The sequence below is a fragment of the Rhodococcus sp. RDE2 genome, from assembly GCF_020885655.1.
GTDB lineage: Bacteria > Actinomycetota > Actinomycetes > Mycobacteriales > Mycobacteriaceae > Rhodococcus > Rhodococcus pyridinivorans.
Genome location: NZ_AP025186.1, coordinates 1,138,023 through 1,195,693, shown reverse-complemented (window position 1 = coordinate 1,195,693; position 57,671 = coordinate 1,138,023). Strand labels below are relative to the sequence as shown.

52 protein-coding genes and 1 tRNA gene (2 of these 53 cut by a window edge) are annotated in these 57,671 nt (G+C 69.4%); 21 read left to right on the top strand and 32 right to left on the bottom strand.

Annotation, left to right across the window (positions count from 1 at the left end; genetic code table 11):
* The 5 genes from mfd to LPH33_RS05765 all read right to left on the bottom strand — a co-directional run.
* Positions 1-715, bottom strand: partial view of a transcription-repair coupling factor gene (gene mfd / locus LPH33_RS05785; RefSeq protein ID WP_229567406.1) — the beginning only. 2,939 nt of this gene lie to the left of the window's left edge; the window shows 715 of its 3,654 coding nt (coding positions 1-715); the start codon lies at positions 713-715; its stop codon lies beyond the left edge, outside the window.
* 88 nt (positions 716-803) lie between these two features.
* Positions 804-1,379, bottom strand: coding sequence for a PIN domain-containing protein (locus tag LPH33_RS05780; protein WP_229567404.1), 576 nt, complete (start codon positions 1,377-1,379; stop codon positions 804-806).
* Positions 1,380-1,445: 66 nt separating this feature from the next.
* The gene (locus LPH33_RS05775) at positions 1,446-1,775 is read right to left on the bottom strand and encodes a helix-turn-helix domain-containing protein (protein WP_088899102.1); all 330 of its coding nucleotides are present in this window, start codon (positions 1,773-1,775) and stop codon (positions 1,446-1,448) included.
* Positions 1,772-2,413, bottom strand: a complete 642-nt coding sequence (locus LPH33_RS05770) for a ScbR family autoregulator-binding transcription factor (RefSeq protein WP_267499189.1) — start codon at positions 2,411-2,413, stop codon at positions 1,772-1,774. Before LPH33_RS05770 ends, LPH33_RS05775 begins: the two co-directional genes overlap by 4 nt.
* 83 nt (positions 2,414-2,496) lie before the next feature.
* The gene (locus LPH33_RS05765; protein WP_172415033.1) at positions 2,497-3,102 is read right to left on the bottom strand and encodes a TetR/AcrR family transcriptional regulator; all 606 of its coding nucleotides are present in this window, start codon (positions 3,100-3,102) and stop codon (positions 2,497-2,499) included.
* A 192-nt stretch (positions 3,103-3,294) separates the two neighbouring features.
* Here LPH33_RS05765 and LPH33_RS05760 point away from each other — a divergent pair.
* From LPH33_RS05760 to LPH33_RS05735, 6 genes are all read left to right on the top strand, one after another.
* Positions 3,295-3,366: transfer RNA gene (locus LPH33_RS05760), tRNA-Gln, on the top strand.
* Positions 3,367-3,445: 79 nt separating this feature from the next.
* Entirely contained in the window at positions 3,446-4,921 is a 1,476-nt protein-coding gene (glmU, locus tag LPH33_RS05755; protein WP_060652170.1) for a bifunctional UDP-N-acetylglucosamine diphosphorylase/glucosamine-1-phosphate N-acetyltransferase GlmU, read from the top strand.
* Positions 4,918-5,895: a ribose-phosphate diphosphokinase gene (locus LPH33_RS05750; protein ID WP_006553847.1), complete on the top strand. Its 978-nt coding sequence runs from the start codon at positions 4,918-4,920 to the stop codon at positions 5,893-5,895. Before glmU ends, LPH33_RS05750 begins: the two co-directional genes overlap by 4 nt.
* 33 nt (positions 5,896-5,928) lie before the next feature.
* Positions 5,929-6,558, top strand: coding sequence for a DUF2461 domain-containing protein (locus tag LPH33_RS05745; RefSeq protein WP_160873891.1), 630 nt, complete (start codon positions 5,929-5,931; stop codon positions 6,556-6,558).
* A gap of 157 nt (positions 6,559-6,715) precedes the next feature.
* Positions 6,716-7,399 (top strand): hypothetical protein, encoded by a 684-nt coding sequence (locus LPH33_RS05740; protein ID WP_026060991.1) that lies wholly within the window; start codon positions 6,716-6,718, stop codon positions 7,397-7,399.
* 222 nt (positions 7,400-7,621) lie between these two features.
* Positions 7,622-10,210, top strand: a complete 2,589-nt coding sequence (locus tag LPH33_RS05735) for a LuxR C-terminal-related transcriptional regulator (protein WP_229567403.1) — start codon at positions 7,622-7,624, stop codon at positions 10,208-10,210.
* Here LPH33_RS05735 and LPH33_RS05730 read toward each other — a convergent pair.
* The 5 genes from LPH33_RS05730 to egtA form a co-directional block, all read right to left on the bottom strand.
* Positions 10,179-11,405, bottom strand: coding sequence for an MFS transporter (locus LPH33_RS05730; protein WP_145691643.1), 1,227 nt, complete (start codon positions 11,403-11,405; stop codon positions 10,179-10,181). The genes LPH33_RS05735 and LPH33_RS05730 overlap by 32 nt on opposite strands.
* Positions 11,406-11,469: 64 nt before the next feature.
* Positions 11,470-12,426, bottom strand: a complete 957-nt coding sequence (gene egtD, locus LPH33_RS05725) for an L-histidine N(alpha)-methyltransferase (RefSeq protein WP_088899095.1) — start codon at positions 12,424-12,426, stop codon at positions 11,470-11,472.
* Positions 12,423-13,172, bottom strand: coding sequence for an ergothioneine biosynthesis protein EgtC (gene egtC, locus LPH33_RS05720; RefSeq protein ID WP_088899094.1), 750 nt, complete (start codon positions 13,170-13,172; stop codon positions 12,423-12,425). The genes egtD and egtC overlap by 4 nt, the downstream gene beginning before the upstream one ends.
* Positions 13,165-14,457 (bottom strand): ergothioneine biosynthesis protein EgtB, encoded by a 1,293-nt coding sequence (egtB, locus tag LPH33_RS05715; RefSeq protein WP_088899093.1) that lies wholly within the window; start codon positions 14,455-14,457, stop codon positions 13,165-13,167. The genes egtC and egtB overlap by 8 nt, the downstream gene beginning before the upstream one ends.
* Positions 14,454-15,677, bottom strand: coding sequence for an ergothioneine biosynthesis glutamate--cysteine ligase EgtA (egtA, locus tag LPH33_RS05710; protein WP_145691644.1), 1,224 nt, complete (start codon positions 15,675-15,677; stop codon positions 14,454-14,456). Before egtA ends, egtB begins: the two co-directional genes overlap by 4 nt.
* A gap of 160 nt (positions 15,678-15,837) precedes the next feature.
* Here egtA and LPH33_RS05705 point away from each other — a divergent pair, with 160 nt between their 5' ends.
* The 3 genes from LPH33_RS05705 (at position 15,838) to pth (ending at position 18,525) form a co-directional block, all read left to right on the top strand.
* Complete coding sequence (locus tag LPH33_RS05705; RefSeq protein WP_145691645.1) at positions 15,838-17,016, top strand: aminotransferase class V-fold PLP-dependent enzyme; 1,179 nt, start codon at positions 15,838-15,840, stop codon at positions 17,014-17,016.
* A gap of 232 nt (positions 17,017-17,248) precedes the next feature.
* Positions 17,249-17,857 carry a 50S ribosomal protein L25/general stress protein Ctc gene (locus tag LPH33_RS05700; protein ID WP_088899091.1) on the top strand — a complete coding sequence of 203 codons (609 nt, stop codon included), beginning with the start codon at positions 17,249-17,251 and terminating at the stop codon, positions 17,855-17,857.
* A gap of 95 nt (positions 17,858-17,952) precedes the next feature.
* Positions 17,953-18,525, top strand: coding sequence for an aminoacyl-tRNA hydrolase (gene pth / locus LPH33_RS05695; protein ID WP_088899121.1), 573 nt, complete (start codon positions 17,953-17,955; stop codon positions 18,523-18,525).
* Positions 18,526-18,550: 25 nt separating this feature from the next.
* Here pth and LPH33_RS05690 read toward each other — a convergent pair whose 3' ends face one another.
* Positions 18,551-20,188: a fatty acyl-AMP ligase gene (locus tag LPH33_RS05690; RefSeq protein ID WP_088899090.1), complete on the bottom strand. Its 1,638-nt coding sequence runs from the start codon at positions 20,186-20,188 to the stop codon at positions 18,551-18,553.
* A 205-nt stretch (positions 20,189-20,393) separates the two neighbouring features.
* Here LPH33_RS05690 and LPH33_RS05685 point away from each other — a divergent pair, with 205 nt between their 5' ends.
* Complete coding sequence (locus LPH33_RS05685; RefSeq protein ID WP_229567401.1) at positions 20,394-22,103, top strand: peptide chain release factor 3; 1,710 nt, start codon at positions 20,394-20,396, stop codon at positions 22,101-22,103.
* A gap of 101 nt (positions 22,104-22,204) precedes the next feature.
* Entirely contained in the window at positions 22,205-22,822 is a 618-nt protein-coding gene (locus LPH33_RS05680; RefSeq protein WP_202399333.1) for a hypothetical protein, read from the top strand.
* 18 nt (positions 22,823-22,840) lie between these two features.
* Here the strand turns inward: LPH33_RS05680 and LPH33_RS05675 are convergent, their stop codons facing one another.
* From LPH33_RS05675 to LPH33_RS05655, 5 genes are all read right to left on the bottom strand, one after another.
* The gene (locus LPH33_RS05675) at positions 22,841-23,881 is read right to left on the bottom strand and encodes an enoyl-CoA hydratase/isomerase family protein (RefSeq protein WP_160873886.1); all 1,041 of its coding nucleotides are present in this window, start codon (positions 23,879-23,881) and stop codon (positions 22,841-22,843) included.
* A 49-nt stretch (positions 23,882-23,930) separates the two neighbouring features.
* The gene (locus tag LPH33_RS05670; protein WP_160873885.1) at positions 23,931-24,602 is read right to left on the bottom strand and encodes a pyridoxine/pyridoxamine 5'-phosphate oxidase; all 672 of its coding nucleotides are present in this window, start codon (positions 24,600-24,602) and stop codon (positions 23,931-23,933) included.
* Positions 24,603-24,627: 25 nt separating this feature from the next.
* On the bottom strand, positions 24,628-25,089 hold the full coding sequence (locus LPH33_RS05665; protein WP_016695772.1) for a VOC family protein: 462 nt from the start codon (positions 25,087-25,089) through the stop codon (positions 24,628-24,630).
* Positions 25,090-25,103: 14 nt separating this feature from the next.
* Positions 25,104-25,586: a nuclear transport factor 2 family protein gene (locus tag LPH33_RS05660; protein WP_088899085.1), complete on the bottom strand. Its 483-nt coding sequence runs from the start codon at positions 25,584-25,586 to the stop codon at positions 25,104-25,106.
* A 135-nt stretch (positions 25,587-25,721) separates the two neighbouring features.
* Positions 25,722-26,330, bottom strand: coding sequence for a TetR/AcrR family transcriptional regulator (locus LPH33_RS05655; protein WP_016695774.1), 609 nt, complete (start codon positions 26,328-26,330; stop codon positions 25,722-25,724).
* Positions 26,331-26,430: 100 nt separating this feature from the next.
* On the opposite strand from LPH33_RS05655, the gene LPH33_RS05650 reads away from it, so the two are divergent.
* The 3 genes from LPH33_RS05650 to LPH33_RS05640 are packed head-to-tail and all read left to right on the top strand — an operon-like array spanning position 26,431 to position 29,893.
* Positions 26,431-27,945: an acetyl-CoA acetyltransferase gene (locus tag LPH33_RS05650; RefSeq protein ID WP_229567400.1), complete on the top strand. Its 1,515-nt coding sequence runs from the start codon at positions 26,431-26,433 to the stop codon at positions 27,943-27,945.
* Positions 27,942-28,736, top strand: coding sequence for an enoyl-CoA hydratase/isomerase family protein (locus LPH33_RS05645; protein ID WP_088899083.1), 795 nt, complete (start codon positions 27,942-27,944; stop codon positions 28,734-28,736). The genes LPH33_RS05650 and LPH33_RS05645 overlap by 4 nt, the downstream gene beginning before the upstream one ends.
* Positions 28,737-28,738: 2 nt before the next feature.
* A complete protein-coding gene (locus LPH33_RS05640) occupies positions 28,739-29,893 on the top strand; it encodes an acyl-CoA dehydrogenase family protein (RefSeq protein WP_088899082.1) in 1,155 nt (384 codons plus the stop codon).
* A gap of 74 nt (positions 29,894-29,967) precedes the next feature.
* Here the strand turns inward: LPH33_RS05640 and LPH33_RS05635 are convergent, their stop codons facing one another.
* The 3 genes from LPH33_RS05635 to LPH33_RS05625 all read right to left on the bottom strand — a co-directional run bounded on the left by LPH33_RS05635 (position 29,968) and on the right by LPH33_RS05625 (position 33,251).
* On the bottom strand, positions 29,968-30,405 hold the full coding sequence (locus LPH33_RS05635; protein WP_088899081.1) for a DUF6069 family protein: 438 nt from the start codon (positions 30,403-30,405) through the stop codon (positions 29,968-29,970).
* Between the two features lie 73 nt (positions 30,406-30,478).
* Complete coding sequence (locus LPH33_RS05630) at positions 30,479-32,272, bottom strand: ABC-F family ATP-binding cassette domain-containing protein (protein WP_160873883.1); 1,794 nt, start codon at positions 32,270-32,272, stop codon at positions 30,479-30,481.
* Positions 32,273-32,315: 43 nt separating this feature from the next.
* Positions 32,316-33,251 (bottom strand): 4-(cytidine 5'-diphospho)-2-C-methyl-D-erythritol kinase, encoded by a 936-nt coding sequence (locus LPH33_RS05625; RefSeq protein ID WP_229567398.1) that lies wholly within the window; start codon positions 33,249-33,251, stop codon positions 32,316-32,318.
* A 90-nt stretch (positions 33,252-33,341) separates the two neighbouring features.
* On the opposite strand from LPH33_RS05625, the gene LPH33_RS05620 reads away from it, so the two are divergent.
* Positions 33,342-33,608, top strand: a complete 267-nt coding sequence (locus LPH33_RS05620; RefSeq protein ID WP_088899079.1) for a hypothetical protein — start codon at positions 33,342-33,344, stop codon at positions 33,606-33,608.
* Positions 33,609-33,674: 66 nt separating this feature from the next.
* On the opposite strand, the gene LPH33_RS05615 is transcribed toward LPH33_RS05620, so the two are convergent.
* The 7 genes from LPH33_RS05615 to LPH33_RS05585 form a co-directional block, all read right to left on the bottom strand.
* Positions 33,675-33,881, bottom strand: coding sequence for a cold-shock protein (locus LPH33_RS05615; protein WP_026061436.1), 207 nt, complete (start codon positions 33,879-33,881; stop codon positions 33,675-33,677).
* Between the two features lie 226 nt (positions 33,882-34,107).
* Positions 34,108-35,016 (bottom strand): 16S rRNA (adenine(1518)-N(6)/adenine(1519)-N(6))-dimethyltransferase RsmA, encoded by a 909-nt coding sequence (rsmA, locus tag LPH33_RS05610; RefSeq protein ID WP_016693584.1) that lies wholly within the window; start codon positions 35,014-35,016, stop codon positions 34,108-34,110.
* A 53-nt stretch (positions 35,017-35,069) separates the two neighbouring features.
* Positions 35,070-36,197, bottom strand: coding sequence for a resuscitation-promoting factor (locus LPH33_RS05605; protein ID WP_160873882.1), 1,128 nt, complete (start codon positions 36,195-36,197; stop codon positions 35,070-35,072).
* Between the two features lie 391 nt (positions 36,198-36,588).
* Positions 36,589-38,268 carry a sulfatase-like hydrolase/transferase gene (locus tag LPH33_RS05600; protein ID WP_229567397.1) on the bottom strand — a complete coding sequence of 560 codons (1,680 nt, stop codon included), beginning with the start codon at positions 38,266-38,268 and terminating at the stop codon, positions 36,589-36,591.
* Positions 38,269-38,409: 141 nt separating this feature from the next.
* Entirely contained in the window at positions 38,410-38,838 is a 429-nt protein-coding gene (locus LPH33_RS05595; protein ID WP_229567395.1) for a DoxX family protein, read from the bottom strand.
* 79 nt (positions 38,839-38,917) lie between these two features.
* On the bottom strand, positions 38,918-39,994 hold the full coding sequence (locus LPH33_RS05590; RefSeq protein ID WP_229567394.1) for a maleylacetate reductase: 1,077 nt from the start codon (positions 39,992-39,994) through the stop codon (positions 38,918-38,920).
* 40 nt (positions 39,995-40,034) lie between these two features.
* Positions 40,035-40,865 carry a TatD family hydrolase gene (locus LPH33_RS05585; RefSeq protein ID WP_160873879.1) on the bottom strand — a complete coding sequence of 277 codons (831 nt, stop codon included), beginning with the start codon at positions 40,863-40,865 and terminating at the stop codon, positions 40,035-40,037.
* 22 nt (positions 40,866-40,887) lie between these two features.
* Here LPH33_RS05585 and metG point away from each other — a divergent pair, with 22 nt between their 5' ends.
* The 5 genes from metG to LPH33_RS05560 all read left to right on the top strand — a co-directional run bounded on the left by metG (position 40,888) and on the right by LPH33_RS05560 (position 47,239).
* Positions 40,888-42,468, top strand: a complete 1,581-nt coding sequence (gene metG / locus LPH33_RS05580; RefSeq protein WP_229567392.1) for a methionine--tRNA ligase — start codon at positions 40,888-40,890, stop codon at positions 42,466-42,468.
* Positions 42,469-42,556: 88 nt separating this feature from the next.
* Complete coding sequence (locus tag LPH33_RS05575) at positions 42,557-43,696, top strand: DUF2786 domain-containing protein (protein WP_016693591.1); 1,140 nt, start codon at positions 42,557-42,559, stop codon at positions 43,694-43,696.
* A 133-nt stretch (positions 43,697-43,829) separates the two neighbouring features.
* Positions 43,830-45,035 carry an NAD(P)/FAD-dependent oxidoreductase gene (locus LPH33_RS05570; protein WP_229567391.1) on the top strand — a complete coding sequence of 402 codons (1,206 nt, stop codon included), beginning with the start codon at positions 43,830-43,832 and terminating at the stop codon, positions 45,033-45,035.
* Positions 45,032-45,913, top strand: a complete 882-nt coding sequence (locus tag LPH33_RS05565; RefSeq protein ID WP_145691654.1) for an RNA polymerase sigma-70 factor — start codon at positions 45,032-45,034, stop codon at positions 45,911-45,913. The genes LPH33_RS05570 and LPH33_RS05565 overlap by 4 nt, the downstream gene beginning before the upstream one ends.
* A 12-nt stretch (positions 45,914-45,925) precedes the next feature.
* Entirely contained in the window at positions 45,926-47,239 is a 1,314-nt protein-coding gene (locus tag LPH33_RS05560; RefSeq protein WP_229567389.1) for an aminodeoxychorismate synthase component I, read from the top strand.
* Here LPH33_RS05560 and LPH33_RS05555 read toward each other — a convergent pair.
* The 3 genes from LPH33_RS05555 to rsmI all read right to left on the bottom strand — a co-directional run bounded on the left by LPH33_RS05555 (position 47,203) and on the right by rsmI (position 53,945).
* Positions 47,203-51,177, bottom strand: a complete 3,975-nt coding sequence (locus LPH33_RS05555) for a WD40 repeat domain-containing protein (protein ID WP_229567388.1) — start codon at positions 51,175-51,177, stop codon at positions 47,203-47,205. The genes LPH33_RS05560 and LPH33_RS05555 overlap by 37 nt on opposite strands.
* A 287-nt stretch (positions 51,178-51,464) precedes the next feature.
* The gene (locus LPH33_RS05550; protein WP_088899238.1) at positions 51,465-52,868 is read right to left on the bottom strand and encodes an alanine/glycine:cation symporter family protein; all 1,404 of its coding nucleotides are present in this window, start codon (positions 52,866-52,868) and stop codon (positions 51,465-51,467) included.
* A 189-nt stretch (positions 52,869-53,057) separates the two neighbouring features.
* Entirely contained in the window at positions 53,058-53,945 is an 888-nt protein-coding gene (gene rsmI, locus LPH33_RS05545; protein ID WP_145691657.1) for a 16S rRNA (cytidine(1402)-2'-O)-methyltransferase, read from the bottom strand.
* 23 nt (positions 53,946-53,968) lie between these two features.
* Here rsmI and LPH33_RS05540 point away from each other — a divergent pair, with 23 nt between their 5' ends.
* A complete protein-coding gene (locus tag LPH33_RS05540) occupies positions 53,969-55,546 on the top strand; it encodes a phospholipid carrier-dependent glycosyltransferase (protein WP_160873874.1) in 1,578 nt (525 codons plus the stop codon).
* A 13-nt stretch (positions 55,547-55,559) separates the two neighbouring features.
* Here the strand turns inward: LPH33_RS05540 and LPH33_RS05535 are convergent, their stop codons facing one another.
* The 3 genes from LPH33_RS05535 to LPH33_RS05525 all read right to left on the bottom strand — a co-directional run.
* On the bottom strand, positions 55,560-56,360 hold the full coding sequence (locus LPH33_RS05535) for a T3SS (YopN, CesT) and YbjN peptide-binding chaperone 1 (protein WP_088899248.1): 801 nt from the start codon (positions 56,358-56,360) through the stop codon (positions 55,560-55,562).
* An 88-nt stretch (positions 56,361-56,448) separates the two neighbouring features.
* Complete coding sequence (locus LPH33_RS05530) at positions 56,449-56,895, bottom strand: hypothetical protein (RefSeq protein WP_088899235.1); 447 nt, start codon at positions 56,893-56,895, stop codon at positions 56,449-56,451.
* A protein-coding gene (locus LPH33_RS05525) for a BCCT family transporter (protein WP_229567386.1) crosses the window boundary here: on the bottom strand, positions 56,892-57,671 show its final stretch. It continues 831 nt past the right edge of the window; 780 of the gene's 1,611 nt are visible here — the last part of the coding sequence; its start codon lies beyond the right edge, outside the window; the stop codon is at positions 56,892-56,894. The genes LPH33_RS05530 and LPH33_RS05525 overlap by 4 nt, the downstream gene beginning before the upstream one ends.

Below are 57,671 nucleotides of genomic sequence, written 5' to 3'. Positions count from 1 at the left end.
GGCACGGCGACGCGACGAGCACCGGCACGTCGACGTCGGAGATCGAACGCTGGTCGGCGACGGAGAAGCAGCGCAGTTCGGTGACCTCGTCGCCCCAGAACTCGACGCGGACCGGATGGTCGGCCGTGGGCGGGAAGACGTCGAGGATACCGCCGCGCACCGCGAACTCACCGCGCTTGCCGACCATGTCGACGCGGGTGTACGCGAGTTCGACGAGTCGCTCGACGAGTTCCTCGAAGTCGTGTTCGGTGCCGACCCGCAGCGTGACGGGGTCGATCTCGCCGAGTCCGGGAGCCATCGGCTGCACCAGCGACCGCACGGTGGCGACGACGACCCTCAGTTCGGGTCCGAGATCGCGATCGTCGGGACGGGCGAGGCGGCGCAGGACGTGCAGGCGACGGCCGACCGTGTCGGCGCTCGGCGACAGGCGCTCGTGCGGCAGGGTCTCCCACGAGGGAAACTGCGTGACGCCCTCGCCGAGCATCTCGGTGAGTTCGGCGGTGAGATCGTCGGCCTCGCGTCCGGTGGCGGTGACCACGAGCAGCGGTGACTTCTCGGCCAGCGCCGCCGCGACGAACGGCCGCGCGGCGGGTGGTGCGACGATCTCCTGTTCGGCGGAACCGGCGAGCTCGCCGATCCTGCGCAGTCTGTCGTCGGCCAGCGCGATCCGCGCCAATCCGGACAGTGGGACAGCGGCCGGGGGCACAGCAGACAAGGAAGGCGCTCCTGAGTGTGGGACGAGAACCTTGTCGAGTCTATTCCGCTGTTCCCCCGGGCGTCACCGCGCCGGGGCGCGAGGATGATCACCGTATGGGGACGAGGAGGTCGGCGCTGTTGGCACCGAGATCGCGCGCCGCCCACTCGGCCAGCTTTGCGAGCAGTTCGTCGTCGTCCGCCTCGCGCCGGGTGTCGTCGTCGGCGAGCCAGCGGCGGCGCACCATCCTCAGCAGTGCCGCGCGGGTGCGGGCGGGATCGGCGTCGAGCGCGAAGGTGACGAAGGCGTCGGGTGTCCACGCTTCGATGCCCGATCGTTCCAGTGCCCCGGTGAGCTCGGGGTCGGCGGTGACGACGGCGTCGGCGTGGCACAACAGCGCCACCGAGGTCACGTGCGCCTCCCTCGGTCCCGTCACGTGCGGCACCTCGCGGAGCACGGTGGTGGGCCAGACCACCCGGGCGTCGGGGAAGGCGCGGTCGAGTTCGGCGAAGAGGAAGTCGCGGGCGGGACGCAGCAGTTCCTGCGGCAGTCGGCGGTCCACTTCCGCGATGATCCCGTCGCTCCAGAAGGGTTGGTAGAGGCCCTCTTCGACGAGGGCGAGCGCCACATCGCGCAGGCGGGGGCGGGCGAGGACCGTCGCACCGAGCACCACTCGAACCGGCATCGTCACCCTTCGTCGAATCGTCGGAACGGACCGTACCGTGCTGCCGCGACGGGCCGCGTCATGCTGTCAGAACGGGTCGTACAGTCCTTCGCGCCGCGTGAGGTCGGCGAGTCCGTCGAGGACCGTCGTGACCACCTCCGCCTGCTGCTTCGCGAGTTCGAGGACGTCGGAGCGCGACACCCTCCGGTGCAGGCCGTGGAAGTCGGCGGCGAGTGCGCCCGTGTCGACCAGGCGGGCGACGTGTCGGCGGGAGCAGCCGAGGACGTCGGCGGCCTGGGCGATGGTGAGCAACGACGGCACGACACCGATCGTCACGGCGGTGTCGGGCCCGAACCGGTCGAGCAGACCCGCCAGCGCCGCGGGGGCCTCCTCGGCGGAGAACGGCCCGAAACTCACGACTGCAGCCGCAGACGGCGCTCCACGAACTGCCGGAAGTATTCGAGCTTGTTCGCCGGCACCAGCGCGGGCAGGATCATCCGCCACATCGCGCCCGTCTGTTCGGCGAGCCGTTCGGTCGCCTTGAGGGCGTTCGCCATGATCCGGGCGCCCATCGCCTGCTCGAGCAGCAACAGGGAGACGGCGTGGACGTCGACGTCCTCGACGAGGTCGCCCTCCTCGGCGGCCCGGGCCGCGAGTTCCTGCAGGTTGTTCTGCCAGATCTCGTAGGGCCGGTGCTCGGTGCCCTGGTAGTCGCCGATCTCGACCAGCAGCCGGAACATCGCCCGCACCACGGAATCGGTCTCGGACATGTCGACGTGCAGGACCGACAGGTCGATCAGTGTCTCGAGCGCCGGGGAACGGCGGTCCATCTTGGATTCGGCGGCGGCCTCGAAGCGGAGATAGCCGGAGTCGATCACCCCGCGCGCCAGTTCTTCCTTCGAACCGAAATGGAAGTACAGCGCACCCTTGGTGACGCCGGCCTCCTCGATGATGTCGCCCAGGTTCGCGTCCGCGTACCCGTCGCGCACGAAGATCGTCGCTGCGCCCTGCAGCACCGATTCGCGCGTCACCTCTGCGCGTACTTGTCGTCCCACCACAGCCTGCCTTCTCACGGGTATCCCAACGATAACGCCACTTACCTGAAAGTAGAGAGCAGACGGTCCCGAAAACGAGAGGACTATTCGGAAACCGGGGGTTCCCCGAGCTTGGGGTCCGCTTCCAGACCGATGAGGCCGTTCCAGCACAGGTTCACGAGGTGGGCCGCCACATCCTCCTTCGACGGGGTGCGGCGGTCGAGCCACCACGTCGCGGTGGTGGCGACCATGCCGACGAGCGCCTGGGCGTAGAGCGGGGCGAATTCGGGGTTGAGGCCCCGCCGGGAGAAGTCGCCGGTCAGCAGCTCCCCCACCTGCCGCATCGCCTCGTTGAGCAGGCTCGAATAGGTGCCTTCCTCGGCGGACATGGGCGAGTCGCGCACGAGGATGCGGAAGCCGTCGGTGCGTTCCTCTATGTAGGTGAGCAGCGCGAGCGCGGCCCGCTCGACGCGGATCCTCGACCGGTTGCGGGTGAGGCTCTCGGTGACCATCGACATGAGAACGGTCATCTCGCGGTCCACGACCACCGCGTAGAGGCCTTCCTTACCGCCGAAGTGCTCGTAGACGACCGGCTTGGAGACCTGCGCCCGCTGGGCTATCTCCTCTATGGAGGTGCCCTCGTAGCCGCGCTCGGCGAACAGGGCGCGACCGATCTCGATGAGCTGTTCCCGACGCTGCGTGCCCGTCATCCGGATCCGCGGAGCGCGCTCGGTTCGCTTCTGCGACGCCTGCGACACAGGTCCTCCTTCGGCGGCGGGACGTACTCGAACGTTCGACAGCCTATCCATTCCCGATCGCGCCACCCCAGGTTCGACGTCGACGCCGTCTCGTGCGAGGATCGGGGGCACACGCCCGCCGGTTCCGCCGCGGGGGTGTGGCAGTCCGCCGTGGTGTAATCGGCAGCACCTCTGATTTTGGTTCAGATAGTTCAGGTTCGAGTCCTGGCGGCGGAGCGGGAACCGTCCCGGGGAGCCTCAGCGCTTCCCCGGTGCACGCACGGACCGGCGTGCAGAAACGTGTCGAGGGAGCTACATGCAGGTGCAGACCGCGATCGTCGTGCTGGCAGCCGGAGCAGGAACAAGGATGCGGTCGAAGACACCGAAGGTGTTGCACACCCTCGGTGGACGCACGATGCTCGCGCACTCCCTGTACGCCGCCGCCGCACTCGGACCCGCCCATCTCGTCACCGTCGTCGGGCACCGCCGCGAGGAGGTCTCCGCCGAGGTGAGCGCCGTCGCCGCGGGTCTCGACCGCGAGATCCTGGTGACCGTCCAGGAGGAACAACTCGGCACCGGCCACGCCGTGGAGTGCGGCCTCGGTGCCCTCCCCGACGACTTCGACGGCACAGTCGTCGTCACCGCCGGTGACGTCCCGCTGCTCCGCCCCGACACCCTGCAGGAACTGCTCGACGCGCACCTCGACACCGAGCCGGCCGCCGTCACCGTCCTCACCACGACGGTGTCCGAGCCCACCGGCTACGGACGCATCGTGCGCACCACCGACGGCGACGTCGCCGGGATCGTCGAGGAGAAGGACGCCTCCCCGACGCAGCGCGCGATCCAGGAGATCAACACGGGCGTGTACGCCTTCGACGCGGCCGCGCTGCGATCGGCCCTCGGCAAGCTGAGCGCCGACAACTCGCAGGGCGAGCTGTACCTGACCGATGTCGTGAAGATCGCCCGCGGCGAGGGCCACACCGTCCGCGGTGTGCACACCGACGACGCCGTGCAGGTCTCCGGCGTCAACGACCGCGTCCAACTCGCGGCACTGACCACCGAACTCAACCGGCGCCTGCTCGAGCACTGGATGCGTGAGGGCGTCACGGTGATCGACCCGGCCTCGACGTGGATCGACGTCGACGTCGTGCTCGGCACCGACGTCACCATCCACCCGGGTGTGCAGTTGCGCGGCCGCACGGTGATCGCCGACGACGCGGAGGTCGGCCCCGACACGACGCTGACCGACGTGCAGGTCGGCGCCGGTGCCACCGTGGTGCGCACCCACGGCTCCGACGCGGTGATCGGCGCGGAGGCCACGGTCGGCCCGTTCACCTATCTGCGTCCCGGCACCGAACTCGGCGCGTGCGGCAAGCTCGGCGCCTTCGTCGAGACGAAGAACGCGCAGATCGGGGCGCATTCGAAGGTCCCCCACCTCACCTATGTCGGCGACGCGGAGATCGGCGAGCACTCCAACATCGGAGCGTCGAGCGTGTTCGTCAACTACGACGGGGTGAAGAAGTACCGCACGGTCGTCGGGTCACACGTCCGGACCGGGTCGGACACGATGTTCGTCGCTCCCCTCACGGTGGGCGACGGCGCCTACACGGGCGCCGGAACAGTACTCCGTCGCGACGTTCCTCCGGGGGCGCTGGCGGTGTCGGGTACGCCACAGCGCAATATTGAAGGATGGGTCCAGCGAAATCGCGCCGGTACCCCCGCTGCCGAGGCAGCATCGAGAGCACAGCAGCAGCACGACCACGATCGCCAGAAGGACGGCCAGAACCAGTGACCAATTGGATCGACAACCAGAAGAACTTGATGCTCTTCTCCGGCCGGGCCCATCCCGAGCTGGCGGAGCAGGTCGCGAAGGAACTGGGCGTCCCCCTCACCCCGCAGACGGCACGGGACTTCGCGAACGGTGAGACGTTCGTGCGTTTCGAGGAGTCGGTGCGTGGTTCGGACGCCTTCGTGCTGCAGAGCCATCCGTTCCCGCTGAACCAGTGGGTCATGGAACAGCTCATCATGATCGACGCGCTCAAGCGTGGTTCGGCCAAGCGCATCACCGCGATCCTGCCGTTCTACCCCTACGCCCGTCAGGACAAGAAGCACCGCGGCCGCGAGCCCATCTCCGCCCGCCTGATCGCCGATCTGCTCAAGACCGCCGGCGCCGACCGCATCATCACGGTCGACCTGCACACCGATCAGATCCAGGGCTTCTTCGACGGTCCGGTCGACCACATGCACGCCCAGGGCCAGCTCGCCGAGTACATCCGCGGCAAGTACGGCGTCGAGAACATCGCCGTGGTCTCCCCCGATTCCGGTCGTGTGCGTGTCGCCGAGAAGTGGGCCGACACCCTCGGTGGCGCACCGCTGGCGTTCATCCACAAGACCCGCGACCCGCTGGTGCCCAACCAGGTCAAGTCGAACCGCGTGGTCGGTGAGGTCGACGGCCGCACCTGCATCCTGATCGACGACATGATCGACACCGGCGGCACCATCGCCGGCGCCGTGAAGATCCTCAAGGAGGCCGGCGCGGGCGACGTCATCATCGCCGCCACCCACGGTGTGCTCTCCGATCCGGCCGCCGAGCGCCTCGCTTCGTGCGGCGCCAAGGAGGTCATCGTCACCAACACGCTGCCGATCCCGCCGGAGAAGCAGTTCGACTGCCTCACCGTGCTGTCGATCGCTCCGCTGCTCGCGCAGACGATCCGCGAGGTCTTCGAGAACGGCTCGGTCACCTCGCTGTTCAACGGGGTCGCCTGACCTTCCGCTCGACGACGGGGCAGACTTGTCCGGGTGTTCACCGGATTTCCCGTCGCGGCCCTCGACTTCTACGACGATCTCGAGGCCGACAACAGCAAAGCATTCTGGGCCGCGCACAAGGCCGTCTACGACGACTGCGTGCGCGGCCCGATGCTTGCCCTGCTCGCGGAACTCGAGGAGGAGTTCGGGGAGGGCAAGGCCTTCCGTCCGTACCGCGACGTGCGGTTCAGCAAGGACAAGCTGCCGTACAAGACCCATCAGGGCGGATTCGTCTCCGTCGCGCAGAGCGTCGGTTACTACGTCGAGATCAACGCCGCGGGGCTGCGGGTCGCCGCGGGCCTGTTCCACGGCTCGTCCGACCAGATCGCCGGATACCGGGCCGGGGTCGATCACGACCGTCGCGGCCCCGAACTCGGGAGGATCGTGCGCAAGCTCGAGCGCGCAGGATACGAGATCGGCGGCGACCGGTTGAAGTCCCGGCCGCGCGGCGTGGACGCCGATCATCCCCGCATCGAACTCATGCGTCACCGGTCGCTGTGGGCCGGCCGCACCGAGATCTCCCCGCCGTGGATCGACAGTCCGCGCACCCTCGAGGAGGTGCGTTCGGCATGGCGCGAGTTCCGGCCGCTGGTGCGCTGGCTCGCCGCCGCCACCGCAACGTGATCCGGCAGACCGGGTGGTATGGAAATGCTGTGTGGCGCAATGGTTTGAAGGACGCGCCGGGAGGGGAATGATCTTCGTCACGCCGCGCGAAATCGTCGCAGGTCGTGCGAGACCCCCCTCCCCTGCGTAACTCGGCTTTCACCTAAAGTGGCACCTCGTGACCGACGCGCAAACTCTCGAAGCCCCTACGGAAAACGCGACAATCCGAACGGTCCGACGATGGTCGCCGGGTGCGTGCGTCTGGTGTGGTGACACCGACTCGGTCGAGGTCTTCCGCAACGAACCTCGCTGTGCCACATGCCGTAAGCACGAAGCCGTCATCGACGAGGCCCGCAAGTTCATGGGCATGTACGGCCTGCGCCCCATCGGCGGCACCCTGCAGTCCGACGACGAGGAGGAGTACGAGCACCGCCTCGCCGCCCGCGAGGCCCGCCGCGCCCTCAACGACATCCGTCTCGCCGAGCAGCCCGACCCGGCACTCGTGCGCAAGGCGCTGCGTCCCCGCGCCGCCGCGATCACCGAGAGCCACACCGGTTCCTCCGCGCAGACCTCCACGCGTCCGTCCTCCGCATCCCGAAGCTCGTCCTCGTCCTCCTCGCCCAAGCCGGCGAAGACCGCGGCTCCGGTCCGGACGGGTGCCGTGGACGTCGAGGAGATCCAGACCCGCGCCCTCGCGCTGCTCGATCAGCTCTCCGCGATCGACGCGCAGCTCGCCCTCGTGGCCGAGCAGAGCGGTCTCGCCGCCCGCGCCCGCCGCAGCGATCTGGAGAAGCAGAAGGCGACGATCCTGCGCACCCTCGCCGCACTCGAGAAGGCACGTCTGAGCGCATCCGGCAGCTAGTCGCCGGACCGCACCACCGCAGCCCCGCCCCGCTCCGTCGAGTCCGCTCGACGATCCGGGTGCGGGGCTGCGGTCGTTACCGCACGTCACAGTAGGTGTCGTTACCCCACCTCACGACAACGGACCGGGTAGTCTGTGATCGACCAAGGGCCTGTCGGGGGGCGCTGCTCGGGCGTTCTCGCCTGCGCGGATCCGGGCCGAAGCCTGTCCGAAGGAGTGCGCGTGAGTGTTTCCGACTCCCCTCGCGTCGGTGCACCCGCGTGGCGATCGTTGTCCTCGGCCCTGGCGCGACCCCGACTGTTCGCGTGTCTCGACCGGTGCTCCACGCTGACGGTGATCGACGCTCCCCCGGGCTTCGGCAAGCGGACACTCGTCGCGGGATGGCTTCATCAGGGCGGCGCACCCGACCACACGATCGTCTGGATTCCCGAACTCACCGCGTCCGGCGACGGCGACCTGTCCGAGCGTGTGCTCGAGGTCCTCGCCGACCACCCGGCCGTCGACGTCGCCACCGAGGGTTCCGACGAGTCCCCGTTCGAACGCGTGGTCCGTACCTTCCGCGATCTGGGCTCACCCTGCCTGCTCGTGCTCGCCTGTGTGTCGCCGGAGAACTCGGCCGACGTGCTCGAAGGGACCCTCCGGCTGCTCGATCGCTGCCCGCGGCTCGATGCGATCGTCTGCCTGCCGGGAAACAGCACCGACATGACCGAGGTCGTCCTCCGGGGAATCGACTCCACGTACGTCCCGGCCGCCGATCTCGCGTTCACCGTCGAGGAGACGACGACGCTGTTGCGCGACGCCGGACCGGAGCGCTCCGACAGCGAGTGCGAGGTCGTGTGTCGCGTGCTCGGTGGTGTGCCCACCTTGGTCTGGGCGGCCGCGGTCGTCGCCCGGAGCCGGCCCCAGCGCCTGATCGACTCCCGGGGACTGCCGACCCCTGCCTTGGCCCGCCTCGTGCGGACGTACGTCGAGAACCGGCTCGACGAACTCGACGACGCGCACCGCGAGTTCGCGTTCTCGGTCGCCGCTGCCCACAGTGTCACCGCCGACCGGGCAGCCGAACTGACGGGCACGGCGGATGCCGAAGCATCACTGGCCATGCTCGCCGCGGCAGGCCTCGTGATGGATTCGCCCTTCGACGATCCCCGGACGTGGCGGTGGCCCGACGCCGTCCGCTCCTGTGTGCTCGACATCTCCCGCCGGGAACACCCCGGACGGGTCGACGCACTGCTCGTCGAACTGGCCCGGGCGCACCGCGACGCCGGCAAGCCCGCCGAGGCGTCGATCTATGCCGTCGAGGCCGGCGACTGGCAGACCGCCGTGGCGATCGTCGAGGAATCCTGGGCGCGCATGGTCGACAGTTCCTTCGACGTTCTCGTCAAGGTGCTCCGGCAGATCCCCGACCAGGAACTCGGCGACCATCCGTCGGTCCAGGCCGGTCGCGCGCTGTTCACACAGATGCTCGACGAACATTCGATCCTGCACGCCTCCCTGCCCACGGATCCCGACGAACTCGCCGAGCTCGGGAAGACGCCCGGCGCCGCGCAGGCCGTCTACGTCGCGACGGTGCAGACCCTGACCCTGCGGGTCTCGGGCGAGTTCGGTGAGGCCGCGCGGTTGACGCTGCTGTTACGTCCGCTGGTCCATTCGATCCTCGAACACCGGCCCGACGATCTCGGCCCGCAGCTTCCGCTGCTGCGCGTGCAGTGGGCGATCACGCTCCAGCTCGCCGGATATCTGACCGAGTCCACCACCGTCTTCCGCCGCGCCTACCGCGGTGCCTACGCCGCGAACATCGCCTTCGTCATCCAGAACGCCGCAGGCAGCTCGGCGCTGAACTGGGCGGTGACCGGCGACAATCCGCGCGCCCGGGAATGGCTGCGCACCGAGAGCAACGCCGAGCCCACCGAGGGCCGCTGGGGCGAGATGGTCAAGGTGGGCGGCCGGGTGGCGTCCACGCTCGTCCACCTCGACTCGCTCGAGCTCGACCGTGCCGTCGGATATCTCGACGAGCTCGGCGTCCCGCGGGTCTCGGAGGAACTCTGGGGATTCGTCGCCTACGGCCGGGCCTACTACAACCTGGTGACGGGCAACGCCTACGACGGACTCACCGAACTCCACCGGCTCATCGCCTCGCACCACGACCTGTTCGCCCGCGGCGCGTTCTCCCGCATCCTGCTCGGGGCTGCCGAGATCGATCTGCATCTGGCGCTCGGCAACGGCAACCTCGCGCGCGCCCTCGCCGAGGAGGCGCCGCAGAACCATCCGATACTCGTGGTGACGAATGCGCGCGTCGAACTGTTCACCGGCCATCCCGACGTCGCGCTCAAGAAGCTCAAGCGCGTTCACTGGACGGAGTGCGGCTTCCCGCGCGCACATCTCGAGGCGTTGCTCGTCGAGGCGAGCGCCCATCTCGATCTCGACGAGAAGGACGCCGCGGTCCGCAGTTGGCAGCGGGCCTGCACACTCGCCGAGGCCCTCGGCAACCGCCGCGCCTTCACGACTCTGGCCGAAGGTGTCGCCGGGCGTCTCGCGGAACTCGGCGGTCCCACCGGCCCGGACGAAGCGATCGGGTCCGTCTTCACCGAACCCGTCACCCACGTCGAACTGTCCCGGCGTGAGACGGACGTGCTGGAGTTGCTCGCACTGGGATCGACGCACGCCGACATCGCGAAGAAGTTGTTCGTCTCGCACAACACGATCAAGACCCAGTTGCGCAGCATCTACCGCAAGCTCGGGGTGCACACGCGGGTGGAGGCGATCGGCCGGGCGCGTGATCTCAGGCTGTTGCCGGTCCGCCGGTCGCTGTAGCCGAACGCGCACGCATCCGGGCGGTGAGCCGCAGATCGAGCGCCCACACGACGCCCGCGAGCGCCGCCAGTCCGACACCGAGCACGCACACAGCGGTCCACCCACCGGCGCTCCACGCCATCGTGCCGAGCGCCGAACCGGATGCCGCCCCGACGAAGTAGCCCGTCATGTAGACCGAATTGACGCGCGAGCGGGCGTCGGGGTCGAGGGCGTACACGATGTTCTGGTTGGTGATGTGCACGAGATTGAGCGCGAGGTCGACGACGAGCATCCCGACGACGAACCACACCAGCGAACTCCCACCCGCCGCGAGCGCCGCCCACGACGCGATCAGCGTGAACACCCCCACCGCCGTCGTCGGCGGTCCGTAACCGCGGTCGACGAGCCGGCCCGCCGCGGTCGCGGCGAACGCACCGGCCACCCCGGCCAGCCCCACGAGGCCGATCTGCAGGTCGTCGAGGCCGAACGGCGGGTCGGACAGCAGGAACGCCATCGTCGAGAACAGCGCACCCACCGACGCGAAACCCAGTCCGCCGAGCAGCGTCCTGGTCCGCAGGCGGGGATGCGTGACGATCAACGTCCCGAGGGATCGCAGGATGCTGCCGTAACCCTGACGGACCACCGGTGGCGTCGCCGGCAGCACCCGCCACAACGCGAGGGCCACGATCACCATGGCGACCGTGCTCACCCGGTAGACCGTCGTCCAGCTGTCGCCGAGTTCGGCGAGGATGCCCGCGACGCTCCGGGCCACGAGGATCCCGACGAGCAGGCCGCTCATCACGGTACCGACCGCGCGACCCCTCGATTCCGGCGTCGCGAGGGTCGCTGCGAACGGCACCAGTACCTGCGCGGCCACCGAGAACAGACCGGCGATCGCGGTGCCCACCACGAGCACCCCGATGTTCGGTGCGAAACCGCTCAGCCCCTGACCCGCCGCCGCGGCCAGCATGAGCATCACCGCCAGTCGCCGCTGCGGGAACATGTCGCCGAGCGGCACGAGGAACAGCAGGCCGAGAGCGTAGGCGACCTGTGCGACCGTCACAGTGGAAGCGGCGGCCGATCGGGAGGTGTCCAGCGCTTCGGCGATGGAGTCGAGCAGCGGCTGGTTGAAATAGTTGCCGCCCACACACAGACCCGTCGCCACGGCCATGAGCACCAGGACCGGGGTCGTCAGGACGGCACGGGAGGACGTCATGTCCTCCAGCGTCCCGTGTGGGCGCGGCGGAAGTCGAATCGCCTCGTCGGCCGCCTGTCGAGGGCTACTCCCGGGACGCGGCGAGCAGGACGAACCGTCCGTCCGGATCCACCCATTCGTGCCGGACGACGAATCCCGCGTCGGCGAGTTCCTGCGAGATACCGACGAGGCGGAACTTCGCGGAGATCTCGGTCCGGATCTGCTCCCCCTCGGCGAGGGTGATCTGCAGATCGAGGCCCGGGATACTCACGTCCATCGCCTCGGTCGCCTCGAGGCGCATCTCGATCCACTCGTTCTCCGGGTCCCAGACGGCACGATGCACGAACCGGGCGGGATCGAAGTCGGCGCCGAGCCGGGCGTTGAGCACCCGCAGGACGTTCCGGTCGAACTCCGCCGTCACCCCCGCCGCGTCGTCGTAGGCGGCGATCAGGGTGTCGCGGTCGATGACGAGCCCGGCGCCGAGCAGCAACCACTCGCCGGGGTCGAGGATCGCGGCCGTCCCGGCAAGGAACTGTGCGCGCTCGCTCGGGACGAGGTTGCCGATCGTGCCGCCGAGGAACGCGATCGCGCGTTTCCCGCCGGCAGGAAGATGCGCGAGCGAATCGGTGAAATCGCCGACCACCCCGTGCACCGTCAGGTTCGGATACTCCGCCGCCAGTCTGGTGACGGCCGACCGCAACGCCGGTTCGGAGACGTCCTGCGGCACATAGGTGTGGAGATACGGTTCGAGGGCGTCGAGCAGCACGTGCGTCTTCTCCGACGACCCGGAGCCGAGTTCGACGAGCATCTCGGGGCGGGCGGCGTCGGCGAAGTCGGCGGCGTGCTGTCGCAGCAGGGTGAACTCGGTGCGCGTCGGGTAGTACTCGGGCAGCCGCGTGATCTCGTCGAACAGTTCGCTGCCGCGCGCGTCGTACAGCCAGGTCGGTGACAGGTACTTGGGATCGGACGTGAGTCCGCGCCGTGCGTCCTCGCGCAGTTTGGCGTCGAGGTCCTCGGGGCGCAGATGCACGTCGACGATCACGGTGAGCCGACCTCCAGTGGTGAGACGATGAGTTTGCCCGGCATCGCAGCGACGAGATGCCGGTCGGGTACGGGTTTCCAGCGACTGTCGTCGTCGAACGGTTCGGACGCCACGATCGCGACCTGCTCGTCGACGAACGTCCACAGCGAGTGGTACCAGGCGGTGGCCCAGATCCCGGATTCGTTGCACAGCAACATGTTCAGCCGTGAGTCCGGTGCGAGTTCCAGCACGTCGTGGACGAGTGAGATCAGTGCCGGTTCGGGATCGGCCGAGCGCAGCCGCGATTGGAGCAGGAGCCACAGCGTGGCGGCGTCGGTGGGCGATTCGAGCCGCAGCAGTTCGGCGACGGGCAGCGCGGCGGCGAGCGTGACGAGCGATCCCGGCCAGCCCCGGACGACACCGTTGAGGCTGAACGCCCACCGGTCGTCGGAGAAGGGTGCGGACGCCGATCGTTCGACGGGCATCCCCTCGGTGGCCGAGCGGGTCGCGGCGACGACGGTGCGCGACCGTATCGACGTCAGGCCTTCACCGACGAAGGAATCGGACCAGATCGGCAACGCCGACCGGTAGCGTCCGAAGGTGCCCTCGGCACTCCACCATCCGACACCGAAACCGTCGGCGTTGATCGTGCCTCCCCCACGCATGTCGGTGGGCGCCCACGACTGGCGGAGCAGTGAATTGGTTCCGGTGGACAACAGTGCGGCGACGTTCGTCTCCGGTCCGATGTACGCCAGATGTCTACACATCGCCCGTCCCGTACGCGACGCGGAGCCCGGAGAAGATCTGGCGGCGGATGGGCAGATCCCAGTTGCGGAAGGTTCCGCGGCACGCGACCTCGTCGGTTCCGAAGGAGCCTCCGCGCAGCACCCGGTGTCCGTCGCCGAAGAAGACCTCCGAGTACTCGCGGTACGGGAACGCGCGGAAGCCCGGATAACCGGTGAACGGGGTGGACGTCCACTCCCACACGTCGCCGATCAGCTGGTGCACTCCGAGCGGTGACGCTCCCTGCGGATACGCGCCGACGACGGCGGGACCGAGATGACGCTGACCGAGATTGGCGTGGTCGGGGCCGGGATCCTCGTCGCCCCACGGGAATCGGCGGCTTGCTCCGGTGGCCGGATCCCAGCGTGCCGCCTTCTCCCATTCGGCCTCGGTCGGAAGACGTCCACCGGCCCAGCAGGCGAACGCCTCGGCTTCGTGGAAGCACACGTGCACGACCGGCTCGTCCGGGTGCAGCGGCGCGGTGCGACCGAAGGCCGTTCGGTTCCATCCGGTTTCGTCGCGACTCCAGAATTGCGGGGCCTCGAGACCGGCGTCGAGGCGATGCCGCCAACCGACCTCGCTCCACAGTTCGGGCCGCTCGTAGCCACCGTCCTCGACGAACTCGAGGTACCGACGGTTGGTGACGGGCACCGCGTCGAGCTCGAACTCCGGCACCTCGACGACGTGCGCCGGACGTTCGTTGTCGAGGGCCCACGGATCGGTGGACGTGCCCATCTCGAATGCGCCGGCGGGGATCCGGACGCGTTCGGTGTCGCGGACGGTTCCGGTGCGCGGCGCGTCCGGCGCGTCGAGCAGCGGCGGCCCCTGCCGCAGTTGGTGAGTCGCGAGCATCGTCTCGTCGTGCTGCTGTTCGTGTTGTGCGACCATCGCGAAGACGAAGCCCTCGCGGGTCAGCTCGTCGTCGAATGCACTGTGCTCGAGCACGTCCCAGGTGAGATCGCGGACGGCACGCGCGTAACCGCGGGCGGCGTCGGGGTCGAGCAGCGGCAGCCCCGTGCGGGTCGCGCGGGGATGCCGGAACGCGTCGTAGAGATCGTCGATGTCGCCGCGGACCGCAGGGCGCCGGCCCGCGACCCGCACGAGCCAGCGTTCCTCCTGGTTGGCGATGTGCGCGAGATCCCACACCAGCGGGCTCATCAACGGCGAATGTTGTGCGGTGAGATCCTGTTCCGGCACGGAGGTGAGTACCTCGGTGCGGGCACGCGCCCGCTCGAGGTGACGCCTGAGCGCAACACGAGCAGGTGTCACCGCACCTCCTCACCCGGCGCCAGTCCGCGCAGGCACCGTGCCGCGGCCGCGTCGAGCGCCGCGGTGAACCGCATGTCGCGGGAGGACTCCGCCGCGAGAGAGAGCAGACCCGCTGCGGCAGCACGCAATTCGAGCGATGCGAGACCGACGCGGGCCGCCTCGGCCCACTGGTCGCGCACCGGGGCGGCGATCGCGCACGCCTCCACGGAGACCTCGGGTGCCGACAGCAACGCCTCGAGGGCCGCGACGGGTACCTGCCACGACTCGGCCGGTTGCGCATCGAGATAGCGCACCTCGAGGTGCCCGCACGGCCGAACGGGCGGGAACAGCGTCGTCATGTGGTAGTCGAGGTCGTCGACGGTGGGTCGACGACGGATGTCGGCGTCGAGCTCGCCCGCGAGCCATGCCGCGAAGGTCGCGCCGGGCGGTGCGTACCACTCGGGCAGCTCCGAACGCACGCAGGTCAGCGGTGCGTCGAGCACCCACGCGGGGTAGTCGGCGGGATGGTCGACGTGACCGAGAGCGGGATCGAGTTCGAGCCACGTGCGCATCCGCTGCGACGCCCAGTCGCCCTCCGGAGCGCCCCGCAGCCGGGGCGAGCACGCGAAGGCCGCGATCATCGCCGGGCCGATGGCGTGGAGCAGCTCCCAGCGCTGCACGATCTCCGCCTCGTCGCGTCCCGCGTCGACGGAAACCTGCACCGACGCAGTGCTGTTCATCATGAGCCGGCCCATCGGGCCGATGCGGTCGTAGCGGAGTTCCATCGCCCCGTAGCGCGGGGTGCGTAGCAGACGGTGGGGAGGCCGCACCTCGTCGGCGGCGCGGTCGAGCATGATCACCGACCGGCGGGCCAGCAACGCCCGGAGCATGCGGAGGTCGGCCGTGAGCCGATCGCACACCTGCCGCGCCGAGGTGCACGGCACGCTCGACAGCTCGACCTGACCACCCGGCTCGACGCTGACCGCACTGCCCGACGGCAGGGGACGGGCGGACGACGACGGCGCCACCGTGCGCGGTGCGTGGGGCCCGAGGGCCTCGACGAGCGTCGTGAGTTCGGGACGCGATTCGGTGCCGTCGGCCCGCGCGGTGAGCCATTCGAGTTCGACCCCGATCAACCTGGGAATTCCCAGCCGGAACGCCCTGCTGCGGACGTGATCCTCCGCTGCTGCTCGGGAGCCGAGTTCCTTACGGGCACGGGAGGCCGAGGCATCGACTGCCATTGCCATTCGTCCACCCCCTCGGCCGGTGCGCCAGGTCTGCGGTCGAGACTAACCCGCCCGGGGACACGACGCGCGGATAACGCACCGGTGCGTGCGCGAACGCACTCCACCGGGCAGGCTCGACTCCGACGATACGGACGACGGAGGAGGTGAGCGGTCCGTGCTGGACCTCCAGGCGGCTCGACGCGACACACCGGGATGCTTCGACCGGGTCTTCCTCGACAGCGCCGGCTCGTCGCTGCCCCCGACACCGGTGCTCGAGACGATGCTCGCGCACCTGCGCCGCGAGGCCGAGGTCGGCGGGTACGTGGCGGCCGACGAGCGGCTCGACGACCTGACGGCCGTGAAGACCTCGCTCGGTCGCCTGTTCGACGTGCCGGAGACCTCCCTCGCGCTGTCCGACGGCGCCTCGCGCGCATGGACGTCCTTCTTCTACGCCGTGCCGCTCCAACCGGGTGACCGCATCCTGATCTCGCAGGCCGAGTACGCCGCGAACGCGATCGCCGCGCTGCAGCGCGCGCAGGCGACCGGCGCCACCGTCGAGGTCGTTCCGTCCGATCCGTCCGGTCGCATCGACGTCGAGGCACTCGAGGGGATGCTCGACGAACGGGTGCGGCTCGTGTCCGTCGTACACGCCCCCACCAACGGCGGGCTGGTCAACCCCGTCCGGGAGATCGCCGACGCCGCGCACGCGGTCGGGGCGCTCGTGTTGCTCGACGCGTGCCAGTCGGTGGGGCAACTGCCGGTGAGCGTGCCCGAACTCGATGTCGACGCACTGTCGGGCACCGGGCGCAAGTGGCTCCGCGGTCCGCGCGGCACCGGTTTCCTCTACGTGCGGCCGCGGCTGGTGACCGAACTCGAACCGGCGGTGCTCGACCTGCACAGTGCCTCGTGGACTTCGGCCGACAGCTACGAGCTCGCCCCCGACGCCACGCGCTTCGAGATGTGGGAGGCCTCGGTGGCGGCCCGGCTCGGTCTCGGCGCAGCCGTGGACTATCTCCTCGATCTGGGTGTCGACGCCGTGGCCGAAGCGGTGGCCTACCGGGCCGGGCACGTGCGGGACGGGCTCGCAGGCATCGACGGCGTCACCGTCACCGATCTCGGTGAGCAGCGCAGCGGCATCGTCTCGTTCACCGTGGACGGCCGCGACCCGCGGGAGGTCCGCGATGCCCTGGCCGAGCGGTCGGTGACGGTCACGGTCAGCAGCCGCAGTTCGACGCTGCTGGACATGACCTCGCGCGACCTGCAGTCGGTGGTGCGGGCGTCGCCGCACTACTTCGTCTCGCCCGCCGACGTCGACAGGTTCCTCGCCTCGGTGCACGACATCGCCCGTTCGTGAGGCCGTGCGCCGCTCGTGGCCGCGAGTCGACGACAGGGCTGTTTGTCCCCGCTCGACGTCGTCCGGTAAAGTGGTTCGAGTTGTCTCGGCGAGGGTGAACCGCAATATCGCTGGATCACCGTGATCGACGCGGCTGCGACGGAAGCAATGTGCTCCCCGGTCGCACGTGTCGGATCCGTTCGTTCGAGAACACCCGACCACGAAGTGCCACCAGCGTAGGAGCCGTCACATCATGTCCGACGAGAATCGTCTCGTAGCCAGCGTCCGCACCGAGTTCGGCAAGGGTGCCGCACGCCGCGCCCGTCGCGCCGGCCAGGTCCCCGCCGTCCTCTACGGCCACGGCACCGAGCCCCGGCACCTCGCCCTCCCCGACCTCGAGTTCGCAGCCGTGCTGCGTAACCACGGCACCAACGCCATCCTCACCCTCGACATCGACGGCGAGGATCAGCTCGCGCTGACCAAGTCGGTCGTCGTCCACCCCATCCGCCGCTACATCGAGCACGCCGACCTGCTCGTCGTGAAGAAGGGCGAGAAGGTCACCGTCGAGGTGCCCGTCGTCCTCTCCGGTGAGGCCGGCTCCGGCACGCTGGTGGTCAACGAGGTCAACACCATCAAGCTCGAGGCCGACGCCCTCAACATCCCCGAGGAGATCACCGTCTCGATCGAGGGCGCCGAGGCCGGCACCCAGATCCTGGCCGGTGGCGTCGAGCTGCCCGCCGGTGCGACCCTGCAGGACGATCCCGAGCTGTTGCTCGTGAACATCGTCGAGGCTCCCTCCGCCGACGCCATGGAAGGCGCCGAGGGCGAAGAGACCTCCGAAGAGGCCTCCGAGGAGGCCTGAGCCTTCCCCGGCTCCCTGTGAAGTCACTCGTGCGGCGCGTCATCCCTTCGGGGTGGCGCGCCGCACGTCGTTCGAATGCACGGAAGGATCAGCTCGTGGGCGACGACGCCGCGCTCGTGGTCGGTCTCGGCAACCCCGGCCCGAAGTACGAGAACACCCGGCACAACATCGGATTCATGGTGGCCGACGTGCTGGCCGGACGTGTGGGCGGCAAGTTCTCCGCGCACAAGCGCAGCAACGCCGACATCGTGCAGGCCCGGCTCGACGGGCGGCAGGTGATCATCGCGAAGCCGCGCACCTACATGAACCTGTCCGGTGGTCCGGTCGCCTCCCTCGCCAAGTTCTTCTCGGTCGATCCCGCGAACGTGATCGTCGTGCACGACGAGCTCGACCTGGACTTCGGGACGATCCGGCTCAAGCTCGGAGGTGGCGAGAACGGCCACAACGGCCTGCGGTCGACCTCGTCGGCGCTCGGCACCAAGGACTACCTGCGGGTCCGGATGGGCATCGGCCGCCCGCCCGGTCGCCAGGATCCCGCCGACTTCGTGCTCAAGCCGTTCTCGGCCATCGAACGCAAAGAACTCGACGTGTGGTGCGAGGAAGGCGCCGACGCCGTCGAACTGCTGTTGAAGCTCGGCCTCGAGGGCGCCCAGAACCGCATCCACTGACCCCGCATCGATCGGCGCGGGACGGTCAGGCCCGCGTCAGCAGCGCCAGCGAGGTGCCGCGACGCAGCTTGCCCGAGGAGGTCTTCGGGATGCTGCCGGGACCGAGCACCGCGACCGTGCGGGGCCTCACGCCCACCTCGGCGACCACCGCGTGCACGACGTCGTGTTCGATGCGGCGCACCTCGTCCGGGTGGTCGAAGAGTTTGGTCTCCACGGCCACCGCGAACGATTCGCGCTTGTCCCCCGCGTCGAGCCGGATGGCGACGGCGTTGCCGGGACGCACGCCGTCGACGGTCCCCGCCGCCCGTTCGATGTCGGTGGGATAGATGTTGCGGCCGCCCATGATGATGACGTCCTTCACCCGGCCGCACACCACGACGAGTCCGTCCTCGGTGAAGTAGCCCACGTCGCCGGTGTCGAGCCAGCCGTCCGCATCCTGCGCGGGGACGGGTCCGTCCACGGTGAGATAACCGTGCGTGACGGCCTCGCCGCGCAACTGGATGATGCCCACGCCGCGGGGCGGCAGCACCTGCCCGTCGCGGTCGACGACCCGGCCCTCGAGACCGGCCACGAGACGGCCGAGGGTGGGCATGCGGCGTGCGTGGGTGCGGTTGGTCGGCACGGCCATCCCGCCGGCTTCGAGCAGGTCGGGGTCCACCACGTCAAGCACCATCCCGCGTCCCGGATCGGGAACCGACACCGCGAGGGTGGTCTCGGCCATCCCGTAGGAGGGCGCGAGGGCGGACGGGTCGAGACCGAAGCGCTCTCCGGCCTCCGCGAGCGCCTCCATCGTGTCGGGATCGACCGGCTCGGCACCGTTCCACATCCAGCGCATCGACGACAGGTCCAGCGCGCCGTCCGGCGCCTGCGACAACTTCCGGGCCAGCAACGAGTACGCGAAATTCGGTGCTGCGGTGAGGGTTCCGCGATACTTGCTGATCAGCTCCGCCCACAGGATCGGCGAACGCAGGAAGTCCAGTGGCGTGACCGACACGACCTCGGCGCCCACCTGCATGGGGACGCTGAGGAAGGCCACCATGCCCATGTCGTGGAACAGCGGCAGCCAGCTGATCATGACGTCGTCGTCGAGCGAGAACTTGACGCGGTCCATCATCGCCGTCGCGTTGGCGTAGAAGTTGCCGTGCGTGATCCGCACCGCCTTCGGCGAGCCCGTGGAGCCGGACGTCAGCTGTTGCAGCACGATGTCGGACTCCGCCGTGTCGACGGGATCGACGGGCCTCCCCTCCCGCATCCGCTCCACGGTGACGACGGAGATGCCGCGTTCGCGCAGCAGCGGCTCCGCGATCTCGAAGGGTGCGCCGAGCACGACGGCGCGGGCGTCGATCATCCGCAGCACCACCTCGGTGTCGCGCGACCACATCTGCAGGTCGGTGCGCGGGGTGGGCTGGTGCAGCATCGTCACGCTTCCGCCGCGCATCCAGACAGCCTGGCAGACCGGCGCGATGTCCACCGGCTGTCCTGCGAGGACGCCCACCGCGTCACCGGGTCCGATGCCCGCCGCGGCCAGCGCGCCGGCCATGCGTCGCGCCTGCCGGTGGATCCCTCCCCAGCTCTGCCGCAGCGGCGTATCCGGTTCGCCGGTGATCAGAGCCCCGGTGTCCGCCTCCGCCGTCGCGTACATCTCCTCGGTGAACCTGCTCACGACCCGCTCCTCGTCCGGTGGTGCACGACCTCGATCAAGATCCGGTAGTTGCACATCAGCGTGCGCCGTCGAGCGGTCGGTATGGGGCGACCCCGGGGAAACGTGATCGAATCTGGCGGAAATCGACACCGAATCGCCGAGTAACATGGACGAGTTGGCGGCGATAGCGCCCCTACTCCCTGCCCCCTTCGAGAGGTTTTTCCCGTTGAGCACCCCGCACGCTTCGGCCGACAGTCAATCCACCGGCACGACGGAGCCTGCGCAGTCCTCCGGCACAGCGAAGCCCGGGTCCGCGAAGGAGGTCAGAGCCGAAGCCGAGCGCAGACGCACCTTCGCCGTCATCTCCCATCCCGACGCCGGTAAGTCGACGCTCACCGAGGCGCTCGCCCTGCACGCGAAGGTCATCTCCGAGGCCGGCGCGGTCCACGGCAAGGCCGGCCGCAAGTCGACGGTCTCCGACTGGATGGAGATGGAGAAGGCCCGCGGCATCTCCGTCAGCTCCACGGCCCTGCAGTTCAACTACACCCGCTCGGACATCGCGGGCACCGACGACGAGGTCGTCAACGTCGTCAATCTCGTCGACACCCCCGGCCACTCCGACTTCTCGGAGGACACCTACCGCGTCCTCACCGCCGTCGACGCCGCCGTCATGCTCATCGACGCGGCGAAGGGCCTCGAGCCGCAGACGCTGAAGCTGTTCCAGGTGTGCCGCCACCGGGGCATCCCCGTGGTCACCGTCATCAACAAGTGGGACCGCCCCGGCCGCACTCCGCTGGAACTGCTCGACGAGATCGACGAGCGCATCGGCCTGACGCCGACTCCCCTGTTCTGGCCCGTGGGCATCGCCGGCGACTTCCGCGGTCTGCTGCGCCGCGGCGAGGACGGAGACGCGGCCGAGTACATCAAGTTCACCCGCACGGCCGGTGGCGCCAAGATCGCGCCCGAGGAGCATCTGTCCCCCGACGAGGCGCTCGCCCTCGAGGGCGACACCTGGGTCGAGGCCGCCGAGGAGTCCGAACTGCTGTCGGCCAACGGCCAGGACCACGATCAGGAGTTGTTCCTCGCCGGGCAGACCTCGCCGGTGATCTTCGCGTCGGCGATGCTCAACTTCGGTGTGCGGCAGATCCTCGACACCCTGGTCACGCTCGCTCCGCCGCCGCGGGCCCGTCTCGCGATCGACGAGACCGCTCGCGAGGTCGACGATCCGTTCAGCGCCGTCGTGTTCAAGGTGCAGGCCGGCATGGACACCGCCCACCGCGATCGGCTCGCGTTCATGCGTGTGGTCTCGGGTGTGTTCGAGCGCGGCATGGTCGTCACGCACGCGCAGACCGGTAAGCCCTTCGCCACCAAGTACGCGCTGACGGTCTTCGGTCGCGAACGCTCCACGGTGGAGAACGCCTATCCGGGCGACGTCGTCGGCCTGGTCAACGCGACCGCGCTGGCGCCGGGCCACACCCTCTACGTCGACAGGAAGGTGGAGTTCCCGCCGATCCCGTCGTTCGCGCCCGAGCACTTCGCGATCCTGCGGGCCGAGAGCGCCTCGAAGTACAAGCAGTTCCGCAAGGCCGTGGACCAGCTCGACTCCGAGGGCGTCGTGCAGATCCTCCGCAACGACGTCCGCGGCGACGCGTCGCCGGTGATCGCGGCCGTCGGTCCGATGCAGTTCGAGGTGGTCGCGGCGCGGATGAAGGCCGAGTACAACGTCGATCCGAAGATCGAGCATCTCGGCTACTCGCTCGCGCGTCGCACCGACGCGGCCTCGGCCGACGAGCTGAACCGCCAGCGCGGTGTCGAGGTGTTCACCCGATCGGACGGCGTGCTCCTCGCTCTCGTCAGCGACAAGTGGCGGCTGCAGTACATCCTCAAGGAGCTGCCGGAGCTGACTCTCGAACCGTTGGTCGCGGCCACCGACTGACCGTCCCGACGACGCCGGACGGGTAGTGCGTCCAGCGGATTTTACTGATACTTTCCCTTTCGTCGATCCGACGTATTCGGGTGGAATCAGGAGTTGTGTCGATGAACGACGACGTACCGGCCACGGCCGGTGAGGACCTGTCGTCCGGTGGGACGGCGGAGACCGGCAGGCGATCCGGACGCGCGAAGCGCTCGGGCACCTTCGTCTACCCGTTGCCGAGCACTCCTCTTCCGAGCAGTACCCCGCTGACGAGTACGCCGGATCCCGGAACACACCGCACGAGCGTGGGGGACGCAGTGCTCGAAGGTGACCCGGCCGGCGGGGTGGGCGCCGGCAATTCCGAGGAAGGAACGACCCTGGTGAGCAGCACCGGCACGAACGGCTCCGCGAGCGGGCCCGCCACCACCACCACGACGACCACGACGGCCACCGAGAGCCTCGGCACGATCACCGCACCGGGCCCGGTCCCGTCACGGCGCAATTCGATGGGCGTGGCGTCGGTGCGCATCGCCGCGCGACTCGCGCAGAACGAACTGACCTCCCGCGACTCGCGCGGCATCGGCTCGCACGGCGACCCGATGGCAGATGACGACGAACTGCTCACCCTGCTCGGCGAGTACCTGCTCGCCGGTGGCCTCGAGAAACCCGAGATCCACGCGACCCTCGGTGGGCAGCCCATCGTCGTCGACCTGCAGGTACCGCAGCGTCACGCCCGGTAGCGGCGGGCAGGTCCCGGGTTATCCGTCGCCGAACAGTGCGGCGATCGCCGCCGGATCGACGTCCTCGAGCGTCGCGGGCGACCACTGCGGGTCGCGGGTCTTGTCGACGAGCACGGCGCGCACACCTTCGATGAAGTCCGGCGTCGCGGCGACGCGCACGGCGACATCGAGTTCGCGGGCGAAGCATTCCTCGAGGGTGCTCTCGGCGCCGCGCCGCATGAGTTCGGCCGTGGCCCACACGCTCGTCGGCGACAACGACCGCAGGGCCGTGCGGGTCTGCTCCGCCCACTCGGCGTCGATGTCGGTGAGGCTGTCGAGGCGGGCCACCATGTCGAGCACCGTGCCGTCGCCGAACACCGTTTCGATATCGGGGAAACGGTGTGCCAGGGAGGATCCGGGGGCCGGTTCGACGAACTCGTCGAGGGCGTCGCGCCACTGGCCGGCGCGGATGCGGTCGGCGAACTCGTCGATGCGGGCGCTGGGCACATGGTGCGTGGCCAGGCCGACGGCCAGCGCGTCGCCGGCGTCGATGCGGGCACCGGTGAGTGCGAGGTACATCCCCACCGCGTCGCACCGCGCGGTGGTGCCGCGCAGGCGCGGGAGGAAGTGGCTCGACCCGATGTCGGGGACGAACCCGATGGCGGTCTCGGGCATGGCCATCGTGGTCTTCTCGGTGGTGACGCGCACCACGCCGTGCACCGAGATACCGAGGCCACCGCCCATCGTGACGCCGTCGAGGACGGCGAGATAGGGCTTCGGGTAGGTGGCGACCAGTTCGTCGAGGCGGTACTCGTCGGCGAAGTACTCCCGGACGGTGTCGAAGCGTCCCTCGAGGGCCACCTCGCGCACCGGCTTGACGTCGCCACCGGCGCAGAACGCGCGGTCGGACGTGCTGGTGACGAGCACGGCCGTGACGGCCGGGTCGTCGCGCCAGGCGAGAAGCGACGAACGGACGTCGCGGATCATCGACCGGTCGAGCGCGTTGAGCGCACCGGGACGGTCGAGTTGCACTTCGCCGACTCCGTTGGCGACGCGTGTGCGGATGAAGGACTCGTTCACGGGCGGGAGCCTACCGGTCGCACGGGACGGATCCCTCTCACGCGACACGTCACGGATGAAGTTCCTCGGTGACCCACCGCTCGCCCACCCGACGGTAGCGACACCGCAGGTGCCGCCGGCCCGGGTCCGCCTGCCAGAACTCCACGGCCTCGGCGGCGACGCACCACGCCGTCCAGTGCGGCGAGACGAGGTCCGGATCGTGTTCGAGCGCGGTCAGGCGTTCCCGCACGAGGGCGTCGTACTCGGCGGGATCGGTGAGGACCTCGCTCTGGTGTCCCGTGGACGCGACCGCACGGGCGAAGATCGACCGTTCCCGGAAGTCGCGGGCACACACCTCGGGTGGGCCGACCAGGACGGGCCCGCGCACGCGGATCTGCCGGCCGAGTTCGCGCCAGTACACGGTGAGCGCGGCGGCCGGTGTCGTGTCGAGCTGGCGGCCCTTCGGGGAACGGTCGTCGCCGGAGAACCACCAGCCGTCGTCGGTGACGTCCTTGATGAGCAGCATGCGTGCGTCGGGCGTCCCGGACGGGTCGACGGTCGACAGGGTCGCGGCGTGCGGCTCGGCGACGCCGGCCTCGGCCGCCTCGGCGAGCCACCGGAGGAAGGTCTCCTGCGGCGTCGCGGCCGGTTCGAACCGCGGGGCGGACGCCGTGAGGGTGGGCAGGGCCCGGATCCAGCCACGGACATCGGGAAACTCACTGCGACGCGCGATCTCGCTCATCGCCGCATGGTACCGAGCGGGGAGCTCATTCCCGAGGGGGCGGCAGCTTGCCGGTCAACGGGCCGACGAGCATCCAGCGATGCCCGAAGGGATCGAGCAGGGTGGCGTTGCGATGACCGTGGGCCTCGTTGATCCACCTCTCGACCGAACCGCCGGCCAGACGGGCGCGGGTGAGCACCGTGTCGGTATCGGCGACCTCGAGCATCAGGCTCACCGAGACCGCTCCCTCCTGCGGCGCGGTGAGTCCGAGTTCAGGGAATTCGTCTGCGAGATAGATCATTCCACTGGGGAACCGCAGTTCGGCGTGCCCGACACGACCGTCGTCCATCACGACCGGTTCGGCGGTCAGCGAGGCCCCGAACACCCGGGTGTACCACTCGATCGCCTCGTGGGCCCGCGGCACCGTCAGATAGGGCAGCGCCCCCGGGCGGGGAAAATCGCCGGAGCCTCCCGGAGGGGGAAAATCGGCGGAGCTCTCCGAGACCATCTCGTCGTTCCCGCTCAGGACGCTTTCGGTTGCTGCAGCAGCGCCCATCGATTGGTCGTCAACCGGACCGAAGGCGAGTCGCCCATGCATGTGACCGTCTCCCAGTTGCGTTGATATCCGGTGCGGCTGATCCGCCAGAATCCGTCGTCACCCAGGCTGTATCGATCGTGGTAGTAGGCCGATCCGCGCAACATCATCCCGTCCTCGGGGATGATCACGGTGTCGGACAGCAACCACACCCCGGTGGCGGTGCGGCCGTCGTCGGCGATGTCGATCTCGGGATGGGAACACGTGTGCTCCGTGATCAAGCGCGTTCCCAGCGTGTTCTCGAGGAAACCTATGAAGGCGTCGCGTGAGTCGAAAACGAGATGCTCCCCGTAGACGGCGTGTGCGTCGGGGGTGAGGGTGTTCGCCAGTTCGTCCCAGTCCTTCGTGTCGAGCGCTCGCGCATAACGGTATTTGAGCCGCGTGATCTCCGCTACCGCCTGCACATCCATCGTCGGCCTCCCATTGGCGCCCCCCCTGCGAGTATTCGCATTCCAGGCTAGCCCGGACGACCGGCGCAGACGGCCGGAATCACACTGTTACCAGGCGGCATTCGATCGCGATTCGATCACGGGAGTGCGTGTCGGTCACGACTCGGGACGGCGCAGCGCGCGGATGGTCGCGTCGACGACGAGTTCGGCGTAGTCGTCGTCGACGCTCTGGTCGGGGGTCGCCAACGCGAACAGCGCGTGACTGAGCACGGTGCCGGTGACCATCTCGAGCAGCAGCGTCGCCGAGGTGTCGGCGGGGAGTTCACCGCGCTCGACGGCGCGGTGCACGATCGTGCGCGCCGCGAGCACGCGGCTGCGGTTGAGGGTGTGGATCAGCCGGGCGAGCAGTTCGGGATTGGCGCGGGCATCGAGCGCGACGCGCAGGCTCACCAGGCCCGGGGTGGTCCGGTAACCGCGCAACAGTTGCCGGGCGAGTTCGACGAGATCGGACCGGAGCGCGCCGGTGTCGATCGGCACGGGCAGCGGACTGCGTGCTTCGAGGGCCTGGACCAGCAGGTCGTCCTTGCTCGACCACCGGCGGTAGAGGGCGGCGCGGCCCACCCGCGCGCGTCGCCCGACCGCGTCGATCGTGAAGCCACGCCAGCTCGTCTCGGAATACACCTCGAGCACGGCGTCGAAGACGCGGTCCTCGAGGTCGGCGTCGCGGGGGCGCCCGCGGCGGCGCGGTGCGGGTACTTCGGTCACGTCGGGCAAGTGTGCCAGACCACTCCTCGATTTACAGACTGAAATAGTCCGTATTAAGCTGGCCGCGTCCTCCTCCCCCCGAGCAGACCGAAGGAACGCCATGACCGACCCCACCCGGGTTCCCGTCGTGATCGGCGTCGGCGACCTGCGCTCCGGCCGTGCCGGTGCGCCCGCCGACCCGCGTGAACCGCTCGACCTCATCCACGAGGCCACCCTCGCCGCGATCGCCGACTCCGGCGCCGATCTCGCCACGCGGATCGACACCATCCACGCGATCAGGACCGCGAGCTGGAACTACGACGACCTGCCGGGCCTGCTCGCCGAACGTCTCGGCGCGACACCCGAGCACACGTCGACCACGCCGATCGGCGGCCACTGGCCGGCGGCCCTGCTCGACCGCATCGGCCACGACATCGCCGCGGGCACCAGCACCGTCGCGCTGCTCGTCGGCGGCGAGGCGCAGGCCTCGGCGACCAACTCCTACAAGGCCGGGACGGATCCGGTCACGCTCGGATGGACCACCGCCCCGGGCGGCCCCGCGCCGATCAGCAACGAGGACCTCGGCAGCCCCGCGATGCAGCGCGCCGGCATGATCGTCCCCACGCGCGCCTACCCGCTGTTCGAGAACCGGCTCAGCCACGATCTCGGACACTCGCGCGAGAAGTCGCTCGACTGGTCGGCGACGCTGTACGCCGCCTTCTCCGAGTTCGCCGCCGAGAACCCGGCGTCGTGGAACCCCGAGCGCCGCACCGCCGACGACATCCGCACCATCGCCGGGAAGAACCGCCTCGTCACCGACCCGTACCCGCTGCTGGTCAACGCGATGCCGTTCGTCGACCAGGCCGCGGCCGTGGTCGTCACCTCGCTCGCCGTGGCCCGCGAACTCGGCGTCCCCGACGACCACCTGCTCTACGTGTGGGGCGGTGCCGGCGCGACCGAGCCCTCGGACGTGCTCGCCCGCGGCGACTTCGGACGCTCGGCCGCACTCGACGACGCGCTGCGCCGCACGCTCTCGGCGACCGACCTGCGTCCCGGCGACTTCGACATCATCGACGCCTACAGCTGCTTCCCCGTGGTCCCGAAGCTGCTCATCGAGCAGCTCGGTCTCCCCCGCGACACCGTCCCGTCGGTGACCGGCGGGCACTCCTTCTTCGGCGGCCCGCTCAACAGCTACACGCTGCACTCGGTGGTGTCGGTGGCAAAGCGGTTGCGTCAGGACGGCGAGCTCGCCCTCGTGCACGGCAACGGCGGCTACCTGACCTACCAGCACGTCGTGGTCCTCGGCTGCGCCCCGCACACCGACGGCTACGTCGGCGACCCCGACCACGTGCTGCTCGAGCCGTCGGCACCCGAGGCCGCCACCGACTACAGCGGTGAGGTCCAGATCGTCACCGCCACAGCCGAATTCGGTCGCGACGGCAACCCGTCGATCGGCTTCCTCATCGGTCTCACCCCCGACGGCCGGCGTGTCTCCGGCCAGACCGACGCCGCCGGCGCCGCGGTCCTCGCCGCCGGAGCCGACATCGTCGGCGAGACCGTCCACGTCACCGACAACGGTGGCAATCTCACCGTCACCCGCATCGAGCACCTGTCCCCCGAGGAGTCCCAGTCGTGAGCGAACCCGTCGTTCTCGTCGAGAAGCGCGAGCACGTCCTGCTCGTCACCATCAACCGTCCCAAGGCGGCCAACAGCATCAACGCCGACGTGCACCAGGCACTCGGTGAGGCCTGGGACCGCGCCGAAGAGGATCGCGACGTGCGCGTCGTGGTGCTCACCGGTGCCGGCGACGCCGTCTTCTGCGGCGGCGCCGACCTCAAGGCCCTCGGCACCAAGGGACCGGACGGGGTCACCCCGCCCGAGACCGCCCACTGGGGCTTCGCCGGTGTCGTCAAGCACCACATCTCCAAGCCCGTCATCGCCGCGGTCAATGGCACCGCGCTCGGAGGTGGCACCGAACTCGCCCTCGCGAGCGATCTCGTCGTCGCCTCCGAGACAGCCGAATTCGGCCTTCCCGAGGTGCACCGCGGCCTGATCGCCGGTGCCGGCGGCGTCTTCCGCATCGGCCAGGCCATCCCCCGCGCCGTCGCGATGGAACTCGTCCTGGCGGGCAAGCCGATGTCGTCCGCCGACGCCCTGCGCTGGGGCCTCGTCAACCGGGTCGTCCCGCAGGCCGACGTCCTCGACACCGCTCTCGCTCTCGCCGCCGACGTCGCGAAGGGCGCTCCGCTCGCCGTGCAGGCCAGCAAGACCGTCGCCCGCGGCATCATCGACGGCAACGTCCCCGCCGAGGACCTGCCCTGGGAGCTGACCGACAAGGCCCTCGCACGTCTCACCACCAGCGCCGACACCCTCGAAGGCGTCATGGCCTTCATGCAGAAGCGCGAACCCGTCTGGAAGGGCGAATAGGCATGACCACCACCGAAGTGATCCGCTGGGACACCGACGAGCAGAAGGCACTCCGTCAGCTCGCCGCGGACTTCACCCGCAAGGAGATCGTCCCCCACCTCGACGAGTGGGAACGTGCCGGCGAGATCCCGCGCGAACTGCACCGCAAGGCCGCCGACGCGGGCCTGCTCGGCGCCTCGGTCGCCGAGGAGCACGGCGGCTCGGGCGGCACCGCCCTCGACATGCTCGCGATCCTCGAGGAGATCATCCTCGCCGGTGGTTCGTCGGGCCTGATCTCGGCGCTGTTCAGCCACGGCATCGCGACCCCGCACATCGTCTCGTCGGGCAACACCGACCTGATCGAGCGGTTCGCACGTCCCGCGCTCGAGGGTCGCGCCATCGGTTCGCTCGCGATCTCCGAGCCCAGCGGTGGCTCCGACGTCGCGAACATCCGCACGACCGCGCGTCGTGACGGCGACGAGTACGTCATCAACGGTGCGAAGCTCTACATCACCTCGGGTACGCGCGCCGACTTCGTGACCACCGCGGTGCGCACGGGCGACGCCGGCGCCGGCGGCATCTCGCTCGTCGTCGTCCCCACGGACACACCGGGTTTCACGGTCTCCCGCAAGCTCGACAAGATGGGCTGGCTGTGCTCGGACACCGCCGAGCTGTTCTACGACGACGTGCGCGTGCCGGTCTCGAACCTCATCGGCGCCGAGAACTCGGCGTTCGGTCAGATCGCGCAGCAGTTCCAGGGTGAGCGCCTGTCGCTGGCCTTCCAGGCCGTCGCCACCGCGCAGCGCTGCTTCGACCTGACCGTCGAGTGGGTGAAATCCCGTGAGACGATGGGCCGCCCGCTGTCCAAGCGTCAGGTCGTGCGGCACCGCCTCGCCGAGCTCGCCACCGAGATCACCGCGGCGAGGACGTTCTGCCGTTCGGTCGCCGAGCGGTGGGTCAACGGCGAGGGCATGCTGCTCGAGACCTCGATGGCGAAGAACAACGCCGTCAAGGTGTGCGACCACGCCGTCATGGAGGCGGTTCAGCTCGCCGGTGGTATCGGCCTGATGCGTGAGAGCGAGGTCGAGCGCCACTTCCGCGACGCCCGCGTCCTCGGCATCGGTGGCGGCACCAACGAGATCATGAACGAGATCATCAGCAAGCTGCTCGGCCTGTAGGTCTCCGCCCGAACTCGGGGGAGGAAATGTGCGACTTTCCTTGCGGAAGAGCACATTTCCTCGCCCTACTCGTTTCAGTCACGCGCACGGAGCATCTCCAGGGCGACGACGACCACCACGGCGATCACGACGTGCATCAGCGTCAGCGCGACGGTGCTCGGCGTGTCGAAGTCCGCGGAGATCGTGCCCTGGATCGTCGCCAGCGGCAGCAGCGCCCCGACGACCTGCGCGATCCGCGCGAAACCGTTCCACCACAGGGTGAGCAGGGCGGCGACGGCGAGACCGACGGTGAGCGGGACGACGGACATGAGCACCACGCCACCGGGCGCCGCGCTCACCACCTCACCGGCGTCGGTGTGTTCGAACGAGCCTCCCGCGACGAGCCCGGCGGCCCACAGCACGAGGTTGACCACCAGTGCGGTCACGACGGACGCGGCAATCACCACCGCGGAACGCGCGAGCCGGGACTGCGGGAGATGCGTAGAGGTACCGGATGTTTCGGTGACGGACATGAATCCTCCTGATGGGCGTTCCTTCTGACGACGCCCATCCTGCGACCTCGAGCCGACTCGAGGTCAAGAGGATTCAGTCGAGATCTTCGGCGAGCTCCATCCACTGCTCCTCGGCCGCTTCCTTCTCCGCGACCACCTCGCGCAACTGCGCGTCGAGCTTCTGCAGCCGGTCGGGATCGGTCGCCGCCTCCGCGAGGTCGTGGTGCAGCTTCTCCTCCTTCTCGGTCAGCTTCGCGACGAGACGCTCGAGGCGTGACAGTTCCTTGCGCGCGGCACGTTCGGCGGCACCGTCGCGCTTCTTCGGCTGCTCCGCGGCGTCGCCGGTCTTCGAGACGGTCGACGCCACCGACGGCACGTCGCCGTCGCCCATGGCCGCGCGCCGGCGCAGGTACTCCTCGATACCACCGGGAAGGTTCGTGAGCCGGCCGTCACCGAACAGGGCCCATGTCGAATCACAGATGCGTTCGACGAGATACCGGTCGTGGCTGATGACCACGAGGGTTCCGGCCCAGCCGTCGAGCAGGTCCTCGAGCTGCTGGAGGGTGTCGATGTCGAGGTCGTTGGTGGGCTCGTCGAGGAGCAGCACGTTCGGTTCGGCCATGAGCACGCGCGTGAGCTGCAGGCGGCGACGCTCACCACCGGACAGGTCGCCGACCGGGGTGCGCTGCCGGGCCGGGGTGAAGCCCAGGCGTTCGGCGAGCTGACCGGCGGAGATCTCCTTGTCGCCCAGCGTGATCCGCTCGGCCACCTCCTTGACGGCCTCGAGCACCCGCATGTCGGTGGGCAGATCGTCGAGTTCCTGACGCAGCCAGCCGATCTCGACGGTCTGACCCTGGATGCGACGTCCCTGCGCCGGTTCGAGTTCGCCCGCGAGCGTGCGCAGCAGGGTCGTCTTGCCCGAGCCGTTGACGCCGACGAGACCGATCCGCTCACCCGGGCCGAGACGCCAGGTGAGGTCGCGGACCAGTTCGCGGCCCTCCGGAGTGGTGAGCGTGGCGTCCTCGAGTTCGATGACGACGCGGCCCAGGCGACGCTTGGCGAACGACGCCAGCGCCACCGAGTCGCGCGGCGGCGGCACGTTCGCGATCAGCGCTTCGGCGGCCTCGATGCGGTACTTCGGCTTGGACGTGCGGGCCGGGGCACCGCGACGCAGCCACGCGAGTTCCTTGCGCGCGAGATTGCGGCGGCGCTCCTCCATCGCGTCGGCCTGGCGGGCACGCTCGGCGCGCGCGAAGATCCAGTCGTTGTAGCCGCCCTCGTAGCTCTCGACCTGCCCGTTCACGACCTCCCAGGTGCGGGTCGCGACGGTGTCGAGGAACCAGCGGTCGTGGGTGACGACGACGAGCGCGCTGCGCCGCGACAGCAGGTGCTCGGCGAGCCACTGCACGCCTTCGACGTCGAGGTGGTTGGTGGGCTCGTCGAGGACGAGCAGGTCGAGATCCTGCACGAGGGCTGCGGCGAGGGCGACCCGGCGACGCTCGCCGCCGGACAGGCCGTCGACGACCGCGTCGAGGCCGAGATTGTCGATGCCGATGCCGGTGAGCACCGAGCGGATGCGTGCGTCGCCCGCCCACTCGTGCTCGGCCACGCCGAGCGGCCCGAGGACGACCTCGCCGACGGTCGAGCCCTCCTGCAGACCGCCGCGCTGAGTCACGACGGCCATGCGCAGACCGTTCACGCGGCTCACCCGGCCCGAATCGGGCTCCTCGATGCCGGCGAGCACCTCGAGCATCGTCGTCTTGCCGCCGCCGTTGAGGCCGACGACACCGATCCGCTCCCCCTCGTTCACGCCGAGGGACACCGAGTCGAGCAACGGCTTGATGCCGAACGACTTCGAGACCTGTTCGAGGTTGATCAGATTCGCCACGTGGAGCAACGCCTTCCGAGGATTGCGGGGATGTACTACAGGATCAGGGGTGTGCGGGATCGGCGTCGCCGACGACACGGGCGCCGGGCACCGGACCGGAGGCGACCCGCACCGTACGGCACACACCGGCACCGGCGAGTTCGGCACTCACGGTGACCGCGGCGTGCTGGTCCTCGACGAGGAACGCGCAGGTGGGGCCCGAACCGGAGACGATGCCCGCCAGAGCACCGGCCTCGACACCCGCGCGGAGCGTGCGTCGCAGCATGGGGTCGAGCGACAGGGCCGCGGCCTGCAGGTCGTTGCCGAGCAGGGGCGCGAGCTGGTGGGCGTCGCCGGAGCCGAGCGCGGAGAGCACGGCATCGGCGCTGCCGACGCGCCGAGGTTCCCCCTCGGCGCGCAACCGGTCGAGTTCGCGGAAGACGACCGGTGTGGACAGGCCGCCCTTCGCGAGGGCCAGCACCCAGTGGAAGGTGCCGCGGGTGAGGACGGGGACGAGGCGCTCGCCCCGTCCGATTCCGATCGCCGTTCCGCCGTGGAGGCAGAACGGCACGTCGCTGCCGAGGCGGGCGGCGAGATCCGCGAGGTCCTCCCGGGGTGCCCCGATCCCCCACAGCGCGTCGAGCGCGACCAGCGTCGCGGCCGCGTCGGCACTGCCACCGGCCATTCCGCCGGCGACGGGGATGCCCTTGTCGATCGTGATCGCCACGTCGGGGGTGCGCGCGGCCCGCTCCGCCATCATCTCGGCGGCGCGCCACGCCAGGTTCGTCGAATCGGTGGGCACCACCTCGGCGCCCGTGCCGCGCACCGTCACGCTCAGGGTGTCGGCGGGGACCACCGACACCTCGTCGTACAGGGACAAGGCCTGGAAGACGGTGTGCAGGTCGTGGTAGCCGTCGGGACGGAGGTCGCCCACCGCGAGATGCAGGTTGACCTTGGACGGGACCCGCACTGTCACGGGGGTCGGCACGACGGAAAGCACGAGTACAGAGCTTACTCGGGATACGGATGCTTCCCGACCGCCGCGGCCACGCTCTACGATCGGGCGACTCGTGAACACTCTGGAGGAAATGTGACTCGATCCGTACGCAATGCGGTCGCCGTCTGCGTCGTCGCTGCGGCGGCCACGCTGGGAACCGCCGGCGTCGCCTCGGCCGAACCGGCCCCGCCGCGCGTCTGCTCGCTCGGCGACCTGGTCCTGCGCTCGCTGAATCTCGTGGACTGCGTCAATCCGCCCACCGGCTCCGCCGGAGTGGCCACCGGTTCGGCCGACTCCGCGGGGTCGTCGACCGGCTCGTCCGGCGTGGGCATCACCGGTTACGGCGCACTGATCGGCTGACCGGACACAACGAATCCGGGCCGGCACCCTTTGAGGTGCCGGCCCGGATTCGGAGAGTTATCGGTATCAGCCGATGACGGTGACGCCGGTGGCCTGCGGGCCCTTCTGGCCCTGGCCGATCTCGAAGCTCACGCGCTGGTTCTCCTCGAGGGTGCGGAAGCCGCGGCCCTGGATCTCGGAGAAGTGCACGAAGACGTCAGCGGAGCCGTCCGAGGGAGCGATGAAGCCGAAGCCCTTTTCGCCGTTGAACCACTTCACAGTACCTTCAGCCATGTTGCTGTCCTTCACTTGCAGGCAGAACGGATATAGACGTTCTGTCTCGTCGGGAGTCGGTTTCGGCTCCCGGGTCTGTCACTACACGGCTGAAACGATTCCATCGTGGCTATCGCCTCCGCTCGCAACCAGAAATGTGCGAGGGGTAAACCACGAACACACTACCTAACGACCGAGGACAACTTAACCACACATCGCAACGGACCACCAGGAAGAGTGACCGGGATCACTCCACCCCCGCGAGCCGCACGAAGGCTGCGGCGTCGAGCTTCTCCCCGCGGGTCGACGGCTCGATACCGGCCGCCAGCAGGCGCCTCTCGGCTTCTGCCGGCGAGCCCGCCCATCCACTCAGCGCTGCGCGCAACGTCTTTCGGCGTTGGGCGAAGGCCGCGTCGACGACGGCGAAGACACGGGCGCGCGTCTGCGCGTCGGTGGGCCACGGCGGCTCTGCGTAACGGTCGATGCGCACGAGGCCCGATTCCACCTGGGGAACGGGCCAGAAGACCGCACGCCCCACGGCGCCGGCCCTGCGGACGTCGCCGAAGAACCGCGCCTTCACGCTGGGCACGCCGTAGATCTTGCCGCCCGGTTCGGCCGCGAGCCGGTCGGCGACCTCGGCCTGCACCATCACGAGAGCAGTTCGCAGAGTAGGGAATTCGGAGAACAGGTGCAGCAGCACCGGCACCGCGACGTTGTAGGGCAGGTTCGCAACGAGCGCGGTGGGCGTGACGGGAAGGTCCTTCGGCAGCACCTTCATCGCGTCCATGTGCACGACGTCGAACCGATCGGCGAGCTGCGGGGCCCGCTCCTGCACGGTCGTGGGAATACGCTGCGCGAGAACGGGATCGAGCTCGACCGCGACCACGCGGTCGACGACGTCGAGCAGGGCGAGGGTGAGCGAGCCCAGGCCGGGCCCGACCTCGAGCACGACATCCTCGGGGCCGACCCCGGCGACGTTGACGATGCGGCGCACCGTGTTCGCGTCGTGCACGAAGTTCTGGCCGAGCTGCTTCGTCGGGCGCACCCCGAACTCCTCCGCGAGTGCGCGGACCTCGGCGGGTCCGAGCAGCGCGGCGAGGCCGCGCGGAGAAGCCGGGGTGGCCCTCGGAGTGGTTTCGGGATCGTCTGCTGACACGTGGTGAACCTAGCGCACTCGGAAGCAGGTCACACCGTGCACACCCGAGCCGGTCAGCGCAGACCGAGCTTGCTGGTGCAGGCCGGCCATGCGCCCCAGCCCTGGGCCGCCTGGACCTTCTCCGCGACGGCGATCTGCTGCTCGCGCGTCGCGAGATCGGCGCGCGGCGCGTACTGGGTGCCGCCGAAGCCGGCCCACGTCTGCTGCGTGAACTGCAGGCCGCCGTAGAAGCCGTTGCCGGTGTTGATGGCCCAGTTGCCGGTCGCCTCGCACTGGGCGATGGAGTCCCAGGTCGACGCGCGGCCCGAGGCCGGCACGGCGGGCTTCGGCTTGGTGCCGACGCGGACCACGACGGGCCGCGGCTCGGCGAGGACCTTCGAGGCGGTCTCGGTGCGTCCGACCTCGACACCGTTGACGATGTGGACGTCGAAGGTCACCGACCGCTCGCCCGGAGCACCCGGGTCGTTCACAGCGGTCTCGCCCTCGAGCATGTTCGGATCGTCCACGCGGTTCTCCGGCGGGGCGATCGGCAGGTTCTCGGTCCGCGACTCGGTCCGGTCGCGGGTGACCACGACCTCCATGCCCTCCTCGAGCTCCGCGTCGAGGGCAGGGGTGACGCTGTCGGCCTGCTCGAGCCTGGTGCCCTGGGACTCCAGGAACTCGGCGACCGTCGGCGCTGCGACGCGTACCTCGGCGGCGGGCGCGCCGTTGTCGGCGAAGCGCACGGTCTTGGGGTTGACGACCTCGAGATCGGCGCCGTCGAGCGGAAGACGGTGCGAACGCGAAGCGGAGACGTAGGCGTCGTCGGAGAGGCGGAACTGGTCGAGTGCCTCGTCGACGGTCAGCGCGGTGGTCCACACCGAGCGCTCCTCACCGTCGACGGTCAGACGCAGTTCGCGAGCCTGTCGCAGGACGATGGTGTCGCCGTCGGAGACGGACGAGTCCACGGCCGGAGCCACGACGTCGTTCTCGTCGACGGTGTAGCCGGCAGCGGCCAGGATGTCGCCGACGTTGGAGTTCATCGTGCCGAAGGCACGCTGCTCACCGTCGACGTCGAGGACGACGTCCTTGTGCTGAACCACAGCAGTGGCACCACCGGCACCGAGGGTGACGAAGACGGCGGCGACCACCGAGTAGAACACCGGCGACTTGACGCGATTGATCTTGGTGAAAGGTGACACGATTATTTCCAGACGGACGACAACTGTGATCACAGCACGGTAACGAGACGGCATTGTTATCGCAACTTCATCGCCTCTAGCTGCACAGATGATGATTTCTGTCAGATCACGACGCACGTCACAGATATCGGATCGGTATTACCTCGATCATTTCCGAGTGTCCGAAATTGCCATTTTCGATCGATACTCGGAAAAAGAAATTCCTCTCGATTCGGGCACCGCGGACACGGGCTCGGTGAGGTGACCGAACATCCCGCGCATCTGTGCTCTGCCCCATACGGGGGCGTTCGAGGTGCCGATGCCCACACCCTCCGACGGAGCGGCCGGCTTCGCGGGCACAGCGGTTTCCGGACCGCTCACCGATGGTCGCGGCTGCCGGTGATCGGGTTCGTCAGCGTCCGGCCGATCCGCTGGGGATCGGGAGATCGGCGGATCCGCTCGGTACGGGGAACCGAGGAATCGGCACGGCCGGGGTGGTGGCCGTGCGGGCCATCACGTCCATCAGGACGGCGTGCATGGTCGCGACCTGCACCGGGTCGAAGTTCGCGAGGTCGAGCGGGTTCGCGCGGTTGCGCGTCTCGAGCGGATCGTCGTGCAGGTCGTAGAGTTCGAACTGCGGCAGCGCGCGTCCCGACGGGTCGAAGTACATCGCGTACTTCCACCTGTCCTGCCGGACGGCGCGAATGTGGTTGGGCTGCTTCACCGTCGTCTGCCCGTTGGCCGCGGCGGCGTTCTCGTCGTCGAAGGTGAACAGGACGGTGTCCTGCACCTGTGGCGGCGTGCCACCGGACGACGCACCTTCGATGACGGGCGTGAGGTCGACGCCCTTGAACGTCCACGCCGAACGGTCGGGCACGGCGGCCATCGTCGCGAGGGTGGGCATGACGTCGATCAGCGACGCGAGCGCGTCGGTGGAGACCGGCCTCGGGAACATCACCGGATTACTCACCACGAGAGGGACATTGAGTGTCTCTTCGTAGGCATTGAAGGCCTTCTGGCGGAGTCCGCCGTGCGACAGGCCCATCTCGCCGTGGTCGGCCACCCGGAAGACGACGGTGCGTTCGCGCATGCCCGAAACCGATTCCAGCGCATCGAGAACGGTTCCGATGTGCTGGTCGACGACCTTGTGCATGTAGGCGTACAGATTGACGTACTGCCGTGCCGCCTCGGGACCGACGAGCGGACCGAGCGCCCCGGCGAGCAGCAGGAGCAGCTCGGCCTGGGCGGTGGGCTTGAAGTTGCGGAGCAGGTCCTCGTCGATGGTGGGCGGCAGGTCGATTCCCTGCTCGAAGGCCTCGGGTGCGAAGGCCCCGTAGTTGTTGCAGTCGCCGTCGACCTGATCCCAGGTCTTCGGGTACGAAAGGATGTCGTGGGGGTTGGCGAACGACACGATGAGCGCGAACGGCCTGTCGTCGGTGGCGCTGCGCGACCGCAGGAACTCGGCGGCATCGGAGGCGATCTTGCCGTCGCGGTCGGCGCAGCCACCACCGAAGTTCTCGGGTGCGGTGTCCTGCCCGGCCTCCGGTGGCTCCCACCCTGCGAAGCCGTACCGCGCGATGTCGTCGGGCGACGGGTCACCGCCGTCGGCCCCCTTGCTCATGTGCCATTTGCCGCGGTAGTGGACGTCGTATCCGGCGGAGAGCAGCATCTTCGCCATGTTCTGGCCGTCCACCGGCAGCACAGGTTCGGTGGGCGAGAGCGTGCCGCCCTCGGTGAGGGTGCTCACCACCCCGTGCTGGGCGGGATAGAGCCCGGTGAAGAACGTGCTGCGACTGGGCGAGCACATCGCGGCGTTGCAGAACGACCGTGTGAAGGTCAGCCCGGTGTCGGCCAGGCGCTGCCGGTTGGGCAGATTGTTGCGCGCCCAGTCGGCCGGCCAGTGCATCGGCTGACGCTCCTGGTCGGTCATGATGATGAGGATGTTGGGACGCTGCGGCGTCCGGGGCTGTGCCGCAGACGTTCCGGCGCCCACGAGGCCGGCAGCGAGGAGCGCGCCCGCGCCCACGAGGAAGGTCCGTCGATTGACATTCCACGTGGTGTCGCGACGCGGAACAGCTTGCTGCACGGCCATATCGATCCTGTCGGAGAGATCCGTGAACGCATATGTCGTGCAGGAGAATAACAAGACATATGCGAAAAGCGCGCGTCATCGGACGGAAAAGGCGCTGCGGACGATCGGGAGAAATCGTCCACAGCGCCTCGGACCCGCAGGTCAGGCCGTGCGCAGAAGCGGAACCTTCCGCGCGAGGAATCGATCGACGCCGAACGCTCCCGCACCGACCGCCGCGAGCAGGAGAGCTCCTGCGCCGAGTGCGGCGACGAGCTCGAAACCGCCGTCGCCGACGTAGATTCCGTTCTCCACGTGCACGATGAAGAACGCGCCGAGCATGAGCAGGAACAGCAGGACGCCGAAGACGGGGACAAGCACACCGAGGATGAGCGCGAGACCGCCGAGGATCTCGATCCAGGTGGCGACGAACGCCGAGACGGCCGGGGCGGGCACGCCCATTCCTTCGAAGCCGGCCTTGGTGCCTTCGTATCCCCACGAGTCGAACTTCTGCAGTCCGTGCGCGAGGAAGATGACGCCGAGTACGAGTCGGGCGACGAGGATGCCGAGGTCGCGGACGAGAGGGGTCTTCATGTCGAGCCTTTCGGGTCGGAGGCCGGAGAGCCCCACTTAGTTGAAGCGACAACTAAGATAGCAACCCGTAGTTGTAGCTTCAACCAGCCGTCGGAGCCGGTTCCGGTCGGGTACCGGCGAATGCCTCCCCCAGCAACCGCCGCACGCCCACCTCCGTGACCTCCCGGGGATTCGGATACGGCTTCGCCGTCACCAGTCGTGCCGCCTCGTCCAGGTCGGATTGCCGCAACCCCAGTTCCTCGAGACTCGTCGGCCCACCGGCCGCCGCCACGAGGTCGTAGACGCCCGCGGATGCCGAATCCGTGCCGAGCGCCTGCGCGACCCGCGCCATGACGTGCGGTACCGACGGTTCGTTGTAGGCGAGCGCGTGGGGCAGCACGACGGTGTGCGTGGCAGCGTGCGGCAGGTCGAACGAGCCGCCCAGCACGTGACAGAGCTTGTGGTGCAGCCCCATTCCCGCCGAGGCGAGACAGGTTCCGGAGAGCCACGCCGCGAGCAACAGATCCGAACGCCCCTCGGGATCGGCCGAATCCGCACCGAGCGCCGGGATACCCCGGGCGATCGCGGCCACGGCCTCGAGCGCGAGGGCGTCGACGATCGGATTGGCCTGTTCGGAGTAGAGGGCCTCGACCGCGTGGGCCATCGCGTTGATCGCGCTGGTCACCGCCAACGGAATGGGCATCGAGGTGGTGAACTCGACGTCGTAGATCACGGTCTCGGGAAGGATGTCGGGCGACGAACGTGTGGTCTTCACCCCGTCGGCGGTCTCCCCGAGAACGGGCGTCACCTCCGACCCGGCGTAGGTCGTCGGCAGGATCACCTGATCGATCCCCGTGCGGCGGGCCAGTGCCTTGGCCAGTCCGGTGGTCGAGCCGCCACCGACCGCGACGACCGCATCGACGTCGTGCTCGGTGACCCGGCCGAGCACCCGTTCGGTCACCTCGACCGGCGTGTGCATGACCGCGCCGTCGAAACGCGCGACCTGCAGATCACCGAGATACTTCTCGACCAGCTCCGCCTGGTGCCGCACGTGCTCGCCGGCGAGCAGCAGGACGCGGGAACGACCGAGTCGACGTACTTCGTCCGCGACCCGCGAGGCGGTACCGGGGCCGAAGATCACACGTACCGGATGAGAGTTGTAGACGAAGGAGCGCATGCCCGTATTCTCACGACGGGAGTGGGGACGCGCGTGCCCTTTACGAAAGTCCGTACACCCGCTCGGCGTTCGCGGTGGTGGCCGCGGCCAGTTCGTCGGCGTCCTCGCCCCGTACCTCGGCGAGCGCGCGCACGGTGTACGGCAGGCAGTACGACTCGTTCGGCGCGCCCCGGAAGGGATGCGGGGTCAGGAACGGCGCGTCGGTCTCCACCAGCACCAGCTCACGGGGCACGAGCGGCGCCGCTTCGCGCAGGGCCTTCGCGTTCTTGAAACTCACGGTGCCCGAGAAGCTCAGCAGGTATCCGGCGTCGACGCAGCGGCGGGCCATGTCGGCATCCGACGAGAAGCAGTGGAAGATCACCTTCTCGGGTGCGCCCTCGTCGTGCAGGACACGCAGCAGGTCGGCGTCGGCCTCGCGGTTGTGGATCATCAGCGGCTTGCCGAGTCGCTTCGCGAGGTCGATGTGCCAGCGGAAGCCCTCTTCCTGCTCGGCCGGTTCGGCGCACCCGTCGAGCTTGCCGGGCCAGTAGAGGTCGAGGCCGGTCTCCCCCACCGCGACGCAACGCGGGTCGGCGGCGAGCTTCTCGATCTCGGCGCGGGTGGCGTCGTCGAGACTGTTCGCGCGGGTGGGATGAATGGCGACGGCCGCGTGGACGCGGTCGTCCCAGTGCGCGGCCCGCACGGCGAAACGCGCCGCCTCGAGATCGTCGGCGACGGTGACGATGCGTCCGACCCCCACCGCGGCGGCACGATCGACGATCGCGGAGGTCGTCGCGGCATCCTCGGCACCGCACGCGTCGAGGTGCGTGTGGGCGTCGACGAGGGGGCTCAACGGCTGCGGGGCTTCGGGGGCGGGACGGGCTGCGCTCACGCCCTATAAACTACTGGCCACCATGACTGCGCCTGATTCCTCCCGCCCGGCTGCCGGCGAGACCACCCGCCCGCCGTTCTACGTCACGACCGCGATCGCGTACCCGAACGGCGCCCCGCACATCGGGCACGCCTACGAGTACATCTCGACCGATGCGATCGCGCGGTTCAAGCGTCTCGACGGCTTCGACGTGCGCTTCCTGACCGGCACCGACGAGCACGGTCTGAAGATGCAGCAGACCGCCGCGAAGGAAGGGATCCCGGTCACCGAACTCGCGTCCCGCAACTCGGACGTGTTCGAGGCCATGGACAAGCGGCTGAACATCTCGTACGACCGGTTCATCCGCACCACGGACGCCGATCACCTCGAGGCGAGCAAGGCGATCTGGCAGCGCATGGTCGACTCGGGCGACATCTACCTCGACACCTACGCGGGGTGGTACTCGGTCCGCGACGAGGCGTTCTACACCGACGGCGAGACCACGCTGCTCGAGGACGGCTCGCGGATCTCCACCGACACCGGCACTCCCGTGGAGTGGACCGAGGAGTCCACCTACTTCTTCCGGCTGTCGGCCTATCAGGACAAGCTGCTCGAGCTCTACGAGAAGCAGCCCGACTTCATCGCCCCGGCCACCCGTCGCAACGAGATCGTCAGCTTCGTCTCCGGCGGCCTGAAGGACCTGTCGATCTCCCGCACCACCTTCGACTGGGGTGTGCCGGTCCCCGATCACCCCGATCACGTCATGTACGTGTGGGTCGACGCGCTGACCAACTACCTCACCGGCGCCGGTTTCCCCGACACCGGGTCGGAGTCCTACCGCCGCTACTGGCCCGCCGACCTGCACATCATCGGCAAGGACATCACGCGGTTCCACACCGTCTACTGGCCGGCCTTCCTCATGTCGGCGGGGCTCGAACTGCCGAAGCGGGTCTTCGTCCACGGCTTCCTGTTCAACAAGGGCGAGAAGATGTCGAAGTCGGTCGGCAACGTCGTCGACCCGCTCGAGATGGTCGACCGGTACGGCCTCGACCAGCTGCGCTTCTTCCTGCTCCGCGAGATCTCCTACGGCCAGGACGGCAGCTACAGCCACGAGGCGATCGTCACCCGCATCAACGCCGATCTCGCCAACGACCTCGGCAACCTCGCGCAGCGCTCCCTGACGATGGTCGCGAAGAATCTCGAGGGCACCGTGCCCACGCCGGGCGAGTTCACCGCCGACGACGAGGCGATGCTCGCCCAGGCCGACGCGCTGCTCGCGAAGGTGCGCGCCGAGTTCGACGCCCAGGCCCTGCACCTCGGTCTCGAAGCGATCTGGCACGTGCTCGGCGAGACCAACCGCTACTTCTCGGCGCAGCAGCCGTGGGTGCTGCGCAAGACCGATCCCGAGCGGATGGCGACGGTCCTGTACGTCACGCTCGAGGTCGTGCGGATCGTGGGTCTGCTCGTCCAGCCGGTGATGCCCGATGCTGCCGCGAACATCCTCGATCTCCTCGGTCAGGCACCCGAGGCACGGCAGTTCGACGCCGTCGCGACCCGCCTGGCTCCGGGCACCGCCCTGCCCGCCCCGGCACCGGTGTTCCCGCGCTACGTCGACGAGGACTGAGCGTCCGGTCCGGCGACGGAGAGCCTTTCACCTGCGTGTTCTCCGTCGCCGCGCAAACCTGTCGGTGCCGTGCGCCACACTGCGGCGCATGCGCAGTGATAGAACACATGTTCGATCCGGTGGTCTGAACGAGCACTCCCTGCTCGCCGAGCTGGGCGGTGCCTACGAGCGGGGATGGCAGCCCGCCGACGTGCTCCACGTGACGGCCCGCTCGGGTGGTCCCTCCGATGTCGCACTGACGGCGGCCACGATGCTGTTCGACGCGCAGATCCGGCGCGCGGCCGAACGCGCCCCCGTCGAGTGGGTGCGGCAACTCGACGAGATCGCCCGCCGGCATCCGCGTCCCGCCCACGCAGCCGGGGCACCGACCCTGGCCGACGGTCTGTTCCGCGCGTGCCCCGACGTCACCCGCTTCGAGATCGAAGGGCTCGCCTTCACCTGGAAGTACCTGCCGTCCTTCGCGATCCTCACACCCCCGCCGTCGCGGTGGCCGTCCGTCCGGTCCGGCGACCCGTCCGTGCCCACCCCGCCCGACACCCGGATCCTCGAACGCATCCGGGCACTGTTGTCGAAGGCCGAGTCCACCGACTTCCCCGACGAGGCCGAAGCGCTCACCGCGAAGGCGCAGGAACTCGTCTCGCGCCATGCGGTGGGTGCGGCGCTGCTGGCCGGGCCCGACTCCGGCACCGACCCGGTCGTCGGCCGGCGCATCCACCTCGACAGCCCGTACATCCGCGAGAAGGTCCTGCTCCTCACCGCCATCGGCGACGCGAACCGCGTGCGCACGGTGTGGTTCACCCGGGTGCAGATCGCGACGATCGTCGGCACCGCCACCGACCTGCAGCAGGCCGAGATGCTGTACACCTCGCTGCTCGTGCAGGCCGGGCGGGCCGTGCAGGCGGCCGGAACTGCGGGGCGGCGCGGGTCGTCCGCGACCTCCTTCCGCCGCGCCTTCCTCACCGGCTACGCGCACCGGATCGGCGAACGTCTCCGCGAGGCGGATGTCCGGGCCACCGCCCACGCCGCCGCCGACGCGCAGATGCCCATCACGAAACTCGCGCCCATCCTCGCCAGGCGGTCCGATGCCGTCGACACCGAGTTCCGGCGGCTGTTCCCCGTCACCCGCGACTCGCGTAGTCGCGGCGTCGACGCCGACGGCTTCCACGCCGGTCGCGATGCGGCCGAGACCGCCTCGCTGACACCGGAATCCCGCACGGTCGGTCGCTGACCGGATCGATCGTCGACGAGCCCGACAGCAGGAGACGGGCATCACAGGAATTCGCGGCGGCGCCGTGTCACATCCCCGCGACGAGCGGTGTCCTATCGGTGACACCACTTCCGACAGCGAAGGGAACAGAGCGATGACGACGCAATTCCATGTGGTGGTCGTAGGGGCGGGATACGCCGGCGTGATGGCCGCGAACCGTCTGCTCGCCGAACACCCTGAGGTGGCGGTCACCGTCGTGAACCCGCGACCGGTCTTCGTCGAACGCGTCCGGCTCCACCAGGTGGCGGCCGGATCCGGAACCGCCACACACGAACTGTCCGATCTCTTGCACCCGCGGGCGACGCTGCACGTCGGTTCGGCCGTACGGATCGAACCGCACGCGGTGTCCCTCGCCGACGGGACGGTCCTGCCGTGCGACGCGGTGATCTACGCCGTCGGCAGCACCTCGGGCTCCGGTGCGATCCCCGGTGCGGAGAAGGCGTTCTCCGTCGCCGACCTCGACTCCGCCACGGCCCTGCACGACGCTCTCCTCGAGGCGGACGATCACGCCTCCGTCGTCGTGATCGGCGGCGGGCTCACGGGCCTCGAGACCGTCACCGAACTCGCACAGTCGCATCCGCGGCACACCCTCGTCCTCGTCGGCGATCCGGGAGCGGCCCTTCCTGCGAACACGCAGCGTTACATCCGCCACCGGCTCGACGAACTGGACGTTCAGGTCCGGTCGGGAACGCGGGTCGCCCGCATCGACGACGGCTCGGTCGTCCTCGACGACGGCTCCGAGATCCCCGCGACCCTCGTGGTCCGCACGGCCGGTTTCTCCGTGCCCGATCTGGCCCGTCGCAGCGGCCTGCCGGTCGACGACGACGGTCGTCTCCGGGTGCGCGACACCCTGCAGGCGGTCGACGGCACGCCGATCGTCGGCGTGGGCGACAGCATGCCGATCGTCGGCGTGGGCGACAGCATGCCGATCGTCGGCGTGGGCGACGCCGTGGTGGTGGACGGCAACGACCACCTGCGCATGAGCTGCCAGGCCGCGATGCCGCTCGGCACCCACGGCGCCGACACGGTGTGGCAACTGCTGCAGGGACGCGAGCCGGCACCGCTCTCCCTCGGTTTCGTCACGACCTGCATCTCTCTCGGCCGCGATCGCGGCGTCGTGCAGTTGTCGGCACGCGACGACACCCCGTCGAGGTGGGCCGTGCGCGGTCGGCTCGCAGCACCGGTGAAGGAAGCCGTCGTTCGTGGGACCATCCACTCCATGCGACTCCAGGCGCGCGGACGTGCCCTGCCGACCCGACGCGGACCGGACACCGCCGCACGGGAGAAGGCGCGCGTATGACCGGCGACGACGTCTTCACCGAGCATCGTGGGTTGCTGTTCTCGATCGCCTACGAGATCACCGGCAGTGTCGCCGACAGCGAGGACGTCCTGCAGGAGAGCTACATCCGCTGGGCCCGCACCGACATCGGCAGCGTCGACAATCCGCGGGCCTACGCGGCGCAGATCGTGACGCGTCAGGCGTTGAATTCGCTGCGTTCGGCGCAACGCCGCCGGGAGGACTATGTCGGGCCGTGGTTGCCCGAGCCGATCCTCACCGCTCCCGACGCAGCCGCCGAGGTCGAACTCGCCGAGTCGGTGTCGACCGCGATGCTGCTGGTGCTCGAGACGTTGACGCCCGTCGAACGCGCGGTCTTCGTGATGCGCGAGGTGTTCGGTTTCGAGTACGGGCGCATCGCCGAGACGGTCGACCGCACCGAGAGCGCCGTCCGGCAGATCGCGCACCGCGCCCGCGAGCACGTCCATGCCCGGCAGCGACGCTTCACTCCCGCGGGCGACGAGACCGACCGGGTGGTCGCGGCGTTCCTCACCGCGGCCACCACCGGCGACCTCGACGGACTGCTGTCACTGTTGGCTCCCGACGTGCGGTACCTCGCCGACGGTGGCGGCAAGGTCAATGCGGCCCGGGTTCCGGTCCTCGGCTCCGCGAAGGTCGCCCGGCTGTTCCTCGGACTGGTCCGGCATCCACTGCCCGACATGACCATCGAGCCGGCCGTGGTGAACTCGATGCCCGGTGTCCTCGTGTACTCGGCGGGTGTCCTCGACATGGTGTTGCACTTCGAGATCGACGACGGCCTGGTCACCGGCGTCTACGTGGTCCGCAATCCCGACAAGCTCGCGCATCTCGGGGCTCGTCCCGATGCCTCCGACCAGGCATGACAAGCTGACGCCATGCGGATGGAACGACTCGGCCGCGGCGGCACCGTCGATCGCGTGCTCGGTGCACTCGCAGAACGCGCCAGGATCCTCGCCGTCCCCGCTCCGGCGGCACTGTCGGGCGAATGGTTCGGGGCGGCGGCCGTGCTTGTCCCCTCTGTGTCCGTCGAATCCGTCCCACCGGAGGGAGTCTTCTCCCTCCCGGCGGACGCTCCCGACGCCGTGGGTGACGATCGGCCGCTCATCGGGGGCGGGCGCATCGGTTATCTCGCGTACCCGGATCGCATCCCGGACCGACCCGCATTGCCCCTCGCCGCGAGCGGGTGGACCGACACCGTCCTGCGTCTCGACGCCGACGGGTGCTGGTGGTACGAGACGCTCGGCACCGCACCCTGCCCCGACGATCTCGCCGCGGCGGTCCTCACCCCACCGTCGAGCGCATCTCCGACCGCTGCCCCACATGCCGACTGGCACATCGACTGGACACCACCCCCGCGCGACGAGCACCGACGCGGCGTCGAACGCTGTCTCGACGCGATCCGCGCCGGCGAGGTGTACCAGGCGTGCGTGTGCACGCGGTTCACCGGTCGGTGGGACGGCGATCCGCTGGCGTTCTTCGCCGACGGGATCTCCCGGACCGCCCCCGCGCGTGCCGCCTACCTGCAGGGATCGTGGGGTGCGGTCGCGTCGTTGTCGCCCGAACTGTTCGTCTCCCTCCACGGCGACACGCTGCGGTCGAGTCCGATCAAGGGCACCCTCCCCCGCTCCGCCGACCCCGCCGCGCTACGGGCGTCGATCAAGGACGTCGCCGAGAACGTGATGATCGTCGATCTCGTCCGCAACGATCTCGGCCGTGTCGCCGAGACCGGTTCGGTGCGGGTCGAGGACCTGCTGACCGTGCGTCCCGCCCCGGGCGTGTGGCATCTGGTGTCCACCGTCGCGGCGGAGCGGCGATCGGGCGTGACGATCGCCGACGTGCTCGACGCGGCGTTCCCGCCCGCATCGGTCACCGGCTGCCCGAAACTCCGCGCCCGGACGCTGCTCACCAGGTGGGAGGGTTCCGCGCGGGGTGTCTACTGCGGCACCGTCGGCATGTCGAGTCCGATCGCCGGCACCGAACTGAACGTCGCGATCCGCACCGTCGAGTTCGGCCACGACGACACCGGCACCGGCGTGTGCGCCCTCGGTGTGGGAGGCGGCATCACCATCGATTCCGATCCCGACGCGGAATGGCAGGAATGCCTCGACAAGGCCGCCAGTATCCTCGCGCTCGGCGACGCTCGGGCAGGCGCTCAGCACACCTCGTCCGGAGGAGCCGGCAACTCGTAGCGGTCGAGTACCTCCTCGAGTCGCACCGAGGTGGAACGGCAGATGCGGGCCACGACCGCGTCGGCGTCGAGCCCCCACGTGCGGAGCAGACCGTCGCCGCCGGCGGCCACGATGGTGCCGTCGGGCGCGAAGGTGACCTGCCATCGTCCCGTTCCCATGTCGGTGACCGGGCCACCGATTTCGTGCATGCCGTCCGGGTCGGCGACGTCCCACAACCGGACGGTGCCGTCGTCGCTGCCGCTGACCGCGTGGGTGCCGTCGGGCGTGATCGAGACGGAGTAGACCGTGCCGGTGTGGCCGCTCAACCGGGTCTCGCGGGCGACGAAGTCACCGGACTCGGTGCGGTCCCAGACCACCACGTCGTGGTCGTCCCCGCCGGTCACCAGCACGTCGCTCGACCCATCGAAGGCCACCGTGTTCACCCCGGTTGCGTGCCCGTCCGAGACGTTCACTCGTGTCGGGGAGCGCGGATCGGTCACGTTCCAGGCGTAGATCTCGCTGTCGGCGCTCGTGACCACGAGACTTCGGCCGTCGGGGCTGATGACGGCACTGCGCACGAGATTCTTCGGCCCCGTCAACGGTTCGCCCCACGGCACCGGTTCGGCGGGATCCGCGATGTCCCACAACTGCACCGAGAGGTCGTCGGCGCCGGTCACAAGGGTCGTGCCGTCGGGTCCGAACGCCAGGGCGGAGGTGAACCTCGTGTCGAGCGGCACCGGCTCGCCGAACGGCTTCGGTGTCGCCGGATCGCGCACGTCCCACAGTTGCACGCTGCCACCGGAGGTCGGTGCCGTGGCCAGGATCGTGCCCGAGGGCGAGAGCGCGCACACGTACGCACCGCCGAGGGGGCGCGGCAACGCGATCCCACCGGCGCGGTTCCAGTCGCCGCCCTGACCGACCCGCCAGAGCGTGACATCCGGTCCGTAGCTGCCGGTCGCCACGAGGGCTCCGGCGCGATCGATCGCCGGCCTGGTCAGCGCACCGTCGGCGACCGCCATCCGGGTCTGCGGCATCGTCCACACCCGGACGTTGGAATCCTGTCCGCCGGTGACGATGGTGGTGCCGGTCGGGCTCACCGCGAGCGTCGGGACACCGCCTCCGTGCCCGGTCAGCGGCGGGCCGATCTCGTCGAGGCTCCGCGTGGAGGGATCGACGTCCCACAGTTTCGCGGTGCCGTCCCAGGACGCGCTCGCCAGTGTGCGGCCGTCGGGGAGGAACGCGATGTTCCAGACACCGCCGGTGTGGGCGTTCGTCGGCACCCCCAGCGGGCGGGCCGCACGCGGATCGGTGGTGTCGAACAGGTGCAGCACACCGTCGTCGCTGCTCGCCGCGAGGATCGTGCCGTCGCCGTTGAAGCTCACCGAATGCGCGACGTCGCCGAAACCGGTGAGCGGCTCACCGAGCGGCACCGGCCGCGACGGCGTGCTCACGTCCCACAGCCGGACGGTGCGGTCGTCGCTGGACGTGGCGAGGATCTGCCCACCGGGACGGAAGGCCACCGTCCGCACACCACCGTCGTGTCCGTCGACCAGGGTGACGGGGAACCGGCCCGATCCGGGATCCGAGGTGTCGACGAGCGCGACGTGCCCGTCGTCGTAGGGCACGGCGAGCACCCGGCCGTTGGGCGAGTACCGCACGTTGTGCACGGCGCCGCCGGCGTAGACCTGCCGGTCGAGCACCACGCGCGGCGCAGCACGATCGGATGCGTCGTAGATCCACACACCGCCGTCACCTGCACCGATCGCGAGGAAACGGCCGTCGGGGCTGAACGAGACGGACGCCATGTACTTCGACGACAACTGCAACGGCTCGCCCACCGCGACCGGTTCGTCGCCGTCGAGTGCCCACAGGCGGACGGTGCCGTCGTCGCTCGCCGAGGCGAGGGTGGACCCGTCGGGTGAGACGACGACGCCGTAGACCGGCCCGGTGTGTCCGCTCAGCGTGTAGGCGAGGGGCACGGCCTGGCTGGCGATGAGTCTCGAGTACGCGACCGGGCTGTCGGGCTGGAGTTCGGCCGCGACGAGCGCCAGATTCGCCGAGACGGTGGGGTCCTCGTCGCGCAGGGAGTCGGACAGCGCGACGATCTGCTGGAACTGCGCGGTGCTCCGTGCCGTCTCGGCTCGTCCCTTCGCGTCCCAGGCCAGTCCGGTCATGACGAACGCGATGATCGTGGACAGCGCCATCGCGGCGATGCCGACGCGCCGGGTCCGTGTCTCGCGGGCGATCTGCCGACGGGAGGCGTCGAGGAAGGCCACGGCCGTGGGGCTGAGCGCGACCGGTCCGCGCCGGTCCTCGGGGGTGCCCGCCGTGGCGAGGTGCGGGTTCTGCTCGGTCACGACGTCCATGCGTCCGCGTTGATAGAGCAGTTCCCGGTTGCGTCCGGAGGCGAGCCAGGTCGATGCGTCGGCCTCGATCTGCTGCCGCAGGGCGGCGCCGGCGCGGTCCTGCTGGATCCAGGACTTGAGGCGGGGCCACGCGTCGATCACCGCGTCGTGGATGAGTTCGACGTAGTCGGCGTCGACGACGAGCACACGTGCCGACACGAAATGGTCGAGGACGCGTTTCGACGCGTCGCGATCCTCGCCGCCCACCGCGAGCAGTTCGTTCAACGACCGGGCGATCTTGACGTCCGTGCCGGTCGTGGTGACGTACACCAGGTGGACGAGCATCGAGCGGGCGCGGGCCCGGTCGGCATCGTCGGCGAGACTCTCCCACGCCCGTTCGGCGCCGGCGGCGACGGATCCGCGGACCCCGCCGGTCGCGCGGTAGGCGGCGACGGTGAGCGTGCCCCCGCTGCGCTTGTCCCACAGCGAGTCGAGCAGGTGGGAGAGCAGGGGAAGCTCGGTGCCACTGATCTCACCGTCGGCCAGACCCGTGAGGTCGTGGAGGATGAGGTCGACGAGGCCGGGCTCTAGGCGGACCCCCACGAGCTTGGCGGGAGCGGTGATGACCTCGACGAGATCGTCGCGGTCGAGGGGCTGGACGGTCTTGGTCCGCCGCTCGAGTGCCCGGGCGAGCACCAGGGTTGCCACCGCCTGGTCGTAGAAGTCCGACCGCATCGTCGCGACGACGAGGGCGGGCGCGTCGCCGTCGGAACAGGTCGACGCCGTCTCGAGCAGAGTGAGGAATGCGGTGCGCAGAGCGACGTCGCTGCACTGGGTGAACAGTTCCTCGATCTGGTCGACGACGATCAACAGCAAGGACGACGACGTGCGCGAGGTCGCGGCGCGCAGGGCCGCATGTACGGCGGTGTGGTCGGCGGGGTCGCCGACGTCGGCCAGTTCGGGGAACGCGTCGACCAGTCGTGCGACCGGGTCGGTGCCGGGGGTGAGGACCACCGGGTGGCAGTCCGGCGCGGAACACAGCTGCGGAATAAGACCGGCCTGTACGAGCGAGGACTTGCCGACGCCGGAGGCGCCGGTCACCACGACCGGGCCCTGCCCGTGGGAGGCGGTCACCACGTCGGCGAGGCTGCGCACGCTCTGGGTGCGCCCGAAGAACAACCGGGCGTCGTTCTGACGGTAGGACGCGAGTCCCTTGTACGGGCGGACCCCGGGCGGCACCGAGGCCGGTGCCGATTCCTTGGTGCGCGGAGCGTTCGCCTGCCCGCGCGCGGCCTTCCACCAGTTCTCCCACTGCTTCAGGGAGTACAGACCGGGGGCCGGCGGTTCGGCGTTGAGTTCCCGCGCCGCGCGGATGAGGACCACGAGCACTGGATGCACCGACTCGAAGTTGGCCGGCATCCGGTTGCCGCTGCGCCAGTCGCTGACCCGCTGGACGGAGACGGTCCGGTCGCTGCCCACTGCCCGGGCGACGATCGCGGCATCCGAGACGACCTTCTTGAGGGCGGGACGACCGGCCGCGGCGAAGAGCATCCGCAACTGGTCGGCGAAGAACTGACGCTGCGCCGAACCAGGCTTTCCGCCGGTGTCTGCCATCCGTTCCGCGCCCCTCGTACTCCCGTTCCCCGCCTGCAAACATCCGCTGCGGAAAAATTCCTCACCACGTCTGAGCAGGGATGATACCGGTTCCGCGCCGGTCGGTATTTTTGGTCCCCGTCGAAGACACGGAAGAGTGGTGACCACGCAAGGTTCGACCTTGCAGCGTGGGGCGGGGGCCTCCACGCCGATAGGGACTGACGAGGGGTAGTTCCGGGTCGGCGTGGAGGCATGCTCCACATACGTTCAGGGCCCCGCATCGCGGGGCCCTTTCCCGTTTCCTCCGGTTACCTGACGGTGTCGGGATCGTCCGTCGCGACGGGGTTGCCCAACAGGTACGGGTCGCGATCGAGATAGGCCTTCGTCTCCCGCGCGATCAGACCCGACAGCACCAGCAGACCGATGAGGTTCGGCAGGGCCATGAGGCCGTTCATCACGTCGGAGAAGTTCCAGACCACCTCGAGCTGGGTGGTGGCACCGATGAACACCACGACCACGAAGATTGCGCGGTAGGGCACCACGCCGCGGCGACCGAAGAGTCGCTCGACGCACCGCTCGCCGTAGTACGACCAGCCGAGGATCGTCGAGAAGGCGAAGAAGACGACCGAGATGGCGACGATCCAGTGACCCCAGTCCCCGCCGAGGCCGTCGGCGAAGCCGGCCGACGTCATGGCGGCACCCTGCTCGCCGGACTCCCAGGCTCCGGTGGTGACGATGACCAGGCCGGTGAAGGTGACGACGATGATCGTGTCGATGAACGTCTGGGTCATCGACACCAGGCCCTGACGGACCGGGTGGGTGGTCTGGGCGGCTGCGGCGGCGATCGCCGCGCTGCCCATGCCCGACTCGTTCGAGAAGATGCCGCGGGCGACGCCGTAGCGCAGAGCGATCATGAAGACCGATCCGATGAAGCCGCCGGTGGCCGCGGTGCCGGTGAAGGCGTCGGTGAAGATGAGCGCGAAGGCCTCGGGGATCTGGGTGAAGTTGACCGCGAGGACGATGATGCCGGCGCCGACGTACAGGAGGATCATGGCGGGCACGAAGCCGGCGGTGACCCTGCCGATGGACTTGATGCCGCCGAGCAGGACCGCCGCGGCGAGCACGGTCATCACGATGCCGCTGAGCCAGGTGGGCACACCGAAGGTGCCGTCGAGCTGGGTGGCGACGGTGTTGGCCTGGGTCATGTTGCCGATGCCGAAGCTGGCGAGCACGGCGAACACCGCGAACAGCAGGCTCAGGACGAGACCGGCCTTGTTGGGGATGGCGCGGGCGAGGTAGTACTGCGGACCACCGCTCTGCTCACCCTTGGCGTCGGTCGTGCGGTACTTCACGCCGAGGAACGCCTCGGAGTACTTGCTGGCCATGCCGACCAGGCCGGTGACCCACATCCAGAACAGCGCGCCGGGCCCGCCGAAGTAGATCGCGGTGCCGACACCGGCGATGTTGCCCACGCCCACCGTCGCGGCGAGCGCGGTGGTCAGTGCCTGGTACTGGGAGATGTCACCTTCGGTGGCTCCGGGATCGTGGCGGGTGATCAGACCCAGCCGCAGTGCGGGCCACAGCTTGCGGAACTGGACGCCCCTCAGCCGAATCGTGAGCACGAGGCCCGTACCCAACAGCAGCGGGATGAGCAGGTACGGGCCCCACACCACCCCTGCCACCTCGACGAGGAAATCGTTCACCGAATCCATCCGCGTCCTCCTGATCGTCCGAAGCCCCCGTCAGCGTCCGACCGGCCGGTGCCGGTGACGTCTGCGCTCGGGACCCGGCAGAGTCTAGGCTCCGGTGGCACGCAGTGTCCTCGGACCCCACGGCGCGTCCGATATGCGTTCTTCTCGATCGGGAGACCGCGTCAGTCGCGACGCGTTTCCAACACCGCGTCAGTCGCGACGCGCTTCCAGCACCGCGTCGTACAGTTCGCGCTTCGAGACCGTCGCTCCGGACGACTTCGACGCGGCCTCGGCGACGACGGCGCAGGCGTCCTTCAGCCGCATCCCGTCCTCGACCTTCCGTTCCACCTCGTCGACGAGGTCGACGGGGTCGGTGGCCACGGCGACCGCCCCTTCGAGCACCACGGTGATCTCACCGCGCGCGCCCTCGACGGCCCACTCGGCGAGTTCGGCGAGCGTGCCGCGGCGCACTTCCTCGTAGGTCTTGGTGAGTTCGCGGCAGACGGCGGCGCGTCGGTCGCCGCCGAGCACGTCGACGGCGTCGGCCAGGCACGCCGCGAGCCGGTGCGGTGCCTCGAAGAACACCACGGCGCGAGGCTCCTGCACGAGCGTTCCGAAATACGCGCGTCGCTGGCCCGGCTTGCGGGGCGGGAACCCGTCGAAACAGAACCGTTCGACGGGCAGGCCCGACAGCGCGAGTGCGGTGGTCACGGCCGACGGACCGGGCAGACAGGTCACCGGCAGACCGGCCTCGACGCACGCCGCGACGAGCCTGTAGCCGGGATCGCTCACCGACGGCATGCCCGCGTCGGTGACGAGCAGGACGGTGCGGCCCTCCTCGATATCGGTGACCAGGCCCGGAAGCCGCGACACCTCGACCTGGTCGTAGAAGCTCACGACCCGGCCGGTGATGGTGACGCCGAGCGCCGCGGCGAGTGCCTTGGTGCGGCGGGTGTCCTCGGCGGCGATCACGTCGGCGGTGCCGAGGGCGTCGCGGAGACGCGCCGAGGCGTCACCGATGTCTCCCATCGGAGTGGCGGCCAGCACGAGCCGGCCCTCTCCCGGATTCGCGCCCTGGACCGGTTTGGCTGCCTGCATACGGCTCAGCCTACGATCGGAACGTGACCGTGACGGACCGCAGCCCTTCACAGGCCCCCGGCCGTGGTCCGTCGGCAACGCAGGATCGTCGCCTTCTCGGTCCCGGCCCGTTGGTGCCCGGACCCGAGCCTCTCCCCGGAGATCGGGCGCGCGGCTGGATCGTCACCGCCTTCGTCACGGCCCTCGCCGCGATCACGCGGTTCACGATGCTCAACTACCCCACCGACGCGAAGACGCCGGTGTTCGACGAGAAGCACTACGCCCCGCAGGGCTGGCAGGTGCTCACCGGCGGCTGGATCGAGGACAACCCCGGTTACGGGCTCGTCGTGCATCCGCCCGTCGGCAAGCAGATGATCGCGATCGGCGAGGCACTGTTCGGATACACGGCGTGGGGTTGGCGTTTCTCGGCCGCGGCGGCCGGTGTCGTGCTCGTCCTGCTGGTCGTGCGGATCGTGCGGCGGCTGACCCGTTCGACGATGCTCGGCGCGGTCGCCGGGCTGCTGCTCGTCGTCGACGGGGTGACCTTCGTGTCGTCCCGCCTGGGCATGCTCGACATCTTCCAGGCGGTCTTCGTCGTCGCGGCCTTCGGGTGCCTGATCGTCGACCGCGACGACGTGCGTGCCCGCATGGCGAAGGTGCACGCCGAGGGCCGTGTCCTCGACAGTGTGTGGGGTCCGCGTTTCGGGGTGCGCTGGTGGCGCTTCGGTGCGGGCATCCTGCTGGGTCTCGCGGTGGGCACCAAGTGGTCGGGCCTGTACTTCATCGCGTTCTTCGGGCTGATGTCCGTCGCCTTCGACCTCGCGACTCGACGCGCCTACCGGGTGCAGCGACCGTGGATCGGGACGGCCCTGCGCGACATCGGTCCGGCGTTGTACGCCCTCGTGCTCGTCCCGCTCGGGGTCTACCTGTCGACCTACTGGGCGTGGTTCGCGAGCGAGACCGGCGTCTACCGTCACGCGGTCGGCTCGCGGATCGGCCACGACGGGATGTTCTCGTTCGTGCCCGACGCGCTGCGCTCGCTCTGGTACTACAGCGCGAGCGTCCTCGAGTTCCACTCCGGTCTGACGAACTCGGCCGGCAACCAGCATCCCTGGGAGTCGAAGCCGTGGACGTGGCCGATGGGTCTGCGGCCGATGCTGTACTACTTCGCCGACGGCGAGCGGATCAGCGGATGCGACGCCGAGCAGTGCGTCAAGGCCGTGATGCTGGTCGGAACGCCGGCGCTGTGGTGGGTGTCGCTGCCGGTGCTCGGGTGGGGACTGTGGCAGCTGCTCGTCCGCCGCGACTGGCGGTGGGCCGCGGTGCTCACCGGCTACGGCGCGGGGATCCTGCCGTGGTTCGCGAGCCTCGACCGGCAGATGTACTACTTCTACGCGGTGCCGATGGCGCCGTTCCTGGTGATGGGTGTCGCGCTGGTGCTCGGCGACATCCTCGGTTCACCGCACGCCTCGACGGAGCGGCGGACGACCGGGCTGCTCGTGGTGTGCCTGTATGTGGGGCTCGTCATCGCGAACTTCGTGTGGTTGTGGCCGATCCTCACGGCACTGCCGATCACGCCGGAGCACTGGAACGACCAGTTGTGGCTCCCCAGCTGGCGCTGAGGAGGGTCCGGGTTCAGTTCGGTTCGTCGAGCACGCTGCCCTCTGGCAGGTCGACGTCGCGGTCCCTGTCGGAGCCGTAGCGGACGCCGTCGAAGCGGCGCGCGAATCGCTCGTCGACGACCGTGAGGAAGCCCTTGAGTCGCTGGAGCAGCTCGGACAGGTGGCGGGGTACGAACGGATCGCCGAGCAGGTCGACGGTGGCGACGAGGCGGTCCTCGACGAGCACCACCTTGATGTGCGGCCACGTCCGGTTCAGCTCGGTGAGCTCGGCCAGCGCGTGGGTGCGACCGGCGGCGGGCGTAGCTCCCGGGGTGTCGTTCTCGGGGATCGCGTGCAGCAGCGGCGCCCACAGCCGGATGCTGCCGTCGTCGTCGATCACGACGAAGACCACCTGGGAGTCGAGGACCACGACGAAGTCGCCGTCGGCGTCGACCGGCACCGGGCGCCCGAGGGCGTGCGCGAGTGCGTCGCTCACGCGCTCGCGGAGGTCGCCGAGGGCGGACGGCGGATGTGCCTGCAGGAAGGCCGGATGCGGGACCTTCCCGCGACCGCGCAGCACCGACACGATGTGCCGGGCGAGCATGTCGGCCTCGGACACCGGCCGGGTGACCGGCTCGGATCCGGTGACCTCGACGGTGGCGTGTCCGCCGGCGCTCGCGTGCACGTGCACGCAGGCCGCGGGCCCGGAGGCGGTCTCGGCGTGCAGCTCGAACGCGTCGGAGCCGGCGAGTTCGGAGATGCGCCGGGCCAGCTGCGAGGCGTAACGGACCCAGTCGCGGTCGAGGGCCTCGTCGAATCGTTCGGTGTCGGTCACGCGCACTCCTCTCGAAGAGCAACTGCCGGGCAGGCGACACCGTACTCGGGGTGGACGACAACTCACCGCAGGCACGCGGCGTCGTGTGTCACCCGTGATGCCGCTGTGCGACCGCTGCCCACACCGCGACCCGCGACCCGCGTTCGAGGATGTCGACGATCGCGAATCCTGCCTGTGCGAGAACGGTGCTCACCGTCATCGAGACGGTTCCGGTGTCCTCCCCCGGCCCCGCCTCGTCGATCACCCACAGTTGTCCGTCGCCGGTCAGCAGCGGCGCGAGGGCGGCCACCGCAATGGTGTCCGTGCGGAGTTCGGGAAGGTCGAACGTGTAGATGCGGTCGAACTGCTCCTGCTGCGCGAACTCGTGGGCACGGGTCGCCGAGGGGACCACGCGCACGCGGCCGCGGGGGCCGACCTGCTCGGCGACCACGGCGGAGGCGGGCCCGGTGTCGATCGCGAGGACGGACGTGCCCGGACGCGGATCGAGGACGTCGAGCAGGAACTCGACGCCCTCGATGCGGGACCGTTCGGTCATTCGACCTTGCGCAGTGTCCGTTTCCTGCGCCCGCCCGTGATCAGGGGGTCGCGCTGCAGATCCCGGTAGAGCGACACGCACAGGCCGATCATCACGAGGAGGAAGGGGGCCGCGGCGATGATTGTCATCGTCTGCAGGGCGTTGAGCGCTTCCTCGCCGCCGCTCCACAGCAGCAGGGCCGCGACGCCGCCGGTGAGTCCGCCCCAGAAGATCACGACGCCACGATTCGGCGCGAGGGTGCCGCGCTGACTGAGGCTGCCCATCACCATCGACGCGGAGTCGGCTCCGGAGATGAAGAAGATGGCGATGAGGAGCATCGCGACGACCGTGGCGATACCGGTGAGCGGAAGGTTTCCGAGCACCCCGAACAGCTGTCCTTCGACGCTGTCGGCGCCCGCGATGTCGTACCCGTCCAGTTGCTGTCCGATACCGGCGCCGCCGAAGATCGAGAACCAGATGAGGCTCACGAGGCTCGGGACGAGGATGACACCGACGATGAACTCGCGGATGGTGCGTCCACGGCTGATGCGGGCGAGGAACATGCCGACGAAGGGCGCCCACGAGACCCACCACGCCCAGTAGAAGATCGTCCAGCTCGACAGCCACTCACCTGCGGCCTCGTTGGAGGCGGCCGTGCGCGCCGACATGCGGGCGAACTCCGCGGCGTAGGCACCGAGGGTGGTGGGCACGAGGTTGAGGATGAAGACGGTGGGTCCGAGCACGAACACGAAGACAGCCAGGATCGCGGCGAGCACCATGTTGATGTTCGACAGGTA

Excerpts from the sequence above, each read along its gene's own strand:
- LPH33_RS05765 (WP_172415033.1), bottom strand. The coding sequence starts at position 3,102 with ATGACGGGCACGCAGCGTCGGGAACAGCTCATCGAGATCGGTCGCGCC.
- LPH33_RS05635 (WP_088899081.1), bottom strand. The coding sequence starts at position 30,405 with ATGTCCGTCACCGAAACATCCGGTACCTCTACGCATCTCCCGCAGTCC.
- glmU (WP_060652170.1), top strand. The coding sequence starts at position 3,446 with ATGCAGGTGCAGACCGCGATCGTCGTGCTGGCAGCCGGAGCAGGAACA.
- LPH33_RS05665 (WP_016695772.1), bottom strand. The coding sequence starts at position 25,089 with ATGGTCTCGGAGAGCTCCGCCGATTTTCCCCCTCCGGGAGGCTCCGGC.
- LPH33_RS05600 (WP_229567397.1), bottom strand. The coding sequence starts at position 38,268 with ATGGCCGTGCAGCAAGCTGTTCCGCGTCGCGACACCACGTGGAATGTC.
- rsmI (WP_145691657.1), bottom strand. The coding sequence starts at position 53,945 with ATGCAGGCAGCCAAACCGGTCCAGGGCGCGAATCCGGGAGAGGGCCGG.
- egtC (WP_088899094.1), bottom strand. The coding sequence starts at position 13,172 with ATGTGTAGACATCTGGCGTACATCGGACCGGAGACGAACGTCGCCGCA.
- LPH33_RS05670 (WP_160873885.1), bottom strand. The coding sequence starts at position 24,602 with ATGAGCGAGATCGCGCGTCGCAGTGAGTTTCCCGATGTCCGTGGCTGG.
- LPH33_RS05530 (WP_088899235.1), bottom strand. The coding sequence starts at position 56,895 with ATGACCGAACGGTCCCGCATCGAGGGCGTCGAGTTCCTGCTCGACGTC.
- LPH33_RS05660 (WP_088899085.1), bottom strand. The coding sequence starts at position 25,586 with ATGGATGTGCAGGCGGTAGCGGAGATCACGCGGCTCAAATACCGTTAT.
- LPH33_RS05615 (WP_026061436.1), bottom strand. The coding sequence starts at position 33,881 with ATGGCTGAAGGTACTGTGAAGTGGTTCAACGGCGAAAAGGGCTTCGGC.
- LPH33_RS05780 (WP_229567404.1), bottom strand. The coding sequence starts at position 1,379 with ATGCCGGTTCGAGTGGTGCTCGGTGCGACGGTCCTCGCCCGCCCCCGC.
- LPH33_RS05650 (WP_229567400.1), top strand. The coding sequence starts at position 26,431 with ATGACCGACCCCACCCGGGTTCCCGTCGTGATCGGCGTCGGCGACCTG.
- LPH33_RS05570 (WP_229567391.1), top strand. The coding sequence starts at position 43,830 with ATGACGACGCAATTCCATGTGGTGGTCGTAGGGGCGGGATACGCCGGC.
- LPH33_RS05640 (WP_088899082.1), top strand. The coding sequence starts at position 28,739 with ATGACCACCACCGAAGTGATCCGCTGGGACACCGACGAGCAGAAGGCA.
- LPH33_RS05700 (WP_088899091.1), top strand. The coding sequence starts at position 17,249 with ATGTCCGACGAGAATCGTCTCGTAGCCAGCGTCCGCACCGAGTTCGGC.
- LPH33_RS05555 (WP_229567388.1), bottom strand. The coding sequence starts at position 51,177 with ATGGCAGACACCGGCGGAAAGCCTGGTTCGGCGCAGCGTCAGTTCTTC.
- LPH33_RS05680 (WP_202399333.1), top strand. The coding sequence starts at position 22,205 with ATGAACGACGACGTACCGGCCACGGCCGGTGAGGACCTGTCGTCCGGT.
- egtA (WP_145691644.1), bottom strand. The coding sequence starts at position 15,677 with ATGGCAGTCGATGCCTCGGCCTCCCGTGCCCGTAAGGAACTCGGCTCC.
- LPH33_RS05550 (WP_088899238.1), bottom strand. The coding sequence starts at position 52,868 with ATGGATTCGGTGAACGATTTCCTCGTCGAGGTGGCAGGGGTGGTGTGG.
- LPH33_RS05590 (WP_229567394.1), bottom strand. The coding sequence starts at position 39,994 with ATGCGCTCCTTCGTCTACAACTCTCATCCGGTACGTGTGATCTTCGGC.
- LPH33_RS05560 (WP_229567389.1), top strand. The coding sequence starts at position 45,926 with ATGCGGATGGAACGACTCGGCCGCGGCGGCACCGTCGATCGCGTGCTC.
- LPH33_RS05575 (WP_016693591.1), top strand. The coding sequence starts at position 42,557 with ATGCGCAGTGATAGAACACATGTTCGATCCGGTGGTCTGAACGAGCAC.
- LPH33_RS05565 (WP_145691654.1), top strand. The coding sequence starts at position 45,032 with ATGACCGGCGACGACGTCTTCACCGAGCATCGTGGGTTGCTGTTCTCG.
- LPH33_RS05595 (WP_229567395.1), bottom strand. The coding sequence starts at position 38,838 with ATGAAGACCCCTCTCGTCCGCGACCTCGGCATCCTCGTCGCCCGACTC.
- LPH33_RS05730 (WP_145691643.1), bottom strand. The coding sequence starts at position 11,405 with ATGACGTCCTCCCGTGCCGTCCTGACGACCCCGGTCCTGGTGCTCATG.
- metG (WP_229567392.1), top strand. The coding sequence starts at position 40,888 with ATGACTGCGCCTGATTCCTCCCGCCCGGCTGCCGGCGAGACCACCCGC.